The organism is Rhizobium sp. TBD182 (assembly GCF_001950375.1).
In the GTDB taxonomy this organism is placed as follows: Bacteria; Pseudomonadota; Alphaproteobacteria; order Rhizobiales; family Rhizobiaceae; genus Agrobacterium; species Agrobacterium tumefaciens.
In genome coordinates this window covers 1470145-1527067 of the sequence record NZ_BDLN01000001.1, presented here as the reverse complement: position 1 = coordinate 1527067, position 56923 = coordinate 1470145, and the positions used below count along the sequence as shown (strand labels likewise).

Below are 56923 nucleotides of genomic sequence, written 5' to 3'. Positions count from 1 at the left end.
GAATAGACGCGTCCGCGTCCGGGCTTTCTGGCTTCGGGCATGATGCTCTCCTGTATGAAGGCCACACGATGTGTGGCCGCAAGATTTTAGCGGCAGAATAGGAGCAATAGTCTTGTCAGGCCAGCGAACGTTCGTCCTAATATCATCTGATTACCGGAAAAAATTCACGATAAATCAGGCAAATGCACGAAATCGTTTCAGGTGCTGCGGATCGCGATCATGGTCGCCGTTCCCGCCAGAATTCCCGCCGCGGTGCGGTTGAGGATCGTCAACGCACTTGGCCGTTTCAGGAGGTTGCGCGCCTTGGCAGCAAGCAGGATGTAAGGCAGGAGAACCGCCATCAATACGACGAAGGTCAGCGCCAGAAGTGTCGCATATTCCGATGGGCCGATCATGCGGATGTCGATCAGCGTCGGCACTAGCGCCACATAAAACAGCATGGTTTTTGGATTACCCAGCGTGATCAGCAGGCCGGACAGAAACGACATGGGAATGCTGGTGCTTTTTTTCGCCTTCAGGTCCTGCGGCAAGAGGCCGGCGGTCCAGAGCTTCCATGCGATATAGAGAAGATAGGCTGCGCCGGCAAACTTCAGGACCATGAAGGCCTCCTGAAAAGTCTGCGCCACGAAGGCGAGGCCGAGGATCACGCCGGTCAGGTAGATCATGTCGCCCAGCACCAGCCCGAGGCCCATGAAGAAGGTTTCCCGAAACCCCGATCCAAGCGCCCGCGCCACGATCGCTGTCATGCCGGGGCCGGGAATGGCAGCGGCGATGAAGAGTGCGGTGGCATAGGCAAGAAGGGTCGTCAGCGTCATGGTCATTTTCCCCGAAAATCCGCCAGATCAATAGCGAAAATCAGGGGTGAAAACAATCGCCCATAAAGGGGGCTGGTCAAAGCCCCGTGGAGCCGAAACCACCGGCACCGCGTGCCGTCTCGGATGTTTCGGTCACTTCGCTGACTGTCACCTGCGTAACTGGTGCAATCACCATCTGTGCGATGCGCATGCCGCGCTCGATGACAAAATCGGCCTGCCCCAGATTGGCGAGAATGACCTTCACTTCGCCGCGATAGTCGCTGTCCACCGTGCCGGGGGAATTGAGGCAGGTGATGCCGTTCTTGATGGCGAGGCCGGAGCGCGGACGGATTTGCGCCTCATAGCCTTGCGGAACCTCGAAGACGAAACCGGTCGGCACCAGCGCCCGTTCGCCCGGCTGCAAAGTCAGCGGTTCATCGGCCGGCACTGCGGCGCGCAGGTCCATTCCGGCGGCGCCACGGGTTTCATAGGAAGGCAATTCGAGGTCTGCGCCATTGGCGAGACGCACAAGCCGGAGGAGGGGTCGATTATCATTTTGAACGGTCATGCGGCATTAGTTTGCCGAGATCGCGGCAAGGTCAATTGCAAATGCGGGCCTGAAACGCTAGATACCCCGCAATTCCACAGGATTTGTCAGATGGCCGAAACACTTGCCGAGGCGGTCTCCCGCCGCCGCACCTTTGCTATTATTGCGCACCCGGACGCGGGTAAGACCACGCTTACGGAAAAACTGCTGCTGTTCGGCGGAGCGATCCAGCTTGCCGGTGAGGTGAAGGCGAAGAAGGATCGCATCCAGACCCGTTCGGACTGGATGAAGATCGAGCGCGAGCGCGGCATTTCGGTCGTCACTTCGGTCATGACCTTCGAATATAACGACCGCGTCTTCAACATCCTCGATACGCCCGGCCACGAAGACTTTGCCGATGACACCTACCGCACGCTGACGGCGGTGGATGCGGCGATCATGGTCATCGATGCCGCCAAGGGTATCGAGCCGCGCACGCTGAAGCTTTTCGAAGTTTGCCGCATGCGCGATATTCCGATCATCACCTTCATCAACAAGATGGACCGCGAAAGCCGCGATCCCTTCGAGATTCTGGATGAGGTCGAGGAAAAGCTTGCGCTCGATACCGCGCCGATCACCTGGCCGGTCGGCCGGGCGAAGAGCTTCTGTGGCGCTTACAATCTTGCTGAAAACACCTTTCGTGGCAACGACACGCAGGTGGATGGCCTTTCGGTCAACGGCCCTCAGGCTGTCGCCGATCGTCTGCCGGAAAATGAGCGCAAGGTCTTTATCGAGGAAACGGAACTGGCTCTGGAAGCCTGCCGCCCCTTCGACCGTCAGGCGTTCCTGGAAGGTCACATGACGCCGGTATTCTTCGGTTCGGCGCTGCGCAATTTCGGTGTGCGCGACCTCATCAATGCGCTGGGTGATTTCGCCCCGCCGCCGCGCGATCAGGTGGCGGATACCCGCACCGTGCATGCGGCGGAAGACAAGATGACGGCCTTCGTGTTCAAGATTCAGGCCAATATGGATCCCAACCATCGCGACCGCATCGCCTTTGCCCGCATCTGCTCCGGCAAGCTGGAGCGCGGCATGAAGGCGCGGCTGTCGCGCACCGGCAAGCTCATGGGGCTGACCGCACCGCAATTCTTCTTCGCGTCACAGCGCCAGCTGGCCGATACCGCCTTTGCGGGCGATGTGGTCGGCATTCCCAACCACGGCACGCTGCGCATCGGTGATACGCTGACCGAGGGTGAAAACCTCGTATTCCAGGGCGTGCCGAACTTCTCGCCGGAAATTCTGCGCCGCGTGCGCTTGGAAGACGCGATGAAGGCGAAGAAGCTGAAGGAAGCTTTGCAGCAGATGGCGGAAGAAGGTGTCGTGCAGCTCTTTTCGCCAGAAGACGGCTCGCCCGCCATCGTCGGCGTTGTCGGCGCGCTGCAGCTCGATGTGTTGAAGGAACGGTTGATGGGCGAATATGGCCTGCCGGTCTCGTTTGAAATGTCTCGCTTTTCCGTCTGCCGCTGGATCTCGTCCGATCAGCCGGCGGAAATGGACAAGTTCCTCAACGTCAAGCGCGGCGATATCGCCCGCGATCTGGATGGCGATCCGGTGTTTCTGGCGCAGGATGCCTTCTCGCTGCGGTATGAATCCGAGCGGTTTCCGGCGATCAAGATGGTCGCGATCAAGGAATATCACGTTGCCAAGGCGGCGTGATATCAGCCGGATTGCACTTTGAATGCCAAGGGCTTAGTTTCCCGGTTAAACGGGAAACTGGTCCGGCATCATGACGCTTTCAGGCAAACATATTCTCCTCATCATCTCCGGCGGCATCGCGGCCTATAAGAGCCTCGACCTCATCCGCCGTCTGAAAGAGCGCGGCGCGAAGGTGACGCCAGTCATGACGAAGGGCGCACAGGAATTCGTCACTCCGCTTGCTGTTGGCGCACTGTCCGCCACCCACGTCTTCACCGAGCTTTTTTCGAGGCAGGACGAGCAGGATGTCGGGCATATCCGGCTCGCACGCGAATGCGACCTCGTGCTGGTCGCGCCCGCCACCGCTGATCTGATGGCGAAGATGGCGAATGGTCTGGCTGATGATCTTGCCTCCACGATCCTTCTGGCGACCGATCGGAAGGTGCTGGTCGCACCTGCCATGAACCCGAAAATGTGGTCGGCAAAGCCAACGGCGCGCAATGTCGAAACGCTAAAAAAAGACGGCGTGTTTTTCATCGGCCCTATGGCAGGCGAAATGGCGGAAAAGGGCGAGGCTGGTCTTGGTCGTATGGCGGAGCCTTTGCAGATCGTCCAAGGCGTCGAGGCTTTGCTGGATGGCGGGCCGAAGCCTTTAAAAGGCAGAACGGCGATCGTTACCTCCGGCCCCACCCATGAGCCGATCGATCCGGTGCGTTACATCGCCAACCGCTCCTCCGGCAAGCAGGGCCATGCCATCGCAGCTGCGCTTGCGGAATTGGGTGCGGAGGTAACGCTGGTCTCGGGTCCCGTCACGATTGCCGATCCGGCGGGCGTTGCAACGGTCCATGTCGAGCGTGCCGAGGAGATGCGCGATGCGGTGATTTCAAGGCTGCCGGTGGATATCGCCGTTATGGTTGCCGCTGTCGCCGACTGGCGGGTGGCGGGTTCTTCGGAGCAGAAGATCAAAAAGCAGCCGGGCGATGCCCCGCCTGCGCTGCAACTTATGGAAAACCCCGATATTCTCAAAACCGTCGGCCACCACGAAAAGCGCCCGAAGCTGGTGGTGGGTTTCGCCGCCGAGACGCAGGATGTCGAGAAAAACGGCCGGGCCAAACTGGAGCGCAAGGGAGCGGATTATATCGTTGCCAATGATGTTTCGGCGGAAACCGGCATCATGGGCGGAGACCGCAACAGCGTGAAGATCATTTCGAATGAGGGTATCGATGCCTGGCCTGATATGGACAAGGCCGAAGTCGCCAAACGTCTGGCGGCCCTTATCGCGGAGAAACTCGCATGAGCCTTTTCGATCGCAAGACATTCGACAGGGTGCTCGGAGAATGGCCGGGCGTCCGTTTTGTCGATCAGTGGGATTCCCACGTTGCCAAGGTCGGAGACAAGATCTTTTCCGTTTTGGGTGAACGTGACGACTGGCGGCTTGTGGTGAAATGTTCGGAGGAAAGCTTCGAAATCCTCACCTCGCTGGAAGGCATCCATCAGGCACCTTATTTCGCCAAGCGCAAATGGATATCGATCTCCGATCATTCACCGCTGGAGCAAGAGGAGCTGGAACACTATGTCCGCCGCTCCTATGAACTCGTTGCCGCAGGGCTGACGAAGAAGCTGCGGGTCGAACTGGGAGTTCTCCCGGCCTGACGGCGGCATTGTCGCCAATCCCTTCAATTTTCTTTCGTGTTTCGCCCGATGATCTGGCGAACCCCTTCTTTAGTGAAAGGCTGAAAAAGCTGTGGCAGAAAGCCCTTTGCGATTTCTCCCTTGATGCCGATGTTGGTCGAGGAAGGGCGATCGGGATTGAAATAGCTGCCGAACAACTGGTCGAAAATGACAAGGTTCTCGCCATAATTGGTATTTCCCTCAGGCAGCTCTTTGGAGTGGTGCCAACGGTGCAGCCGGGGCGTACTGAACACGTAGTCCAGAGGCCCGGTTTTCATATCCACATTGCAATGGGTCAGAATGCCGATGAAGGCGGTCACAGCCGCGAGCCACCAGAGCACCTGCAACGGCGCGCCCATGAGATAAAGCGGAATCTGGCTGAGCGCGATCTTGAACAGCGAGTCGGCCACATGAAAACGGCCCGTATTGACGACCCAAAGGCGGACAACGCTGTGATGAAGCGCGTGAAAACGCCAGAAGAACACCGTTTCATGGGCGATACGGTGCGCCCAGTAGAGACCGAATTCAGCGATCATTAGGGCGAGCGTGACCTGAACAACCATCGGCAACTGAGAAGGCCACAGGTCGAATTTCATGGCCGCCAAAGGTTGCAGAAAAATGGCGGTCAGCATTGGAAAGAGCACCGCTGCCGTGGCAGCAAGCTGAACAAGCCCCTTGGTCAAGAGCGTGTGGGCGATATTGTTGACGGTTTCACCATCAGATTGAAGCCATTCCGTCTCATAGGGAATGTAACGCTCAAGAAGAAACAGGCTGGCCACCGCACCCGCGTAGACGGCGAGGAATGTGGCGATTGGATGCTCACTCGAAAAAGCGAAATAAGCCCCGGTAAGACCGAGAAAAAACACCATGGGCCACGAGCAATAGGTAAGGACCCGTTTTACGGCTTCATTTTTTGCCATCAATCTCAATTCCCGTCCGGCAATCATTTAACTTTCAATCAAGATCAGGTCATTATCCTCGATATGTTGCAGCAGCATGGTACGCATCCATCGAACTGGAAGACCGGCGATTTTCGGTTCAAAAGTGTGCCGCACCGGCGTGAGCGCCGAGTTTGAGTATCGTTTAGCTGATCCTGATCGCGATATAGAGAAGCGTGAGCGCAATCACCCAGAGCGCCGCCCGGCCCCATTTGGTGTGGCGCGCTTCCGCCTTGCCGATCGCTTCCGCCGTCTGGGCGTCGAAACGCAGGCCGTTCTCGCTCATATACACCAGGTCGGAATGCAGCTTCTCCGTCTTGGCAGCGATCTCGGGTGCCGCTTCCGCAAGCTTGAGAGCCGCCTTCACGCCGTCCTTCAGATCGGTGACAATGCGTTTCGGGCCAAGATTGTCCCTTATCCAGCCGCTGACGACCGGATCGGCCGCTTTCCACATGTTGAAACGCGGATTGAGCATGCGGGATACGCCTTCCACCACCACCATGGTCTTTTGCAGCATCACCAGTTCCGGGCGCGTTTCCATGTCGAAGAGCTCGGTAACTTCGAACAGCAGCGTCAGCAACTTGCCCATGGAGATCGTCTCGGCCGGCTGGCCGTGGATCGGTTCGCCGATGGCGCGGATCGCCTGCGCAAAGCTGGCTTTATCGTGATGGCCCGGCACATAACCGGCCTCGAAATGCACTTCCGCGACGCGCATATAATCGCGGGTGATGAAGCCGTAGAGGATTTCGGCAAGGAACCTGCGTTCTTTTTTGCCCAGCCGCCCGGCAATGCCCATATCCACGGCTACGATCATGCCCTGCGGATCGACAAAGAGATTGCCGGGGTGCATGTCGGCATGGAAAAAGCCGTCGCGCAACGTGTGCCGCAGGAAGGACTGGATGAGGGTATCAGCCAGCTTGTTCAGATCGTGGCCGGCAGCCTTCAGCCCCTCAATATCCGACATCTTGACGCCGTCGATCCATTCCATGGTGACGACATCGCGGCCGGTGCGTTCCCAATCTACCTCCGGAACGCGGAATCCGGGGTCTTCTTTGGTATTTTCGGCAAGTTCGGAAAGGGCGGCGGCCTCAAGCCGCAGATCCATCTCGATCTTGGTTGTCTGTTCCAGCGTGCGAGTGACTTCCACCGGCCGCAGGCGGCGGGCAGAGCGGACGAAACGCTGTTGCAGGTCGGCGATCAGATACATCGCCTCCAGATCGTTCTGGAAGCGCTGGCGAACGCCGGGGCGAATGACCTTGACGGCGACCTTGCGCGGCCCTTTCGGCGTATCCACTATCGCCGGGTGAACCTGGGCGATGGAAGCGGCGGCGATCGGATCGCCAAACTCCCTGTAGAGTTCCGAAACAGACCGCCCGAGCGAACCTTCGATGTTAGCCTTGGCCGCGGCTGCGGGGAAAAATGCCATGCGGTCCTGCAGGCTCGCAAGATCGTCGGCGAAGTCGGCGCCGACCACATCCGGCCTTGTGGCCAGAAACTGTCCCATCTTCACATAGGACGGGCCAAGCCGCTCGACAGCTACCGCTAGCCGGTCGCTACGCTGCGCCCGCTTGGCCTTGCTGCGGGCGAATGGCTTCAGCAATGCCTTCATCACTTGCGCGGAGGCAGGAAGGTCATCGGATGGCAAGGCCAGCACGACGCCTTCGCGCACGAGAACCCAGCCAACCCTTGCGAGGCGGAAATATGCGCCCAAAGTGCTCATGCTTATGCTTGTCTCCTGCTTTTGCCGGGCATGGTCTTAAAGCTTCCAGCCGGAATGCAGGGCGGCGATACCGCCGGTGTAATTTGTATAGGTCACGCGCGAAAAGCCGGCGGAGCGGATCATCGTCGCGAAATCCTCCTGATTGGGGAATTTGCGGATAGACTCGACCAGATATTGATAGGGCTCGGCATCCCCGGTGATCATCTTGCCGAATTGCGGAATGGCGTTGAACGACCATGCATCATAGACGCGGTCGAGTAGCGGCATTTCCACCTCGGAAAATTCCAGCACCAGCAGTCGCCCGCCACGTTTCAGCACGCGGTAGGCTTCTTTCAGCGCAACGTCGATGCGCGGTACGTTGCGAATGCCGAAGGCGACCGTATAGGCGTCGAAGCTGTTCGCCTCGAAGGGCAGCTCCTCGGCATTGGCTTCAACGAAGGTCAGATTGTCGGAGAGCTTTCGTTTTGCCGCGCGCTCCTCGCCAACGGCAAGCATCGAGCCGTTGATATCGAGAACGGTGGCATGCGCCAGACGGTTGGAGGCTTCCACGATGCGGAAAGCGATATCGCCGGTGCCACCAGCTACGTCAAGCACCTTGTAAGAGGCATCCTTGCGTGGTGAAAGCGAGGACACCATGGCGTCCTTCCACAGCCGGTGCAGGCCGGCCGACATCACGTCGTTCATAATGTCGTAGCGCTTGGCCACCTTGTGGAAGACATCGTTGACCAGCCCCTGCTTTTTGCCTTCGTCCACTTTGTGGAAGCCATAGGACGTTTCCATGCCGCCTTGGGCAGTGGTACGGGCGTCGGTCATCGTCTGTCTCCATATTAATTGCGTGGCGGACCATAGCGGAAACGCCATGGCGACGCTATCTGTTGCCGCATCGCCTGGGCGCGACATTTCGCGTGCATTGTATAGACCACATGGTCCTAACGATAAACTGCCGGATAAGCCAGATGCCAGAATTGCCAGAAGTCGAAACCGTTAGACGCGGCCTCGCGCCCACCATGGAAGGGGCAAGAATCCGCAAGCTCCATCTTGGCCGTCCCGATCTGCGCTTTCCGTTCCCGGAGGACTTCGCGCGCCTGATCGAGGGCAGGACGATCATATCGCTCGGGCGCAGGGCGAAGTATCTCTTGATAGAGCTGGAAGACGGGCTGACGATCGTTGCCCATCTTGGAATGTCCGGCTCGTTCCGTATCGAGGCGGCGGCGGATGAGGCAGGAAATAGGAACGCGCCCGGCGCGTTTCATTATGCCCGCTCGAAGGACGGCAAGCACGATCATGTCGTCTTTCATCTGGATAAGGGCGAAGAGCGCATCTGCGTCATCTATAATGACCCGCGCCGCTTCGGCTTCATGCATCTGGTGGAGCGCAACAAGCTCGACCTCTACCCCGCTTTTGCGGAGCTGGGACCGGAACCGACCGGCAACGCGCTGAGCGCGGATTATCTCGCGAGCCGGTTCCAGGGTAAAAGCCAGCCGTTAAAAAGCACGCTGCTGGACCAGAAGGTCATTGCGGGCCTTGGCAATATCTATGTCTGTGAGGCGCTGTGGCGTGCCCATCTCTCGCCTTTGCGGGCGGCGGGAACGCTGGTGACCAAAACCGGAGAGCCGAAGCCGCAGCTCATCAATCTCACGGAGAAGATCCGGGACGTGATCGCGGACGCAATCGCCGCCGGCGGCTCTTCCCTGCGCGACCATATACAGACGGACGGAACGCTCGGTTATTTCCAGCATTCCTTTTCAGTCTACGATCAGGAAGGCCAGCCTTGCCGTACACCCGGCTGCGGGGGTACGGTTGAAAGGATAGTGCAGGCCGGTCGTTCGACCTTTTATTGCGCGGCCTGCCAGAAGTAGCTGAGGCGGAATAATGGCGAGGGAGACTGCCGTGGATTATGAAACGATACTGGTCGAGAAGCGCGACGAGGTGGGCGTCATCACGCTCAACCGGCCCAAGGCGCTCAACGCCCTCAATTCGGTGCTTCTGAAGGAGCTGCGGCACATTCTCTCCTCGTTCTCTGCTGACGATTCCATCGGCGCGATCATTATAACGGGTTCGGAAAAGGCGTTTGCCGCTGGCGCGGACATCAAGGAAATGCAGGGGCTGGATTTTGTCGATGCCTATGTCGGCGACTTTCTCGGCGGCTGGGACGAGGTCGCATCGACCCGCAAGCCGGTTATTGCCGCAGTCTCCGGCTTTGCGCTGGGCGGCGGGTGTGAACTGGCAATGATGTGCGATTTCATCATCGCTTCGGACACGGCGAAATTCGGCCAGCCGGAAATCACGCTTGGCGTCATTCCCGGCATGGGCGGCTCGCAACGGCTGACGCGGGCGGTGGGCAAGGCGAAGGCGATGGATCTGGTTCTGACCGGCCGCATGATGGATGCGGCCGAGGCAGAGCGCGCCGGCCTCGTTTCGCGGATCGTCCCCGCGGCAAATCTCATGGATGAGGCGGTGGATGCTGCCACGCGCATCGCCTCGCTGTCTCGCGCTTCCGTTCTCATGGCCAAGGAAAGCGTCAATCGCTCCTTCGAGGTTCCTCTTTCGGAAGGGCTGAGATATGAAAGGCGATCCTTTCAGTCGCTCTTTGCAACAGCGGATCAGAAGGAGGGCATGGCGGCCTTCGTTGAAAAGCGCAAACCCGCTTTCCGGAATCGCTAAGGATTCGGAATATCGGCGTTTTCCGCCATTTGCGCGTTGACGGGCGTACGCTTTAGCGGTATATGCCCGCCCACGGTTAAGGAAAGCCATCCGGCTTGTCCGAAATTACTCCCGCATTCTTGGGTTAAGTGAGGTCTTCGAACGACCCGATCCTCTGGTTGCGGAATTTGGTTTGAATTCGAAGAGAGGCATACATGGCCAATACAACTTCGGCGAAAAAGGCGACCCGCAAGATCGCTCGCCGTACCGCAGTCAACAAGGCTCGCCGTTCGCGCGTTCGCGGCTTCATCCGCAAGGTCGAGGAAGCTATCGCTTCGGGCGATCTGGCAGTAGCCACCGAAGCTCTGAAGGCAGCTCAGCCTGAGATCCAGCGCGCAGCGACGCGTGGCGTTCTGCATGGCAACACGGCATCCCGTAAGGTGTCGCGTCTTGCCCAGCGCGTTAAGGCTCTTTCCGCCTAATCCGGCTAATCACAATTAACTATTCAAAAAGCCTGGTCTTTTGACCGGGCTTTTTGTGATTCTAACCCTACGTTAATCATTCCTGCCGTAACGTGACAAACGCGTGTCAGATGAGCGACAAGAAAAACTGAATAAAAACAATGGATTGCCGGAGGTCTCCCGAAAAATGGGAAGCTTTCTCTACGGAAGTCGCAGCCAGTTTTGAGTCAAGAAGATTTTTATTTTTTTGCCAAAACGGGCTATCGAAAAATGCCAAAATTGAATCTCATTGATTCATAAGCGATTCTGCTTCGGACCTTGCCGGTGATGCAAAACGACCATTGCGAGTCAATGGTCGATCTGAGTTTTTGCAGAAAAAACGCCATTGATCTCTCCCCACGATCCTGCCTAAATGCATTTCAACAAGGGGTGCGGATCTCAGTCCACAGATTATCTCGATGATCGTATCGACGATATTCACCTTCTTGCTGGCGGGCCTTTCGAGGTCCGTTTTCTCAGGTCATTGAGCTTTTTGTGCCGTTTCGGTCTCGGAACGGGCTGGAGCTTTTTGTCCTTAAGAATGCGCCTTACAGTTGTAGCGAAAGGAGCGTTTTTAGCGTGTCGCAGGCCTCTCCATGAAGGGGAGGGAAATGGGATAACCGGCTCGCAAACAAGTAGTAGTCTTTGACACTCTTTCGAGGGGAGTGCTGGAGGCGGGAAATAATACGAGGGGGATCTCTGGCGATCGTTTTTTGATCGTCAGGCTATGATTGGCAATTTGAAAGGCGGCAATATGCAATTGAATTTGGCGATGGGTGCGGTGGCCGATGGGGACCGCGCACCACAGGCTCGTGATGCAGCTTGCTCAGAAGCGGCAGGGGATAAATCGGCAATGAAGCACGATGCGCTGTTTGAACGTTTTAGCGCGCGGCTGAAGGCACAGGTTGGTCCCGAGGTCTATGCAAGCTGGTTTGCACGGCTCAAACTCCACACCGTTTCGAAAAGCGTCGTCCGTTTTACCGTTCCGACGACCTTTCTGAAGTCCTGGATCAACAACCGTTATATGGATCTGATCACCAGTCTCGTCCAAAGCGAGGATCCGGACGTGCTGAAGGTGGAAATTCTTGTCCGCTCCGCCAGCCGCCCGGCCCGCCCCGCGCAGGTCGAGGAACGGGTGCAGCCCGTTCAGGACATGGGCGTGGTTGCGCGCAACAAGTCCTTCATTCCGTCGCAGCCGGCGACAGCACCTTCTGCACAGCCTGCGGCGGCGCAGGCGACGCTGCGGCAGGGTAGCTCCGGGCCGCTGTTCGGTTCGCCGCTCGATACACGTTTCACCTTTGACACTTTTGTCGAGGGCTCGTCCAACCGCGTCGCGCTTGCGGCGGCAAAGACGATCGCTGAAGCGGGTGCCGGTGCTGTGCGCTTCAATCCGCTGTTCATTCATGCGGGTGTCGGGCTTGGCAAGACACACCTTCTGCAGGCGATTGCCAATGCCGCCATCGACAGTCCGCGCAACCCGCGTGTGGTCTATCTGACGGCCGAATACTTCATGTGGCGTTTTGCGACCGCGATCCGCGACAATGATGCGCTGACGCTGAAGGACACCCTGCGAAATATCGACCTTCTTGTCATCGACGACATGCAGTTCCTGCAGGGCAAGATGATCCAGCACGAATTCTGCCACCTGTTGAACATGCTGCTCGACAGCGCCAAGCAGGTAGTCGTGGCCGCTGACCGCGCGCCGTGGGAGCTGGAATCGCTTGATCCGCGTGTCCGTTCGCGCCTTCAGGGTGGCATGGCTATCGAGATCGAAGGTCCCGATTACGACATGCGCTACGAAATGCTCAACCGTCGCATGGGTTCTGCGCGTCAGGACGATCCGTCTTTCGAGATTTCGGACGAAATACTGACCCATGTGGCCAAAAGCGTGACAGCGAGCGGACGCGAGCTTGAAGGCGCCTTCAACCAGCTGATGTTCCGACGCTCTTTCGAGCCGAACCTCTCGGTTGACCGTGTCGATGAGTTGCTGTCGCACCTCGTCGGCAGTGGGGAGGCCAAGCGCGTCCGTATCGAGGATATTCAGCGCATCGTCGCCAGGCATTATAATGTGTCGCGGCAGGAGCTGGTTTCCAACCGTCGCACCCGCGTCATCGTCAAGCCGCGCCAGATCGCCATGTATCTGGCCAAGATGCTGACACCGCGCTCATTTCCCGAGATCGGTCGCCGTTTCGGCGGTCGCGACCACACCACGGTTCTTCACGCGGTGCGCAAGATCGAGGATCTGATTTCCGGCGACACCAAGCTCGGCCACGAGGTTGAGCTGCTGAAGCGCCTTATCAACGAAAACAACGCATGAAAAAAGCGGCCTTCGGGCCGCTTTTTTATTGGTTTCTCGGTTGTTGATTGGCTCAGGACCAGGCAGGCTGCCGGTCAGCAGGCGAGATCGGCGACCACGGCATCCAGAATAAGCATGCCGGAAGGAGTGCAGCGCAGGCGGGAATTGCCGATCCGTTCCACGAAGCCGTGTTGCAGCAGGAATTCCTCTTTCTCCGGGTCGAGCTCGCGGCCGGAGAGATCGCTCCAGCGAGCAAGATCAATGCCTTCGCGCAGGCGAAGGCCCATCAGCAGCAATTCGTCTGCCTGTTCGTCGACGCCGAGAAGCTCCTGATCGACCATGCCGTGGCCTTCACGCTCGACGGTCTCGAGCCAGGTTTCGGGATGGCGCTCGGTGACGGTGGCGAGCTTGGAAGCGCCATTGGTCAGGCGTCCATGCGCACCGGGTCCAATACCGGCATAATCGCCATAACGCCAATAGGTCAGGTTATGGCGGCTTTCCGCACCGGGGCGGGCGTGATTGGAAACCTCGTACGCCGGCATGCCGTAACGCTCGGTGATTTCCTGCGTCGCTTCATAAAGCACCGCCGAATGCTCTCCATCCGGTACGATCAGCTTGCCAGCCTTGTGCAGCCCGTAGAACGGCGTGCCTTCCTCGATAGTGAGCTGATAGAGCGACAGATGGTCGACGGCGTAGGAGACGGCTTCCTTCAGCTCAGCGTCCCATTCGGCCACCGTCTGGTTCGGGCGGGCGTAAATCAGATCGAAGGACATGCGCGGAAAAATCTCCCGCGCCAGACGGATGGCTTTAAGCGCATCGGCAACATCATGCAGACGGCCAAGGAACTTCAGGTCCCGGTCGTTCAGCGCCTGGACGCCGAGCGAGACGCGATTGACGCCGGCTGCCCGGTAACCGCGAAACCGCTCCGCCTCGACGCTTGAAGGATTAGCCTCCATGGTGATCTCGATACCATCAGGTACATGCCAGAAGCGCGAAACGCCATCAAGAAGCGCGCCTACGGTCTGCGGGTCCATCAGCGAAGGTGTGCCGCCGCCCATGAAAATGCTGGTAACGACACGCGGACCGCTGAGCGCCCGCATCTTTGCCATTTCGCTGAGGAACGCCGCAGTGAACCGTTCCTGATCCACCGGGCGGTGGCGGACATGGCTGTTGAAATCGCAATAGGGGCATTTGGCCGCACAGAAGGGCCAGTGCAGATAGATCCCGAAACCGGGATCGCCCGTATCCGGCAGAAGCGACGCGCCGGGGGCAGAAAGTTGGTGCTCCCCGGTCATCGGGTTCATGCCTCCAGACAGGTTTCGACGAATTTTTTGAACGCGCGGGCACGGTGGGAGAGCGCAAACGCATCGCCGTGCTTCCAGCCGTGTTTTTCGTCTGCGGTCATTTCACCGAATGTGGTGTCGTAACCTTCCGGTTTGAAGATCGGGTCATAGCCGAAACCGCTTGTTCCGCGCGGTGGCCACGCCACCGTGCCTTCCACCTCGCCGCGAAAATATTCGACATGCCCGTCCGGCCAGGCAAGGCACAGCACGCTGACGAAGCGGCCCGTGCGGTCTTCCGGCTTCGTTGCACCGCGTTCGGCAAGCGCATCCTCGACCTTCTGCATGGCCATGGCGAAGTCGCGCGTACCGTCAGCCGTTTCCGCCCAATTGGCGGTGTAAACGCCCGGCGCGCCATCCAGCGCATCGATGACCAGACCGGAATCGTCAGACAGAGCCGGCAGGCCGGACGCCTTCGCAGACGCAAGCGCCTTGATGGCAGCATTTTCCTCAAAGGTGGTGCCTGTCTCGTCCGGCTCCACGAAGTTCAGCTCCGCAGCCGATTTGGCTGAAAAGCCGAAAGGCCCGATCAGGTCGGCGATTTCGGCGATCTTGCCCTTGTTGTGGCTGGCGACAACGATCGTTCTGGTATCGAGCTTGCGCATGACGTTTTCCTGTCGGCTCAGGCTATTGCCTGTTTCTGAAGGGCCACCAGTTCGCTGCATCCGGCCTTTGCAAGACCGAGCAGCGTCAGGAATTCCTCTTCGGAGAAGGGGGCACCTTCCGCGGTTCCCTGCACCTCGACGATGCCGCCGGAGCCGGTGATGACGAAATTCGCATCGGTCTCGGCGGAGGAATCCTCGAGATAATCGAGATCGATGACCGGCTGTTTTGCAAAGATGCCGCAGGAGATCGCGGCGATATGGTCTTTCAGGACCTTCTCGACCTTGATCATGTTGCGAGTTTCCATCCACTTCAGGCAATCATGCAGGGCGATCCATGCGCCGGTGATGGAAGCCGTGCGCGTGCCGCCATCGGCCTGAATGACGTCGCAGTCGATGCTGATCTGGCGCTCGCCAAGCGCCTGCAGGTCGACCACTGCACGCAGCGAGCGGCCGATGAGGCGCTGGATTTCCTGCGTGCGTCCGCCCTGCTTGCCGGCTGAGGCCTCGCGTTTCATCCGCTCATGGGTGGAACGCGGCAGCATGCCGTATTCGGCGGTGACCCAGCCCTTGCCGCTGTTGCGCAGCCACGGTGGCGTCTTTTCCTCAAGGCTTGCGGTGACGAGCACATGCGTATCACCGAATTTGACCAGACAGGAACCTTCGGCATGTTTCGAGAAATTGCGCTCGAAGGAAACCTTGCGCATCTGATCGGTTTTTCTGCCTGAAGGCCGCATATGATCCACTCTCCATGTTGGTTCCTGCCTTCTAAGGCGCGCCCCGGGGTTTTGCAAAGCCAATTTCCATTTTGCCGCAGCGGTGCAACGCATTATATTGGTACGGACAGAGTTTTGACGATAAAGAACGGATGATATGGGCTTTTCCGCACCGCTTTCAAAAGATCAGGCATCGTTGCTGGATGAACGGTCGCGGGAGATTTTCCGGCGCATCGTCGAAGGCTATCTCGACACCGGCGAACCCTTGGGGTCGCGCAGCCTGTCGCGGCTGTTGCCGATGTCGCTTTCACCGGCCTCCGTTCGCAACGTCATGAGCGATCTCGAGGAACTCGGTCTCATCTATTCGCCGCATATCAGCGCCGGGCGACTGCCCACCCAGACGGGGCTGCGCTTCTTCGTGGACGCATTCATGCAGGTGGGCGATCTGCCCGCCGATGAGAGAGCCAGTATCGACCGCCAGATCGGTCCAGTCGCCGGCCACGAGCAATCGCTGGAAGGGTTGCTGACGGAGGCAAGCCGCATGCTTTCAGGCATGTCGCGCGGTGCCGGCCTGGTGCTGACGGCCAAGAGCGACGTCATTCTCAAGCACGTTGAATTCATCCGGCTGGAGCCCACCAAGGCGCTTGCCGTGCTGGTGGGGGACCACAATCAGGTCGAAAACCGTATCATCGAATTGCCGGTCGGCATTTCGTCATCGCAATTGACAGAGGCGGCAAATTTCATCAATGCCCATCTTTCCGGGCAGACGCTGCAGGAACTGCGGGGCCAGTTTCAGACGCAGCGTGCCGAATTGCAGTCGGAACTCGGCACGCTCGCGCAGGACCTCATCGAACGGGGTCTCGCCATATGGGCGGGCGACAATGAAGAGGGCAAGCTCGGCCGCCTCATCGTCCGCGGACGCTCCAACCTGCTGGAAGGTCTGGCCGGTGAGGAAGATATCGATCGTGTGCGCCTGCTGTTCGACGATCTGGAGCGCAAGGAAAACCTCATCGAGATCCTCAACCTTGCGGAAAGTGGCTCAGGCGTCAGGATTTTCATCGGCTCGGAAAACAAGCTCTTCTCGCTGTCAGGCTCGTCACTGATCGTGGCACCTTATCGGGATGAGGAAAATCGCGTTGTGGGTGCCGTCGGCGTCATCGGTCCCACGAGGCTCAATTACGCCCGTATCGTGCCTATGGTGGACTACACCGCACAAATTATGGCCCGCCTTTCCCGAAAGCAGAGATAGGACAAGCCCGCAAGGTTAGAGAATGCGGCAAGCTTTTCGCCGCAAGCCTTGATTTTTGCCCTTCAAACCTCGATATCGGGCGCAACCAACAATATTCAAATCTGGAGAACGTCATGACCGACGATACGAAAAAGCCCGGACCTGACGCGGACGTCGCCGAAGAGTTTGTCGAACCCGCATTTACAGGGGAAGAGACGGCGGAAGCTGCCGAGCCCGATCCGATCGAACTGCTCAGGGCCGAAAATGCCGATCTGCGCGACAAGTTCCTGCGTCTTGCAGCAGAAATGGACAATCTTCGTCGCCGCACCGAGCGCGAAGTCAAGGATGCGAAGGCCTATTCTCTCGCCGCTTTCGCGCGCGACATGCTTGCCGTTTCCGACAATCTTCGCCGCGCTCTTGAAGCCATTCCTGACGAACTCAAGACCAATGGCGAAGCCGGTCTCAACGGCCTGATCGAAGGTGTCGAGATGACGGAGCGCTCGATGCTCTCGACGCTGGAGCGCCATGGCGTCAAAAAGATCGATGCGGAAGGCCAGAAATTCGATCCGAATTTCCACCAGGCGATGTTCGAAATTCCGAACACAGCAGTTCCGAACAACACGGTACTGCAGGTGGTTCAGGCCGGTTTCACCATCGGTGACCGGGTGCTGCGCCCCGCCATGGTTGGCGTCTCAAAGGGTGGCCCGAAGGTGGAGACCGCCGCAGCGCCCGAGCCGGGCACCGCCTCCGTCAACGAGAAGGATGCGTGAGGCATTCCCTCATCTAAAGCGCGTCCGGATATAAAAACCGGGACGCGCTTTTGTTTGAAATGCTCCAATAAAAAACGCGCCTCAAGGGCGCGTTTTTTTGTCCATGGAAAGGACCGTCGGCAGCCTTTGATCAGGCAGCGGTCGCCTGCTCCTGATTGAGGAAGGCGTAGATTGCCGTGTCGGAATCGGTGGCACGCAGCTTGGCCACCAGCTCGGGGTCGCGCAAAGCTCGGGCAATTCTCGATAGCGCCTTCAGATGATCCGCGCCGGCGCCTTCGGGTGCAAGCAGCAGGAAAACCAGATCGACCGGCTGGTCATCCAGCGCCTCGAAATCAACAGGTGTTTCAAGACGTGCGAAGACGCCGGTGATCTGATGGATGCTGCTCAGCTTGCCATGCGGAATGGCAATGCCGTGCCCCACACCGGTGGAGCCGAGTTTCTCACGCTGGAGGATGACGTCGAAAACTTCCCGTTCCGAGACTCCGGTAATTCTGGCTGCCTTTGCGGCCAGCTCCTGAAGCAATTGCTTTTTGGAATTCACCTTGAGGGCGGGAATAATCGCATCTTGTTGCAGCAAATCTGCCAACGCCATTCTCTTTTTCCTTCATGCCATCGAGACGATGCAGGAGGCAGATACGCTTTCGCGCTCTGCCTCCCATGTCTTGTCAGACTGTTCAGCTCTTGATCGTTTCCGCGTCGATCCAGCCAATATTGCCGTCATGTCGTCGGTAGACGATGTTGAGATATTCCTTGCCGGGGCTGCGGAACAGCAGAACCGGTTCGTCCGTCATGTCGAGCGCCATCACGGCGCTGGCGACGGACATCGTCTTTATCTGTTTCGAACTTTCCGCAACGATCGTGGGTGCGTAGTCTTCCGGAACCTCGTGGTCCTCATCGGGGACAGCATCCATTACCGTATAGGAGATTTCCGACATCGCGCCGTTCGCCGCGGAACCATTGTGGTGATGGTCCTTCAGCTTCCGTTTGTAGCGACGCAGGCGCTTCTCGATACGCTCGGCGGCGGCATCGAAACTCGCTTGCGGATCATTTGCCTGACCCGCCGCATGCAATACAACGCCCGTATCGAGATGCAGTTTGCAATCGGCTGCAAAACGCGATCCGGACTTCTCTACGGTCACTTGGCCTGAATACCCCCCATCGAAGTATTTGGTAACTGCCAGACCTATATTGTCCTCAATCCGCTGCCGGAAAGATTCGCCGATCTCCATATGTTTACCAGATACACGCACACTCATGGAAAATTTCCTTTTTGTAGTGATTTGCGAGTACCAGCTTACGTCAAGCCGCGCGCGCATCCAAGCGTTTCGAAGGCCTTTAAAAGCCCCCATTCGAATTTTACGCCCATGGACGGCGGAGATGAATCCGTTACAAATGACCTTGCTTACGTGTGCGGCGGGCTTCTAGCCCTTGCCGTAGCAAGAGTCAATGGTGCGGCTGGAAAGCCCTGAAAACGTGACCAGCGCCACCGCTCAGAACGCCGACAGTCTGGCCAGGGCCTTCTTCTCGCGCCGTCTCTGAACGGAGGATGGGATGTTCATCGCCTCGCGATATTTGGCCACGGTGCGGCGGGCAAGATCGATACCACTCTTTTTCAGATTATCGACGATATCGTCATCGGAAAGCACTGCGTCGGCGGCCTCCTGCGCGATCATCGCCTTGATGCGGTGACGCACCGCTTCTGCAGAATGGCTGTCACCGCCTTCCACCGAGCTGATGGAAACACTGAAGAAATACTTCAGCTCGAACAGGCCGCGCGGCGTCAGCATGTATTTTTTCGACGTCACCCGGCTGACGGTGGATTCGTGCATCTTGATGGCGTCGGCCACCGTCTTGAGGTTCAGCGGGCGCAGGTGGTCCACGCCATTGACGAGAAAGGCGTCCTGCTGGCGCACGATTTCGGTCGCCACCTTCATGATCGTTCTAGCGCGCTGGTCGAGGCTGCGGGTCAGCCAATGGGCCGTCTGCATGCATTCGGAAAGGAAATCCTGATCCTCTCCCTCACGCGACTTGTGCCTTGAAACCTCTGCGAAATAGGTCTGGTTGATGAGCACGCGCGGCAGGGTCTCGGGGTTGATTTCCACAAGCCAGCCGCCGGCAGAGGAGGGGCGAATGATGATATCAGGAACGATTGTCTCGGAAACGGTCGAATCGTAACCAGCGCCCGGACGCGGATTGAGCGTGCGGATTTCCGCCAGCATGTCGAGAAGGTCTTCCTCATCCACGCCGCAGAGTTTTTTTAGAGAAGCGAAATCCCGTTTCGCCAGAAGCTCCAGATTGTCGATAAAAGCCCGCATTGCCGGATCAAGCCTGTCCTTCTGGGCAAGCTGGATCGCCAGACATTCGCTCAGCGAGCGGGAAAACACGCCGGGAGGATCAAAGCCCTGAAGCGTCTCCAGAATGCGCTCCACTGCCGAAGGCGCCGCCCCCAGCCGTTCAGCGACGTCTTCGACGGCATCTACGGCGATATATCCGGTCTCGTCGAGCTGGCCGATCAGCGCATCGGCGATCATCCTGTCTTCCACAGAGGATATGGCGAGAGGCAATTGCTGATTGAGATGGTCGGCGAGGGTCTGTTTCGCGGCAACGAAGTCGTCGAGATCGTAACTCTCGCCTGACTCCTGCCCGGGCATGGATTTCCACTGCCCCGCCAGTTCGGGTGCGTCGGGCTTTCTGGGTTCGGTATCGTCAGGAAAGACATTTTCGAAGCTGGTGTCGAGCTGTTCGCCGAGATTTGCCGCGCGATCGCCGTACCAGTCGTCGCTGTCGGCCGTTACCGGCGCGGACTTGTCGGACCCTTCGCTGTCGGCATCGCCGAAATTCTCCGCATCAACAGGGCTATCGCTGCTCAAATCGCCGTCGTTTGCCGCAATTTCAAGCAAAGGATTGCGCTCCACCTCCTGCGCGATGAACTGCGTCAGTTCGAAATGCGTCATCTGAAGCAGCTGGATGGACTGCATCAGTTGCGGTGTCATCACGAGAGACTGGTTTTGACGCAGCAAAAGGCTGGCAGATAATGCCATGGCGGACGCGAAACTCCCCTTACAGCTTCTTCGTCGCCACAAATTTCATAAATTTTGCGCTGGCAACGAAACTTGGCCCAAAAATTGCTTTTTTATTATGTTTGGTCAAGCGTCACTGCGGGGCGCGATGAAGAATCTTTCGCGCCCGGGAGCTTAAAGGCTAAAATTATTGCCGAGATAGAGCCGGCGCACATCCGGATTGTTGACGATATCGTCTGCACGGCCATGGGTGAGAACCTCACCGGCATGGATGATATAGGCGCGGTCAATGAGGCCGAGCGTTTCGCGGACATTGTGGTCAGTGATGAGAACGCCGATCCCGCGCGCGGTCAAATGTCTGACAAGGTTCTGAATGTCGCTGACGGAGATCGGATCGACGCCGGCAAAAGGTTCGTCCAGAAGCATGAAGGTCGGATCGGTCGCCAGTGCACGGGCGATTTCCAGACGGCGACGTTCGCCGCCCGACAGCGCGACAGCGGGCGATTTGCGCAGCTGCGCAATGTGGAACTCTTCCAGCAACTCATCGAGCTTGCGGCTGCGCTTGGCGCTGTCAGGTTCGTGCACTTCCAGCACGGCGCGGATGTTTTCCTCGACTGTCAGTCCACGGAAGATGGAGGCTTCCTGTGGCAGATAGCCGACACCGAGGCGGGCACGCCTGTACATCGGCATGGTGGTGACGTCGTTGCCGTTGATGGCGATCTTGCCGCTATCTACGGGTACGAGGCCCGTGATCATGTAGAAACAGGTGGTTTTGCCCGCGCCGTTCGGGCCAAGCAGCCCCACGGCTTCACCACGGCGCACGACCAGCGAGACGCCGTTGACGACGCGCCGTGTATTATAGGTCTTCGTCAGACCATGCGCGATCAGGGTGCCGTCATAGCGAGCCTTGTCGGCCTGCGACGCAGCGTCCACAGGTCGGTCGCGCCCACCGCCAAATATTTTTGAGATCGAGGCTATCTTCACGAGGTGAGACTACTGTTTCTTCTGCTGCGATTTCGGATCGAGCATGATCCGGACAGGGCCGCCGCAGCTTTCAAGCTTTGCCTGCCCCGAATTCATCAGAACAGTGAGCTTGCAGCCGGTGAAGACATTCGCGCCCTCGGACAGCACAACCTGCTTGCCGGTCAGAATGAAGGTCTGCGCCGCCATGTCGAATTCGCCGTGATCGGCCGTGGCCTTCTGCGTCTCGGACGTCAGGTAGACGTTATTGTCGACGAAGATTTTTTCGATATTGGCGTCACCGCTGGTGAGCGAGGAACCTTCACCCTTGTAATTGACCGTCATCTTGCCGGCCTGAAGGGTGGTGGTGCCCTGCACAACTTTCACGTTACCGGTGAAATAGGCCTTGCGCTCCTGGTCCCGAATCTCGAGCTGATCGCTTTCGATAGCGATCGGCTGGTCGCCGGAGAGCTTGACGCCTGTCATGTTGCTGGTGGTGTTCTGAGCGAAAGCCACGGTTGCAAGACAGGAAAAAGCAAAAGCTGCGGCTGTAACGCCTGCGGATTTGCCAAGGGAAACGGGACGGGAAATTTGCATCATCTGGACCGGGCTCTCACTTGCCTTCATTCTTGATATTGGATGCAGCGATACGTGCGCGTACCTGCCCCGAAAATGTAATAGTCTTGCCATTATCCGCGATATCAATCGATTGCGCAACAATGGCGCCGTCGTTTGTTTTGATCGAAACCGGCTCTTTACTGCTCATTTTTCCAGCCTTCAGATCGACATCCGCAGATTGGAACTTCGCTTGTATGCCATTGCTGAGATTGATGTCAAAAGGGGCGGTCATCTTCAGCGTGTTGGTGGCCCGGTCGAAAATGCCTTCCTTGGCGACCACCTGGGCGACGCTGTCGTTCACAGGCACCGCAGCCAGAACCCTTTCGAGCGTCATGAGGTTGGGGTTGGCGATATCCTGCAACGCACGGTCTGCGTTCATGGAGTAGTCGATCCCCTTCTCGTTGCGGCCCGCAACGGCCGGCTTTTCCATCACGATCTTGCCGTCTTCGATCCTTGCGCTTTCAAGCGAAACCTCTTCGGGCGCCCAGGTGCGAATGAGCGAAACGGCGACGAAGGCAAACGAGATGATCGCCGCACCGAGCGGCAGAATGATTTTCAGCCGCTTCACGCGCGCGGAATGCCTCAGCGCGCGCTCGTAAGCGCCGTTCTGGTCATTGGGCAGCGGAAACGCTGGCGCGGGTTGGCGGAGTCTTTCGAGCATAAGAGTGGGTCCGGAAAACTTCCTGGGCGCCACTTTGGCGCGCAACTGAAGCTTATATGTTTATCTTGATGTCTTTGGCATGAGTGCTGTGTCCTGCCAATATGGTTTTTGTCTGGAAAGGTGCAAGGGAAATGCGAATTTAATCGTAATTCTGGTTTCCTTATTGTTTCCTTGCGGCTTCGCGCTAGAAGAACCATATGGCCATGACACTTACATTACGCTTCAAATGCCGGAAGGCAGGGGTTTTCGATGGATAATATGGCGATAGCGGATCGCAGACGATTGCGCCGCAAGCTGACTTTCTGGCGGATTGCCGCTGTTTTTCTGTTTGTCGCCGGCATTTTCGGCCTCTACCGGTTTTTATGGGCCACCCCGCAGCAAAGCGAGAGACCCCATATTGCCCGTGTCCAGATCTCCGGGCTGATCCAGGACAATACCGAACTTCTGGAGCGGCTGGACAAGATTGCCAAGAGTGACAATGTCAAAGGGCTGATCGTTTCGATTTCATCGCCCGGTGGCACCACCTATGGCGGCGAGCGCATCTTCAAGGCCATTCGCGGCGTTGCGGAAAAGAAGCCGGTGGTCTCCGATGTCCGCACGCTTGCCGCCTCCGCTGGATATATGATCGCATCTGCAGGCGACGTCATCATCGCTGGCGAAACCTCGATCACCGGCTCTATCGGCGTGATCTTTCAATATCCCCAGATCGGCCAGCTGATGGATAAGCTCGGCGTCTCGCTGCAGGAAATAAAGTCCTCTCCGATGAAGGCGGAGCCTTCGCCGTTCCACGAGGCGCCCGAAGAGGCGAAGACGATGATCCGTTCCATGGTGATGGACAGCTACGGCTGGTTCGTCGATCTTGTGGCCGATCGCCGCAAATTGCCGCGCGAGGATGTGTTGAAACTGGCGGACGGATCGATTTTCACGGGCAGACAGGCGCTCGCCAACAAGCTGGTCGACACGCTTGGCGGCGAAAAGGAAATTCGCGGCTATTTCGAAACGCGCGGTGTTGCCAAGGATTTGCCGATCGTGGAATGGCGCGCACCGTCTTCCAGTTCGCCTTTTTCGCTTTTCAGTGTTGCGCAAATAGCGAAGCTTCTGGGATATGACGATTTAATCCCATTTGCGGGCTCCGGTCAGCTCGGTGCGGACAAGTTGTTTCTTGACGGTCTTGTTTCCGTTTGGCAGGTTGAGCCGCATTAAAAATCCAATTCTTTCAGGGGGCAACCGTGATCAAGTCTGAACTGGTGCAGATCGTTGCTGCGCGTAACCCGCACCTTTATCACCGTGACGTGGAAAATATCGTCAATGCGGTGCTGGATGAAATCACCGATGCCTTGGCAGCGGGAAATCGTGTCGAGCTTCGTGGTTTCGGCGCATTTTCGGTGAAGAACCGTCCTTCGCGATCCGGTCGGAACCCGCGCACGGGTGAATCGGTTTTCGTTGAGGAAAAATGGGTGCCTTTCTTCAAGACGGGCAAGGAACTGCGTGAGCGCCTGAACCCCGGTATGGGTGACGAAGAGGACGATTGATCGTTCTCACCGCCGCCCCGGAAACGGAGCCGAGGGAATGCACGCCGCGATGGAGTAATGTCGGATGTCGAAAAAAATCATCAACCTCATCATCCTGCTTCCGCTGGCGATTATCCTCGTCATCCTGTGCGTGGCCAATCGTCAGTCCGTGACGCTCGCGCTCAATCCGTTCCGGCCGGAGGATGGTGTACTTTCCTTCACCGCGCCGTTTTTCGTGTTCCTGTTTCTGGCCGTCATTTTCGGTGTGCTTCTGGGATCTTCCGCCACATGGTTTGCGCAGGGCAAGCATCGCAAGCGCGCCCGGATCGAGGCGAAGGAAGCCGTTCGCTGGCATGACGAGGCGAACCGGCACAAAGCGGCAACAGCCGCGCAGCTTCCGAATGCGGGCCAGCTCCCGGCAAAGTGATGGTGCCGACATTCGTTGCGGCTCTAGTCGAGCGACGCTTGGAATGCTATTTGCTGGCGCGATAAGACGCGGGCAGAAGCGGAAAGATTTCCATTGAAGAAAAAAGACAGCCGGCCGGGCAATCGCGTGCGTGCCGGGAGCGAGAAAAAACAGGTTCATGCCGCAAAGCCGGCACGGCGAATGGATGCGGCACCGAAAAAGCGCGAGCCGGACGCGGTGCGCAGCGCGCCCAAATCTGCGCCGAGGGAAAAGATAGCCCCAGTACCGGCCGTTGAGCAGGTGCCTGCGCGGCCCCTCAAGCATCGCACCGGCGAACGTCCCGCAGAACAGGTTCCGGTTATTCTGGAATCGAGTGGCGCGGGTGATTTTCATCTCATCGACAGCGGCAATGGCCTGAAGCTTGAACAATACGGCGAATATCGCGTCGTCCGTCCCGAGGCGCAGGCTCTCTGGCAACCGTCGGTTCCCGACCGCGTATGGCAGAATGCCGACGCCATTTTTACCGGCGACACGGATGAAGACGGCATGGGCCGTTGGCGTTTTCCAAAGGCAGCACTTGGCGAAACCTGGCCCCTGTCGCTGCTCGGCGTCGAGTTTCTCGGCCGTTTCACGGCCTTCCGGCATGTCGGCGTCTTCCCGGAGCAGATTGTCCACTGGGAATGGCTGAAAAATGCCGTTGAAACGGCTGACCGGCCGCTGAAAGTCCTGAACCTGTTTGGTTACACCGGCGTCGCTTCTTTGGTCGCCGCTGCTGCAGGCGCTGAAGTGACCCATGTCGACGCCTCCAAGAAAGCTATCGGCTGGGCAAAGGAGAACCAGGCGCTTGCCGGGCTCGAACAGGCGCCGATCCGCTGGATTTGCGAAGACGCGATGAAGTTCATCCAGCGCGAGGAGCGTCGCGGCAGCACCTACGACATCATTCTCACCGACCCGCCGAAATTCGGCCGCGGCACCCATGGTGAAATCTGGCAATTGTTCGACCATCTTCCGTTGATGCTCGATATCTGCCGGGAAATCCTGTCGCCCAAAGCGCTCGGTCTGGTGTTGACGGCCTATTCTATCAGGGCCAGCTTCTATTCGATGCATGAATTGATGCGCGAAATCATGCGCGGCGCCGGTGGCGTCGTTGCATCCGGCGAGCTCGTCATTCGCGAGGCCGGGCTTGATGGCAAGACGCCGGGCCGGGTGCTTTCCACATCGCTGTTCAGCCGCTGGGAGCCTAAATGACGAACGACATGCGCGAAAACACGACGCGCCGGGTTGGCCAGGTCAAGGAAGTCACCAGCCTTGCCAATCCCATCATCAAGGATATCAAGGCGCTTACCCAGAAAAAGGGCAGGGAAGAGACCGGCACCTTCATGGCGGAAGGCCTGAAGCTGGTTATCGACGCGCTCGAACTGGGCTGGACCATCCGCACCCTGGTTTACGCCAAGGCGGCCAAGGGCAAGCCGCTGGTGGAGCAGGCGGCCGTAAAGACGGTCGCTTCCGGCGGGCTGGTGCTCGAAGTCAGCGAAAAAGTCATCGCCTCGATCACCCGCCGCGACAATCCGCAAATGGTCGTTGGCATCTTTGACCAGAGATGGAAGCCATTGAAGGATATCCGTCCGGAAAAAGGCGAGACCTATATCGCACTTGATCGGGTGCGTGATCCCGGCAATCTCGGCACCATCATCCGCACGGCGGATGCGGCGGGTGCCTCAGGTGTCATTCTGGTCGGCGATTGCACCGATCCGTTTTCGCTGGAAACGGTGCGTGCGACCATGGGTTCGGTCTTCGCTACGCCCGTTGCCCGCGCCTCGGTTGAGGAATTCCTCTCATGGAAAAAATCGGCCAATGTCAGTGTCGTTGCCACCCATCTTGCCGGGTCGGTGGATTATCGAAAAATCGATTACGCCGGAAAGCCCGTCGTGCTTTTGATGGGTAACGAACAATCCGGCCTGCCGCCTGAACTGGCCGGCAAGGCAGACCAACTGGCGCGCATTCCCCAACAGGGCCGTGCCGATAGTCTCAATCTCGCCATCGCATCCGCTGTCATGCTTTTCGAGGCGCGGCGACATCTCCTCGAACTGGCACCGGTGAAGTAATGGCCAAAGCGGCGTTGTTTTCGAAATTCGGCCCGGCTTTCGCGCTTATCGTTGCTGCCCTTGTGCTGGACCAGGTCGTCAAGCAACTGGTCGAGACCTATCTGCCGTTGCAGGAGATGGTGCCGGTCATTCCGTTCCTGGCGCTTTACCGCACCTATAATCTCGGTGTGGCGTTTTCGATGCTGGCGGACATGCACGGCTGGTTCATCGTCAGCATGCGGCTCGTCATCGTGGTCTTCGTTCTGTGGCTCTGGCGCAAGACGGCGGCGGATCGGACTTTTGCCCATCTTGGCTTCGCCTTCATCATCGCTGGAGCGGCCGGCAATCTTCTCGACCGCTTTTTCTACGGTCACGTCATCGACTACATCCTGTTTCACACCGATACATGGTCGTTCGCGGTCTTCAATCTGGCCGACACTTTCATAACAATCGGTGCCGGTTGCGTCATTCTCGATGAGTTTCTGCACGCCCGGGCGGCTAAAAAGTAAAATTTTAGCGTTTGAGCCAAACATATCAAAACCGCTGCCGTGGTAGCGGTTGTGCATGAGCGAACTGGCACGACTGCGGGAAAAAGTTTCAGATGGCCTCGCCGCCACCCCGGCGCAGCCGGCGGATCGTGTCGACACGACATCTCACCATGGCGGTGCGGAGCGCGGGATAGATGCCAGATCGATCACGCTGTACGTTGCCGCGTCATTGTCGGTGGGTGCCTTCTCCGCTGCCTTGATCGCGCTTGCGGTGCCTTATGCGGTCACCGTCGCCTTGGCATCCTTCTTCGGTGCGGTGCTGGTCGGTCTCCTGTCCTACGCCATGTTCGGCAAATCCTTCCAGTATCCCGGCAAACTATCTGCAGATGATTTGGATGTACGGCTACGCCAAACTCAAAACCGATCGCTGATTGCCGAGATCCAGGAGGCCATGGGCGATCTCATCGTCATCCGCAATATGGATCGGCGCATCGTCGAGGCGAATGGAGTTTTTCGTGAAGTGACGGGCTGCTCGGCACCCGAAGGGCTGAGCTGTGAGGAAATCGGCATCGCTTTCCGGCCAGGCGACAAGGCCCACGCTTATGATGTGGAAATCGCGACCCCGTTCGGTCAGCGCATTTTCTCCTGGCACGATGTCGTCACCCGCGATCTGGCAAGCAGTCGTCTTCTCATCAGCAGCATCGCGAGAGATGTCACCGAGGAGCGGCTGGCACTCGGCGAGCGGGAAAACGCCCGGTTACGCGCGGAAAAGGCCGATGCCGAAAAGGCAAGGCTGCTGGCAACTGTTAGCCACGAGATCCGTCTGCCGCTTTCCGGCATGCTCGGCATGAACCATCTTCTATCGCAGACGAAGCTCAATGAAGAGCAACGTAATTATCTCGACGGCATGAAGCAGTCCGGTCAGTCGCTGGTACAGTTGGTCGAGGACCTGCTGGATTATTCGACCATGGAGGCGGGCCGTTTCAAACTCAATCCGCGTGCGGAAAACCTGCGCCGGCTGATCGAGAGCATTGTCGAGATGCTGGCGCATCGCGCCCACGAAAAGGGCATCGAAATCACCTCCTTCGTCACGCCGGATGTGCCTGATTATCTGGATTTCGATCCGGCAAGGCTGCGTCAGGTTCTGTTCAACCTCCTCGGCAATGCCGTCAAATTCACGCAGGTGGGCGGGGTCGTCATCCGGGCGCGCATGGTTGAAGGCGAATTGCATATCACCGTCGAGGACACCGGCCCCGGCATGAGCCAAGCGGAACAGGCCCGTATCTTTGGCGAATTCGAACAGGCAGGCCCGATGTCGCAACAAAGTGGGGGAACAGGGCTTGGGCTCGCGATTTCCGCCCGCATCGTGCGGGAATTCGGTGGCAGCCTCACGGTCTTCAGCCGCAAGGGTGAGGGCAGCACCTTCAAGCTGGCATTCCGTCCGGGCAGTTCGTCCACCGGCACGTCGGACCCGGACCGGCACCATTGCCTGCAGCATACCAATGTCCTGCTGGTCGCGCCGAGGGGCGTGGCAGCGACGGTGACGATGGAGGCGATCGAAGCTTTCGGCGGTAAATGCGCTCTTATCCACGAACTGGAGGACTTGGAAAGGCTGCACGGTACAGCTGCCGATCTCACCGATATCATTGTCGACAGGCGTATTTCGCCTCTGTTCAGAGACGCGCTAAGGGATTGGCCGCAACAGAATGTCCGCCGCACGTTGCTGGTCAGTCCCGAAGAGCGGGCGTCGACCATGCATGTGTCCTTCGACGCCTGGTTGATCCGGCCGCTGCGCGAAAAGTCCCTGATTGACGTCCTCTGCGGCCGTCTGCGCGGCATAGAACGGCGCGACGCCATCAACGACAACCACCCGGATGTGGGGTTTTCGTCACGGGTGACGGAAGGGGTAAGCGGTATCGATATCCTCGTGGCCGAGGACGACGCCGTCAATGCGCGTATCATCCGGGCCGTTCTGGAAAAAAGCGGTTACATCGTGCGCGGTGTCGACGATTTTCAGGCCCTGCATCAAGCCGTGGCGCCGGGCACAACCCGCCTGCCGCACCTCATCATATCCGATCTCAATATGCCGGGCGGCGAGGGGCTTGAGGTGCTGCCGGAGCTTCTCGGCACGCTGAAGGGTGGAAGAAATATTCCGCTCATCGTGCTCAGCGGTGATGCGAGCGTTGAGACCGCCGAAATCCTGCTGAATGCCGGTGCGGCCAAGGTTTTGACCAAGCCTGCCGACCCGAGACGACTGGTCGAGGAAATCCGCCGCTTGCTGGAGGCGAAACGCCTGTTGCCATCATGACTTGAGAGACTCGCAATGGCTGCATTTTGTCACTATTCTGTCGTCAATTAGTGATTTATGACAGGAAAAATCTTTTGGTGGCGGAGCGATTCCCCATGGTTGCCGAAATCTACAGTCACGACATTTGTGAAAACAAAGTTGTTATTCATCCTCGTCCAGACACCGCTCAGGACAATGAGGGGCTTTTCGGCCGTATCGGTTCGCTGGAAACGCGGCTCGCAAGAAACGAGCGGGAGATCGACGCGGCACAGTCCGTGCGTTACCGGGTTTTCGTTGATGAAATGAAGGCGCGCCTTCCCGCAGACGCCATGCGCCGCAAGCGCGACATCGACGCCTGGGACAGTGTCTGCGACCATCTGCTCGTGCTCGACAAGGCGATTGAAGGCGACAGCGAAGACCAGATCGTCGGCACCTACCGTTTGCTGCGGCAGGAAACGGCGCTTGCCAATAACGGTTTTTATTCCGCAAGCGAATTCGACATCGCCGGGCTGGTAGCGCGCCATCCGGGCAAGCGCTTCATGGAGCTTGGCCGCTCCTGCGTGCTGCCGGAATATCGCACCAAGCGCACGGTTGAGCTTTTGTGGCAGGGCAACTGGGCCTATGCCGTGAAACACCGCATGGATGCCATGATCGGTTGCGCTTCGTTCCCCGGCGTGCAGCCGGAAGCCCACGCGCTCGCTCTGTCCTTCCTGCATCACAATTGCGTTGCAAAGGGCGAGTGGGCGGCTTCCGCTCTTCCCGAGCTTTATCACGAGATGGACCTGGTACCGGCTGAGGCGCTGAACGCCCGCAAGGCGCTGAACGCCATGCCGCCGCTGATCAAGGGCTATATGCGTCTCGGCGCCATGTTCGGCTCCGGCGCCGTGGTGGACCACGCCTTCAACACGACAGATGTTCTCGTGGTCCTGCCGGTTTCCTCTATCGCCGGCCGCTACATCAGCTATTACGGCGGCGAGACCGAGCGCATCAACGGCTGACCGGTTTTAACTCGGATCAAGCGGGATGTTCCTGTGGGCAGCGGTGCCGTGTGTGTTGTCTTGGTGCGGCCATTGCCGCTAGTGTCGGCGCTCCCTTTCCGCAACACGATATGACATCGGCAAGCCATTGACGGACGTTTTGACCACCGCTTCCCTGATCTCGGAAGAGAGCCGCGCTACGGCCACTCCGATGATGGAGCAATATATCGAGATCAAGGCGAACAACCCCGGTTCGCTGCTGTTTTACCGCATGGGCGATTTTTACGAATTGTTCTTTGACGATGCGGTGGAAGCCTCGCGGTCGCTCGGCATCACGCTGACGAAACGCGGCCAGCATATGGGGCAGGATATTCCCATGTGCGGCGTTCCCGTACACGCCGCCGATGATTATCTCCAGAAGCTCATCCTGCGCGGTTATCGCGTCGCCGTCTGCGAGCAGGTGGAGGACCCGGCCGAGGCGAAGAAGCGCGGATCGAAATCCGTGGTGAAGCGTGATGTGGTGCGGCTTGTCACGCCTGGCACGCTCACCGAAGAAAAGCTCCTGTCGCCGACGGAATCCAACTATCTTATGGCGCTCGCTCGTATTCGCGGCAGTGCGGAGGCACAGTTTGCGCTTGCCTGGATTGATATTTCCACCGGCGTCTTCCGCTTGGCGGAAACCACGCTGACGCGGCTCCTCGCTGATATCTGGCGCATCGATCCTCGTGAGCTGATCGTTGCCGACAGTCTGTTCCATGACGAAGAGCTGCGACCGGTTTTCGATATGCTTGGCCGTGTCGCCGTGCCGCAGCCGGCCATTCTGTTCGACAGCGCTACGGCGGAAGGGCGGATCGCGCGTTACTTCAACGTCTCGACCCTCGATGGTTTCGGCACATTTTCGCGCGTGGAAATGGCCGCTGCCGCTGCCGCGGTTGCCTATGTTGAAAAGACCCAGATTGCAGAGCGCCCGCCGCTTGGTGCGCCGGAACGCGAAAGCGCTGCCTCCACGCTGTTCATCGATCCCGCGACCCGCGCCAATCTGGAGTTGGTGAAGACGCTATCGGGCGAAAGGGACGGATCGCTCCTGCATGCCCTCAACCGCACGGTCACGGGCGGCGGTGCGCGGCTTCTGGCCGAGCGGCTGATGTCTCCCTTGACCGATCCGGAAAGGGTTAATGCCCGTCTCGATGCGGTCGCCTATCTCATTGATGACGTCTCCCTTTGCGATGGCCTGCGCGATGCCTTGAAACAGGTTGCCGATATGCCGCGCGCGCTCTCCCGTCTTGCGCTGGAGCGCGGTGGCCCGCGCGATCTCGGGGCGATCAGGCAGGGCCTGGCGTCGGCCGAGAGAATTGCCGCCATTCTCGATCAGGGACTATTGCCGCAGGAGCTTGCTGCTGCACTTGCGGATCTGAAGGCTTTGCCGGGCGAGCTGGAAGCCATGCTCGGATCGATGCTGGCCGACGATCTGCCGCTTTTGAAGCGTGATGGCGGTTTTCTGCGTGAGGGCGCCAATCCAGAACTCGACGACGTGCGCGCATTGCGTGACCAGTCGCGCCGGGTGATCGCCGGGCTGCAGCTGCAATATGCCGAGGAAACCGGCATCAAGTCGCTCAAGATCAAGCATAACAACGTGCTTGGTTATTTCATCGAGGTAACGGCGGGCAACGCCGATGTCATGATGGCGACGGATGAGGCGAAGGCGCGCTTCATCCACCGCCAGACCATGGCGGGTGCCATGCGCTTCACCACGACCGAACTTGCCGATCTCGAAAGCCGCATCGCCAATGCCGCGGCTGAGGCTCTGACCATGGAGCTGGAAGCCTTCGAGCGCATGGTCGAGGCCGTGGTGCAGCAGGCGGAGGCGATCAAGGCCGGTGCGCTGGCGCTTGCGGTGATCGATGTCGCCTCAAGCCTTGCTTATCTCGCTACCGAACAGGCCTATTGCCGCCCGATCGTTGATGCCTCCATGACCTTTGCAATAACAGGCGGGCGCCACCCGGTTGTGGAACAGGCGCTGCGGCGACAGTCGGCTGGGCCATTCATCGCCAATAATTGCGATCTGTCGGCTGCTGAGGGCGGCAAAAATGGTGCGATCTGGCTGCTCACCGGCCCGAACATGGGCGGTAAATCGACTTTCCTGCGTCAGAATGCGCTCATCGCCATCCTCGCGCAGATCGGCTCCTTCGTTCCGGCAGAAGCCGCCCATATCGGCATCGTAGATCGGCTGTTTTCCCGCGTCGGCGCGTCCGACGATCTGGCGCGTGGCCGCTCGACCTTCATGGTGGAAATGGTGGAAACGGCCGCCATCCTCAATCAGGCGACGGATCGCTCGCTGGTCATTCTGGATGAGATCGGCCGTGGCACGGCAACCTTCGACGGCCTTTCGATCGCCTGGGCGGCGGTCGAGCATCTGCACGAGGTCAATCGTTGCCGTGGCCTCTTCGCCACGCATTTCCACGAACTGACGGTGCTGTCGGAAAAACTTGGTCGCCTTTCCAATGCCACGATGCGGGTGAAGGAATGGGAGGGTGACGTCATCTTCCTGCACGAGGTCGGACCGGGTGCTGCGGATCGTTCCTACGGTATTCAGGTGGCAAGGCTCGCCGGACTTCCGGCATCGGTGGTGGAGCGCGCCCGTGAGGTGCTGACGAAGCTCGAAGATGCCGATCGAAAGAACCCGGCCAGTCAGCTGATCGACGATCTTCCGCTGTTCCAGATCGCGGTTCGCCGTGAGGAAACCCGCAAGGCTGGACCATCGAAGGTGGAAGAAGCTTTGAAGGGGTTCAACCCGGACGAAATGACGCCGCGTGAGGCATTGGACGCGCTCTATGCGTTAAAGAAAGAACTTGGCAAGGCTTAAGAGGATAGACTGCCTGTCCATCGCCTTTGAAACTCGCTATAGGACAATCCCATCGCAAGCGGTGGCTTTCCCACAGGACATGGATAACGGCATAAATGGCCATCAAGGACCTGGATTTTTCCGAAATTCTCGATGTTTCGGCGCTGAAGCGCGAATGCGACATCATCTTCAAGAACGACGGCAAGCGCATCGCCGATGTCAGGTCAGACCTGCTGCCGATCTTTCGCAAGGCCAGCACGGAAGGCCGGGAAAAGGCTCGCGAACTGCTGAAATCCGACGGCAGCGGCATCGATTGCGCCCGACGTATCTCCTGGCTCCAGGACCGGCTGATCGAAATCCTATATGATCTCGCCTGCCAATATGTCTATCCGAAAGACGCGCCGCAGATCGCCGTTGCAGCGGTGGGGGGTTACGGTCGCGGCACGCTGGCGCCGGGATCGGATATCGACCTTCTGTTCCTGCTGCCGGCCAAGAACACGCCGGATATGCACAAGGCCGTGGAGTTCGTGCTTTATCTGCTCTGGGATCTCGGCTTCAAGGTCGGCCACGCCACGCGCACGGTGGATGAGTGCGTCCGCCTGTCGAAATCCGATATGACCATCCGCACCGCCATTCTGGAAGTGCGGGCAATCTGCGGTAAAAAATCCCTGACCGATGATCTCGAAAAACGTTTCGAGTCGGAAGTTGTCACCGGCACCGGGCCGGAATTCATCGCCGCCAAGCTGGCCGAGCGTGACCAGCGTCACCGCAAGGCGGGCGATACGCGCTATCTGGTGGAGCCGAACGTCAAGGAAGGCAAGGGCGGCCTGCGCGACCTGCACACGCTGTTCTGGATCGCCAAATATTATTACCATGTCCGCGATACAGCCGATCTCGTCAAGCTTGGCGTCCTGTCTAAGCGCGAACTCAGGCTGTTCGAAAAGGCCGATGATTTTCTCTGGGCCGTCCGTTGCCAGATGCATTTCATCACCAACAAGGCGGAAGAGCGCCTTTCCTTCGACATTCAGCGCGAGATCGCCGATGCGCTGGGCTACCAGCCACGCCCCGGGCTTTCCGCCGTCGAACGTTTCATGAAGCATTATTTCCTGGTGGCGAAGGATGTGGGTGACCTGACCCGCATCGTCTGCGCCGCACTGGAGGACAGGCAGGCAAAGGACGTGCCGGGCCTGTCGGGTGTTCTCAGCCGCTTTGCCCACCGCGTCCGCAAAATTCCCGGTTCTGTTGAATTCGTTGAGGATCGCGGCCGCATCGCGCTGGCCAAGCCGGACGTGTTCAAAAACGATCCGGTCAATCTGATCCGGCTCTTTCACATCGCCGATATCAACAATCTCGAACTTCACCCGGATGCGCTGCGTGTCGTTACCCGGTCGCTGTCGCTGATCAATGACGGGCTTCGCGAGAACGAGGAGGCGAACCGGCTGTTTCTGGCGATCCTCACCTCGAGGCGTGATCCGGCGCTCACCTTGCGGCGCATGAACGAGGCTGGCGTCCTCGGCAAGTTCATTCCCGAATTCGGCAAGATCGTCGCGATGATGCAGTTCAACATGTATCATCACTATACGGTGGACGAGCATCTGATCCGCTCTGTCGGCGTACTGTCGGAGGTGGACAAGGGAACGGCTGTGGATGCCCATCCGCTTGCCAACCAGCTGATGCCGGGTGTCGAGGAGCGTGAGGCACTTTATGTGGCCGTTCTGCTGCACGATGTGGCCAAGGGCCGGCAGGAGGATCACTCGATTGCCGGCGCGCGGGTGGCCCGCAAGCTTTGCCAGCGTTTCCGGCTGACCGGCAAGCAGACCGAAATGGTGGTCTGGCTGATCGAGCAGCATCTTCTGATGTCCATGGTCGCCCAGACGCGCGACCTGCACGACCGCAAGACCATCACCGATTTCGCCGACAAGGTACAATCCATGGAGCGGCTGAAGATGCTGCTTATCCTGACGGTCTGCGATATCCGCGCGGTCGGTCCGGGTGTCTGGAACGGCTGGAAGGGTCAGTTGCTCCGCTCGCTTTATTACGAGACCGAGCTGCTTCTCTCCGGTGGCTTTTCGGAAGTCTCCCGCAAGGAAAGGGCGCATATTGCCCGTCAGGCGCTTTACGACGCGCTGGAAGACTGGGGCCAGAAGGCACGGCGCAAATACACCAAGCTGCACTATGAGCCCTATCTGCTGACGGTGGCGCTGGAAGATCAGGTGCGTCACACCCGCTTCATCCGCGAGGCCGACAAGCAGGAAAAAGCGCTGTCGACCATGGTGCGCACACATTCCTTCCACGCCATCACCGAAATCACCGTGCTGGCGCCCGACCATCCGCGCCTGCTGTCGATCATTACCGGCGCCTGCGCTGCGGCCGGCGCCAACATTGCCGACGCGCAAATCTTCACCACATCCGATGGGCGGGCGCTCGATACGATCCTGATCAACCGCGAATTTCCGATCGACGAAGACGAGACGCGGCGCGGCAACAATGTCGGCAAGCTGATCGAAGAGGTTCTGTCCGGTCGTCAGCGCCTGCCGGAAATGATTGCCACCCGCACCAAGAGCCGGAGGAAGAAAAGCGCCTTCACCATTCCGCCCTCCGTCATCATTTCCAACGGGCTTTCGAACAAGTTCACCGTTATCGAGGTCGAGTGCCTCGACCGGCCGGGGCTTCTGGCGGATATGACGGCTGTCATCGCCGATCTGTCGCTGGATATTCATTCCGCACGCATCACCACCTTCGGCGAGAAGGTCATCGACACATTCTACGTGACTGATCTCTTCGGTCAGAAGGTCACCAACGACAACCGGCAGGCCAGCATTGCCACGCGCCTGAAGGCCGTGATGAGCGAGCAGGAAGACGAATTGCGCGATCGCATGCCAAACGGCATCATCGCCCATCCCGATGTGGCGGCGCTGCCGGCCACGCGCACGGCAAAGGCTTGAAATTCCCATGAGCTTGATCGGAAAGTTCGCCACGGTCGGCACGGCCACGCTCGGAAGCCGTATCTTCGGTTTCCTCCGCGAGACGCTGATGGCCGCAGCCGTCGGTACCGGACCGGTTGCTGATGCCTTCAATGCTGCCTTTCGGTTCCCGAACACCTTCCGGCGCCTTTTTGCCGAAGGCGCGTTCAACTCGGCCTTCGTGCCCCTTTTCGCCAAGGAAATCGAGGCGAACGGCATGGAGGGCGCGAGGCGCTTTTCCGAAGAAGTTTTCGGCGTTCTGTTCACCGTGCTTCTGGCTTTGACGATCCTGATGGAACTGTCGATGCCGTTCATCGTGCGCACCGTTATTGCGCCGGGCTTTCTGGAAGACCCGGTGAAATTCGACAACACCGTCCGTCTCGCAACCATCATGTTCCCCTATCTCGCCTGCATGTCGCTGGCGGCGATGATGGGCGGCATGCTGAATTCGCTGCACCGCTATTTCGCTGCCGCGATTGCGCCGGTCTTCCTGAACATCATTCTGATTGGTGTTCTGATGCTGGCCTGGTGGAAGCATTACGACCCGCTTCAGGTGGGTTATGCCCTGTCCTGGGGTGTGATGGCGGCGGGTGTGGTGCAGCTTGGCATCGTCTGGATCGCCGTGCGCAATGCCGGCATGCGGATCGGTTTCCGCAGACCCCGGCTGACGAAGAATGTCCAGCGCCTGCTGGTCCTTGCTTTGCCGGCCGCAATCACCGGCGGCATCACCCAGATCAATCTCCTGATCAACACCAATATCGCGTCTGCCGGTGAGGGTGTGATCTCCTCGCTTGCCTATGCCGACCGGATTTACCAGCTGCCGCTCGGTGTCGTCGGCATCGCCGTTGCCACCGTGCTTTTGCCGGAGCTGGCGCGGGCTTTGCGTGGCGGACATATGGTCGAGGCGGGAAGCCTGCAAAACCGCTCGGTCGAATTCGTGCTGTTTTTGACATTGCCCGCCGCCGCTGCCCTTCTCGTCATGGCGGAACCCATCGTGCGCTTTCTGTACGAGCGCGGCAATTTCGCGCCTTCGGCCACCGTCACCGTCGCGCAGATCCTCGGTATTTATGGCCTCGGCCTGCCGGCTTTCGTGCTGATAAAGGCGTTCATTCCCGGCTTCTTTGCCCGCGAGGACACCCGCACCCCGATGATCTTCGCGGCGATTTCAGTGGTTGTGAACGTCTCTCTGGCGCTGACATTGTTTCCGCGTTTCGGAGGTCCGGGCATTGCCATTGCCGAGATCACCGCCGGCTGGGTCAATGCCGCCCTGCTGTTCGGCATGCTGTTGTGGCGGGGTCACTGGCACGTGGACATTCCGCTCCTCACCCGCATTCCGCGCTTGCTGCTGGCCGCCGCCCTTATGGCGGGCTTCGTTCACTATGCGCTGACCTATCTCAGCTTCGAGCTGTCCTCCGCCTCCTCCATTTTCGTCCGGGCCGGAACCATCATGGGCCTCGTGCTCTCCGCCATGCTCGTTTATTTCGTGCTGGCTTTCGTTTCGGGTGGTGCCGATCTCGGCATGGTCAAGAGAGCCATCAAAAAGCGCCGCAACAAGAATGCCCAGACGGAGACAAGCTAATGTCCTTTGCAGAAAACCGTCGCATCGCCCTCATCACACTCGTGGTGGACGATTATGACCGGGCAAAGACGTTTTATTGCGAGGTTCTGGGGTTTGACTGCCTTTCCGACCAACCTCTTGATGACGGCAAACGCTGGCTGGTGGTGAAGCCTCAAGGGACCGATGGCTGTGCCCTCTTGCTTGCCGAGGCGGATGGCGAAGCGCAGCGTCTTGCCATCGGCAACCAGACCGGTGGCCGTGTCGGGTTTTTCCTGCATACCGACGATTTCGGTCGTGACTACGAGACGATGCTTGCGCGCGGCGTGCGCTTTCTGGAAGAACCGCGCCATGAGGTTTATGGCTCCGTCGCGGTCTTTGCGGACCCTTATGGAAATCACTGGGATCTTCTTCAGCCACGCGGCTGACGCGCCCTGAAACCGCTTGATTGCGAGGGGCTGTAGGTGCATAAGCGCGCGTGCAATTCCAACCACGGGGCGGGGCCCTCCACAAGCCTTTTCGAGGACGACAATGAACGCATTCAAGCCGCTGGTTTTCTCGGGCGTCCAGCCGACCGGCAATCTGCATCTCGGCAATTATCTCGGGGCCATCCGCAAATTCGTGGCGTTGCAGGAAGATAACGACTGCATCTATTGCGTCGTCGACATGCACGCCATCACCGCCCAGCTCGTTCATTCGGACCTGAAGGCGCAGACCCGCTCGATCGCTGCCGCCTTCATTGCCGCAGGCATCGATCCGGTGAAGCATATCGTCTTCAACCAGTCGGCTGTGCCGCAGCACGCTGAACTCGCCTGGATCTTCAATTGCGTGGCGCGTATCGGCTGGATGGAGCGCATGACGCAGTTCAAGGACAAGTCCGGCAAGAATGCCGAGCAGGTATCGCTTGGGCTGCTTGCTTATCCGAGCCTGATGGCTGCGGACATTCTCGTCTACCGCGCGACCCACGTTCCTGTCGGCGACGACCAGAAGCAGCATCTGGAACTGGCCCGAGACATCGCCCAGAAATTCAACATCGATTTCGGTGACCATATCCGCAACGCCGGTCTCGGGCTCGACATCACCGTGGGCAATGAGCCGGTGCATGCCTATTTCCCGATGGTGGAGCCGCTGATCGGCGGTCCGGCACCGCGGGTGATGTCGTTGAAGGACGGCACCAAGAAGATGTCGAAGTCCGATCCGTCGGATCTGTCGCGCATCAACCTCATGGACGATGTCGACGCCATTTCGAGAAAGATCAAGAAGGCGAAGACGGACCCGGATGCACTGCCGAGCGAAGTGGAAGGCCTGAAGGGCCGCCCGGAGGCCGAAAACCTCGTTGGTATCTATGCGGCACTGTCTGACAAGACGAAAGCGGAGGTTCTTTTAGAGTTCGGCGGACAGCAGTTCTCGGCCTTCAAGCCGGCTCTCGTCGAGCTTGCCGTCAATGTGCTGGCTCCAGTCAACAACGAGATGCGCCGCCTTCTCGACGATCCCACTCACATCGATGCCATCCTCAAACAGGGTGGTGAGCGCGCGCGCGCGATCGCCGAAAACACGATGAACGAGGTGCGCGACATCATCGGGTTCCTGCGCTGACCACGTATCGCCTTGCGGATCACGGCAGGCGGTTTGCGCCTGCCGTGATTTGATATAATCTCCGCCCGAACCGTCGGGCGGTTTTTCGGATCGCGGCGGACACAGGGAGTGCGGAATGGTTTCAAAACGGCTGTCGCGTCTGGAAGGGCATCGTCGCAAATTTCTCGCTGTTATCGATGACACACCGGAATGCGAAAGGGCCGTGCATTATGCCGGTCGTCGCGCCAAGAACTCCAATGGCGGACTGGTTCTGCTTTACATGATACCGGAAGGCGATTTCCAGCAGTGGCTGGGCGTCGAGCAGATCATGCGGGCCGAGGCGCGAGAGGAGGCGGAAGCAACGCTTGCAAAGATCGCCCAGAAGGTCCGTGAGACCATCGGCATCGAGCCGGAAGCGGTGATCCGTGAAGGCGGCGCAACCGAACAGATCCACGGGCTCATCGAGGAAGATCGCGATATTGCCATTCTAGTTTTGGCGGCAGGATCGACGAAGGAAGGGCCGGGACCGCTCGTCTCCTCCATCTCAGGACGCGGTGCGGCCTTCCCCATCCCCGTCACCGTGCTACCGGATACGCTGACGGATGAGGAAATCGACGCCCTTTGCTGACCTTTGTTCGACCCCGAAAGGCAGGAACGGATTCGGGCAAGAATTTGGGGCTGACGATTTCTTGAATGTAATTATCATGTCAGGGCTTGAAGTAAGGCTTCGCCAGGCGTATTTTTTGGAAGAATTCTAAATTGCGGGGCGTGAACGGCGACCTCGAAGGAGACAGATAATGTTCATTCAGACGGAAGCCACGCCGAACCCCGCGACCCTCAAGTTCCTGCCGGGCAAGGTGGTGCTGGAAAGCGGCACGGCTGAGTTTCTCAACCCCGCGCAGGCGCAGGCCTCGCCGCTGGCAGAGCGCCTCTTCACCATTCCGGGTGTCACCGGCGTTTATTTCGGCTTCGATTTCATCACCGTCACCAAGGATGACGCCGAATGGCAGCATCTGAAGCCCGCCATTCTTGGTTCGATCATGGAGCATTTCATGTCTGGCCGCCCCATCATGGGCACTGCCATTGCGGCTGAAGTGTCGGATGAGGAAGGCGAGTTCTTTGAAGCGGGTGACGAAACCATCGTCGCCACCATCAAGGAACTGCTGGATACCCGCGTCCGCCCCGCCGTGGCGCAGGATGGTGGCGATATCACTTTCCGTGGTTTCCGCGACGGCACCGTGTTCCTGAACATGAAGGGCGCCTGCTCCGGTTGCCCGTCCTCCACCGCCACGCTGAAGCACGGCGTCCAGAACCTGCTTCGCCATTTCGTGCCGGAAGTGCGAGAAGTCGAAGCTGTATGACGTTGTAAGCCAGGCCGCGCCATGATTGTTCTCGCACTCGATACCTCAGGTGTGGACTGTTCCGCCTGCGTCTATGACAGCGCCTCCGACACGGTGCTTGGCGAGGTATGCGAAACCATCGGAAAAGGTCATGCCGAGCGGCTGATGGCTGTGATTGATGGTGCCCTGCAGCAGGCGCAGCTACCGCTTCAGAAAGTCGGGCGCATCGCGGTAACGATCGGACCGGGTTCCTTTACCGGCATTCGCGTCGGCGTTGCCGCCGCGCGTGGTTTTGCCCTGTCGCTCGGCATAGAGGCAGTCGGCGTAACCACGCTTGAGACGATCGCCTTGCATCATCTGCTGGAAAATCCCGGCCGGCCAGTGGCTGTCGGGCTCGACGCCAAACGGGGCGAAGCCTACCTCCAGACATTTGCAGAGGATGGATCGCCGCTCCTCGAGGCCGCGCTTTTGTCTCTGGAGGATGCCAAAACGGCTCTCTCCGGTTTCGATGGCGCCATTATCGGTTCCGCCGCACCCCTTTTTCAGGGTTTCGACACGGGGTCAGGGCCCGATCATTTTCCGATTTCCACTGTCGCGCGGGCGGGTGGACGCAAGCCGAAAGGCATGCCGAAACCCGCACCGCTTTACCTTCGCGGCCCGGATGCCCGGCCGCAGACGGGTTTTGCGCTGGCACGCCAGAGCGTTGCCTGATAGGTGGCACCCGTAAATGCGTGCGGATGATTCCTTGTTATGTTTGACGAATATCTAAGCTGGAAGCCCTATTTCGAGATCGTGCCGATGCAGCATGAGGATTGCGCCGGAGTGGCGGAATTGCATGCGCTGCGCTTTCCGCGCCCCTGGAATGACGGGGAGTTTTCCGGGCTGTTGACGCAAGGCTCGGTTTTCGGTGCCGTCGCGCGGCAGACGAACGCATTTTTCAGCAAACCGCTCGGTGGTTTCGTGCTTGCGCGCGAAGTGGCCGGCGAGGCGGAAATCCTGACCGTTGCGGTGGCCGACAAGTTCGCGCGCACCGGCCTCGGCTGGCGCCTGATGCAATCGGCCGTCCGTGAGGCGATGATGCGCGGTGCCGAAACGATGTTCCTGGAAGTGGACAGCAACAATGCCTCCGCCCTGGGACTTTATAAAAAGCTCGGCTTCAAAACGGTCGCTGAGCGCAAGGCCTATTACACCGCCAAGGATGGCGCGAAGTCGACGGCGCTTGTCATGCGCCGCGATCTTCGCTAGTTCCCTGCGACAGGCATTTTTCGGCGACAGCCCCGAAATTCAACCGGAATACTCAAAAGGCCAGAAGACGTGATAGACCTTTCGAAAACGCTGGAGGAACTTTGTGCCGAACGCGGCATGCGGATGACGGACCAGCGCCGTGTCATCGCCCGCGTGCTGCAGGAATCGGCAGACCATCCGGATGTCGAGGAGCTTTACCGCCGTTCCTCCGCCGTGGATCCGCGCATCTCGATTTCCACCGTTTACAGAACGGTGAAGCTGTTCGAGGACGCCGGCATCATCGAGCGTCATGATTTTCGCGATGGCCGCTCGCGTTACGAGACCGTGCCTGAGGAACATCACGATCATCTGATCGATCTGAAGAACAGTGTGGTCATCGAGTTTCATTCACCCGAGATCGAGGCGCTTCAGGAAAAGATCGCCAGGGAGCATGGCTTCAAGCTCGTTGATCACCGGCTCGAACTCTACGGTGTACCGTTGAAGCCCGGCGAACATTGAGACGGTGGTGAGCAAGCGCACGGTTCAATCATGATGTGGCTCCGGACAGCCTATATTGCGGTCGTTCTCCTGATCGTCACGCTTATATTGCTGCCGCTGCAACTGTTGGGCCTTGCCTTCGACTGGCGGCTGCGTCGCCGCATTCCCCGCATCTGGCACCGCATCGCCTGCCATGTCCTCGGCATCCGCGTGCATGTCCATGGAGATGTGGAGCGGGCAAAACCGCTGATGCTGGCGGTCAACCACGCCTCGTGGAAGGACATTCTCGTTCTCGGCAGTATTGCCGACGTGGTGTTCATCGCCAAGACGGAAGTGCGTGACTGGCCCGTCTTCGGCTGGCTCGCCCGTCTGCAGAAAAGCATCTTCGTCCAGCGCGAGCAGAAGCGCAGCACCGGTGCGCAGGTCGACGAGATCGCCGCCCGCATGGCCGATGGCGAGATCGTCGTGTTGTTCCCGGAAGGCACCACCTCTGACGGCAACCGCATGCTTGCCGTCAAATCCTCGCTGTTCGGCGCAGCCTCCACGGCTGCCGAGCAGGTTCCGGGCAAGCTCGTCTATGTGCAGCCGGTTGCAATCGCCTATACGCGGGTGCAGGGCATGGCCATGGGACGTTACCACCGGGTCATTGCGGCCTGGCCGGGCAGCATAACTCTGGTGCCGCATCTGCTCGGTATCATCAGGGCAGGTGCCATCGACGTTGACGTTACATTCGGCGACAGCGTTCCGTTTCACAGCACGGATAACCGCAAGCGTCTGGCGACCGATATCGCCGCTTCTATCCGTTCCATGTTGGCTTTCAGCCTGCGTGGTGGCTGGCGGAAATAGAGCATTCCAGCTTTTCCGGTATTTTTCTGTTTAATCCGGGCGTGAAAAACACTAGATAACCGCCATGACCCAGGAAACGCTTGGCCTCGATGCCCCCGAAATGATTGCCCGCGAGGGCTCTAACAGCAGGAAGGTCTTCATCAAGACCTATGGCTGTCAGATGAACGTCTACGATTCCGTCCGCATGAGCGATGCGCTGGCGAAGGACGGTTACGTTCAGACGGAGGATATGGGCGAGGCGGATCTGGTGCTTCTTAACACCTGTCACATCCGCGAGAAGGCCGCTGAAAAGGTCTATTCGGCGCTCGGCCGCCTGCGCGACATGAAAAAATCGCGCGAAGAACAGGGCCGCGAATTCGTGATCGGCGTTGCCGGATGTGTGGCACAGGCGGAAGGCGAGGAAATCCTTCGCCGTGCGCCAGCCGTCGACGTCGTCATCGGTCCACAGACCTATCATCGCCTGCCGGACGCCCTGAAGCGGGTGCGCGGTGGCGAGCGCGTCATCGAGACCGAATATGCCGTTGAGGACAAGTTCGAACATCTGCCGGTGGCCGAAAAGGCAACACTGCGTACACGCGGCGTCACGGCATTTTTGACGGTGCAGGAAGGCTGCGACAAGTTCTGCACCTTCTGTGTTGTACCCTATACGCGTGGTTCGGAAGTTTCGCGTCCCGTGCGCCAGATCGTCGATGAGGCGATGAAACTGGTGGATGCCGGTGTGCGCGAAATCACGCTGCTCGGCCAGAACGTCAATGCCTGGCAGGGCGAAGGCCCGAAAGGCGAAAAATGGGGACTTGCCGAGCTTCTTTACCGGCTGGCGGAAATTCCCGGTCTTGCACGCCTTCGCTATACCACCAGCCATCCGCGCGACATGGATGACCGCTTGATTGGCGCACATCGCGACCTGCGCATTCTGATGCCCTATCTGCATCTGCCTGTTCAGTCCGGGTCGGATCGCATTCTGAAGGCGATGAATCGTCGCCACACAGGTGAGGAATATATCCAGCTCATTGAAAAAATCCGGGCCGCCCGCCCTGATATCGCCATGTCCGGGGATTTTATTGTTGGCTTCCCCGGCGAGACGGATCGTGATTTCGAAGACACGATGGCGATCATCGAACAGGTGAAATATGCGCAGGCCTTTTCATTCAAATATTCCACACGCCCCGGAACGCCGGGCGCCGATCTGACGGATCAGGTTGCGGAAGAGGTGAAGGCCGAGCGGCTGGAACGATTGCAGGCGCTGCTCTTGCGGCAGCAGAAGGAATTTGCGGAATCGCTGGTCGGAAAGACGATGGATGTGTTGCTGGAAAAGCCCGGCCGCATGCCTGAACAGTTGATAGGTCGCTCTCCCTGGCTGCAATCTGTGAATCTTGATGCAAAGACTTTGAAAATCGGTGACATTGTTAATGTACGAATCACCGCAACGGGTCCAAACAGCTTGTTTGCCGAGGTGGCAGAGAGTTAGAGTGAGGAGCCGACACTGATTGGGACAGGAGCCTGACCGCTTGAACGCACATGAATTGGTATCACCTTCATCGCGCCAGCCACGCCAAGCCGCGACCGACGCCAATCACTTCGTCCTCACGTTCGAGAATAACAGGATAGCGGGAGAGCTATTCGGTCAGTTCGATCAGAACCTCAAATTGCTGGAACAACGCCTCAACATCGATGCGCGCCCGCGCGGCAATTCCGTTGCCATCACCGGCGATGTCGTTGCCACCAATCAGGCTCGCCGGGCGCTGGATTTCCTTTACGAGCGTCTGCTCAAGGGCGGAACCGCTGAGGTTTCCGACGTGGAAGGCGCGATCCGCATGGCGATGGCGGCAGATGACCAGCTGACCTTGCCGACGATGGAGCGCAAGGCGAAGATCTCCATGGCGCAGATTTCCACGCGCAAGAAGACCGTCGCTGCCCGAACGCCCACCCAGGATGTCTACATGCGGGCGCTGGAGCAATCCGAACTGGTTTTCGGCGTCGGCCCCGCCGGCACCGGCAAGACCTATCTTGCCGTGGCGCATGCAGCACAACTTCTGGAGCGCGGTGCGGTCGACCGCATCATCCTCTCGCGTCCCGCAGTAGAGGCGGGCGAACGCCTTGGCTTCCTGCCGGGCGACATGAAGGAGAAGGTCGATCCTTATCTGCGCCCGCTTTACGACGCGCTTTACGACATGATGCCGGGTGACAAGGTGGAGCGCGCCATTCAGGCGGGCGTCATCGAAATTGCGCCGCTGGCCTTCATGCGCGGACGCACGCTTGCCAACGCCGCCGTCATTCTGGACGAAGCCCAGAACACCACGACCATGCAGATGAAAATGTTCCTTACCCGTCTTGGTGAGAAAGGCCGCATGATCGTGACCGGCGACCCAAGCCAGGTGGACCTTCCGCGCGGCGTGAAGTCGGGCCTTGTCGAGGCCCTGCAAATCCTCACCGATGTGGAAGGTGTATCCGTCGTGCGCTTCAAGGATGTGGACGTCGTGCGCCATCCGATGGTGGCGCGCATCGTGCGGGCGTACGAATCCCACACGGCGGTGCCGGATGAAAGCCTCGTGAAGGGCAACTGACGCAAGACAATGACAGCTCTGGATATTCAAATCAGCGTCGAGGCCGAAGGCTGGTCCTCGGAAGAGGACCTTCTTGCCTTCGCCACCAAGGCGCTGGATGCAGCGGTTGATTTTTTGAAGCGGGAAGAGAAACAACCCTTCCCGAAAATGCCGGTGGAACTGTCGCTGGTCTTTACCGACGATGAAAATATCCGGGAAATCAATGCTGAATGGCGCGACAAGGACAAGGCAACCAATGTCTTGTCTTTCCCCGCTTTTCCGCTGGAGCCGAGCGGCATGCCCGGCCCGATGCTGGGCGATATCGTCATCGCGCGCGAGACGGTTGAACGCGAGGCTCTTGAACTTGAGAAGAGTTTCGAGGATCATCTGACCCATCTTCTTGTTCATGGGTTCCTGCACCTGTTCGGTTATGACCACATGGATGAGGAGGAGGCGGAAGAAATGGAGTCGCTTGAGACTCGCATTTTGGCGGTGCTTGGCCTATCTGATCCTTACGCGGGACAGGAACCGCTTTGAATATTGTCTGGAGCCATGAACGAACATTCTGCACGACCTGCCAATGAGGGCAGAGAAAACGGCGAGCAGTCCTCCTCGGAGGAGGGCAGTAGTCATTTACGGAACGACTCCAATGCAAAGCCGAGATCGACGATCTGGTCGCGCATTGGACGGTTGCTGAAGCCGTCACAGGGCGAGCGCCTGCGCGAGGATTTGACCGACGCGCTGATGGACGACACCGAAATCGGTGCCGCCTTTTCGCCTGAAGAGCGGGCGATGCTGAACAATATCCTGCGTTTCCGGGAGGTTCGGGTCGAAGATATCATGATCCCACGCGTGGATATCGACGGTCTCGACCAGAATATGACCATCGGCGAAGCTTTGATCCTCTTTGAGGAAACCGGGCGCTCCCGCATGCCGGTCTACGATGAGACGCTGGATAATCCGAAGGGCATGATCCACATTCGCGATCTGCTGGCCTATGTCGCCAAGCAGGCGCGCAACAAGCGCCGGGTGGGATCGCGTGGCGTTGCCTATGGCGAGGCGAAGGCTCCGCGCTCGCCGCGACCGAATTTTGACCTGGCTCGGGTGGATCTGGAACAGACGGTCGCCGATGCCGGGCTGGTGCGTAAAATTCTTTTTGCACCCCCCTCCATGCTGGCCTCCGATCTTTTGAAGACCATGCAGGCACAGAGAACACAGCTTGCCCTGGTGATCGACGAATATGGTGGCACGGACGGTCTCGTCAGCCATGAGGACATCGTCGAGATGGTCGTGGGTGACATTGATGACGAGCACGACAAGGACGAGACGATGTTTTCGCGTCTATCCGCCGACGTGCTGGTGGCGGATGCCCGCGCAGAGCTTACAGAACTTGCCGAGGCAATCGGACCGGAATTCGATGTCCGCGAGCATCTTGAAGAAATCGATACGCTCGGCGGCCTGATATTCTTCGCACTCGGCCGCATTCCGGCCAAGGGTGAAGTGGTCAGGGCCGTACCTGGTTTCGAGTTCCAGATCCTCGATGCGGATACAAGGCGTATCAAGGGTGTCCGTATCGTCCGCGATCATGGCTCGGAAGGGCAGGATGACCGCGCGCCGGGCGATGCCGATGCGGATGAGGTTATTCCGCTGCCCGCGCCGGATGTTCGCCTCATCACCCACCAGCAAAACGCTGACTGAGGTGGGCGACGGGATGCTCCCCGTCGCCGCCGCTCCTTGAACGCGTCATCAAGAGTCCAAAAGGACGCACGGTGCTCCGGCGACCATGCCTTCTGTGGACTGCGAATCTTTTTTCCTTTACGTCGAGTCTAAAGGGAAATTCCTTTGCGCGGCCATGCCGGGGTTGGGCTTTTCCGGGTGGGCATTAAACGGAGATGGCATGGAGCGTCTTGCAGGCAGGGTAATGCTGGCCGGCGGCAAAAGCCGCGCAGTGATGGCGATTGCCGCAGGCGCGGTTGGAGCGCTGGCCTTGCCTCCGGTTGGCTTTTTCGCAGCGCTTTTTTTGTCTTTCACCCTGCTTGTCTGGTTGGTCGATGGCTGCACCGGCAAGCCGGGCGGCGGCATCTTCAGCCGCATCATGCCCGCTTTCGGCATCGGTTGGTGTTTCGGCCTTGGTTATTTCGTGGCGGGCCTGTGGTGGCTGGGCAATGCGCTCCTGCTGGAAGCTGACGAGTTCGCCTGGGCGCTACCGCTCGCCATCCTCGGCCTTCCGGCTGTTCTCGCCGTGTTTTACGGTTTTGCGGTCGCAGCCGCCAATATCGTCTGGTCGGACGGTCTCGGCCGTATCGCCGCACTTGCGGCCGCATTCGGCCTTTTGGAATGGCTCCGCAGCTTCATAGCAACTGGCTTTCCCTGGAACGCCATCGGTTATGGCATCATGCCTGTGCCGATCATGATGCAGTCGGCGCATCTGCTCGGTCTTTTTGGTGTCACCACGCTTGCCGTCTTCATCTTCGCCTCGCCTGCCTTGATCGGCACGAAAAAAGGCATGTGGCCGGGTCTCATTGTGGCGAGTTTGCTGCTGGCTGGCCATTTTGGTTATGGCTTTTACCGCCTTCAGACACCGTTGGAGACACCTGCGGACGCGCTGACCGTGAGGATCGTGCAGCCGTCGATCGACCAGTCCCGCAAGATGCTGAATGCAGACAGGGCCGAGATTTTCAGCGAGCATCTGCGCTTGACGGGCCTGCCGCCCGGCGAAGGAAAAAAACGCCCAGATATCATCGTTTGGCCGGAGACCTCCGTGCCTTTCATCCTGACGCAAAATCCGGACGCTCTGGCGGAAATCGCCAAGACGCTTGAAGACGGGCAGGTCCTGTTTACCGGTGCGGTCAGAATGGAAGATGCCGGTGCCGGCCGGCCTCCGCGTTACTACAATTCGGTCTATGCGATTGACAGTCAGGGCGAGATCATCGGCGCGACCGACAAGGTCCATCTGACACCCTTTGGAGAATATGTCCCTTTCGAAGATATTCTACGGGGATTCGGCATCAATAATGTCATCAGCCTGCCGGGCGGCTTTTCAGCCGCGTCTTCGCGCACGCCTTTGACGCTTCCTTCCGGTAAAACCCTCTATCCCCTGATCTGCTACGAGATCATTTTTCCCGAAGAGATGACCCCTGGTCTGGCGGGCGCCGCAGCGATCCTGAACGTCACGAATGATGGCTGGTTCGGCGATACACCCGGCCCTTATCAGCATTTTCTGCAGGCAAGAGTACGGGCCGTTGAAACGGGAGTGCCGGTGATTCGCGGCGCTAATACCGGAATTTCCGCCGTTATAGATCCCTATGGTCGTATTATTGCCGGGTTGGATTACGGCCGGGTCGGAATTGTTGACGCCACCTTGAGTGGTGGGTCAAATGACGCTGTTACTTACGACATACATCGGACGTATTTCTGGTTGATTTTTTCTATCATGCTGACCGTTTCGGTATTTTCTGCCTGGCGTTTTGCCCGGCGCCAGAATTGACCGGGAACCCCTACAATTGCATAGTGAATACGTCAGTCGTAAAACAAGTTTAGACGCTGTCGAAATACCAGCTCATTTCTTCGAATAAGCAATGAAACGAGATATCAACCCTTTCCGAGTGTCAGGACCGCATGATGACCGAAAATAAGAAAAAGCCTAACCCCATCGACATTCATGTCGGAAGCCGAATTCGTCTTCGCAGAACCATGCTGGGCATGAGCCAGGAAAAGCTGGGTGAAAGCCTCGGAATTACCTTTCAGCAAATTCAGAAGTATGAAAAGGGCACGAACCGCGTGGGCGCCAGCCGCCTGCAGAATATTTCCGCGATCCTGAATGTGCCGGTTTCCTTCTTCTTCGAGGACGCGCCGGGTGATCAGGCCGTCGGCACGACGGGCATGGCAGAAGCATCGAGTTCCAATTACGTGGTGGATTTCCTGTCGTCTGCCGAAGGCTTGCAACTGAACCGCGCTTTCGTGAAGATCGCCGACCCGAAGGTTCGCCGCCGCCTCGTTGATCTCGTCAAGTCGCTCGCAGCCGAAGGGGATGCCGAGTAGCACTCGCAGGCGACTGCTTTATTTTCCAGCGTACGGCGCTGGACACTCAACGGTCCGCAAGGGCCGTTTTTTTGTGCCCAATTAGAAAGGAATTCTCACATAAAGATATATTTATGTGGTTGTGTCCTTGTCTTTCATGGCCGAAATGACTAACAAACTCGAAGACCGTTCTTTGAGGGGAATCCCGCATGCGTGCCAATTACCTGTTCACCAGCGAGTCCGTGGCCGAAGGTCATCCGGACAAGGTTTGTGATCGTATTTCCGATGAAATCGTGGATCTCATCTATCGTGAGGCATCCAAGACGGGTGTCGACCCCTGGACCGTGCGCATCGCATGCGAAACGCTTGCGACGACGAACCGCGTCATTATCGCCGGTGAGGTTCGGGTTCCCGATACCCTGCTGAAAAAGGACAAGGACGGCAAGGTTCTCAAGGATGCTGCCGGCCACCCGGTCATCAATCCCTCGAAGTTCAAGTCGGCTGCCCGCAAGGCGATCCGCGACATCGGCTACGAGCAGGATGGTTTCCACTGGAAGACGGCGAAGATCGACGTCCTCCTGCATCCGCAGTCGGCGGATATCGCGCAGGGCGTGGACAACGCCTCCGACAAGCAGGGCGACGAGGGTGCTGGCGACCAGGGCATCATGTTCGGTTACGCCTGCAAGGAAACGCCGGACCTGATGCCGGCTCCGATCTATTATTCCCACCGTATTCTGCAGCTGCTCGCGACCGCCCGTAAAAGCGGCGAAGGCGAAGCTGCGAAACTCGGTCCCGACGCCAAGAGCCAAGTGACGGTTCGTTACGTCGACGGCAAGGCTTCGGAAGCCGTTTCCATCGTTTTGTCCACGCAGCATCTCGATGCCAGCTGGGATTCGAAGAAGGTTCGCGAAGTTGTCGAACCTTATATCCGCGAAGCGCTGGGTGACCTGAAGATCGCCGATGATTGCCAGTGGTATATTAACCCGACGGGCAAATTCGTCATCGGTGGTCCCGATGGCGATGCGGGTCTGACCGGCCGCAAAATCATCGTGGACACCTATGGCGGTGCTGCCCCCCATGGCGGCGGTGCATTCTCCGGCAAGGACACGACCAAGGTCGACCGTTCCGCGGCCTATGCTGCCCGCTATCTGGCCAAGAACGTGGTGGCTGCCGGTCTGGCCGAGCGCTGCACCATTCAGATTTCCTACGCGATCGGCATCGCCCAGCCTTTGTCGATTTATGTCGATCTGCACGGTACCGGCAAGGTCAGCGAAGATCAGGTCGAAGGCGCCATCCGCAAGGTCATGGATCTGTCGCCGTCGGGCATTCGCCGTCATCTCGATCTCAACAAGCCGATCTATGCCAAGACGTCCTCCTACGGCCATTTCGGTCGCAAGGCGGGCCGTGACGGTTCCTTCTCCTGGGAGAAGCTCGATCTGGTGAAGCCGCTCAAGGAAGCTTTGAGCGCTTGAAGCATTTCCAGTAAAATTGCGTAGCGATTTTACGTTCGGAAAATGCGGGGACTTGTTCTAAGCCTTGTCATTCGATGGGGATTGAGAGATACCGGTTGCACCATTTGTAACCCGCATAGTGCCATTCAAGTGGCCCTGTGCGGGTTTAGTCTATTTGTTCTTGAGAGTATGACATGACGGAAGAGCGGCGTTCGCGCGCAACGGAAGCGTTTTTTGGCAGACGCAAGGGCAAGCCCCTGCGCAATCAGCAGATCGATACGATCGAAAACCTGCTGCCTTTGCTGAAAATCGATCTGGAAAGCGCGCCTCCGAAAAATCTCGTCGCTCTCTTTCCGGCGGATGTGAAATCGGTCCGCCTGGAAATCGGTTTCGGCGGCGGCGAGCACCTTGCCCACCGCGCGGTTGAAAATCCTGAGACCGGCTTTATCGGCGTCGAGCCCTTCGTCAATTCCATGGCCAAGCTGCTGGCAAGCGTGCGTGAAGGCGAGTTGATGAATATCCGCCTTTACGATGATGACGCGACGCAATTGCTGGATTGGCTGCCGGATGGGTCGATCGATCACATCGATCTACTCTATCCCGATCCCTGGCCGAAGAAGAAGCACTGGAAGCGCCGTTTCGTTTCCGACGTCAATCTTGCCCGTTTCCATCGCGTCCTGAAACCCGGTGGCAAGTTCTGCTTTGCTTCCGATATCGATACCTACGTCAACTGGACGCTACAGCATTGCGCCCGCCACGGCGGTTTCGAGTGGACGGCGGCAAGTGCCGAGGACTGGCACACCCCCTATGCCAACTGGCCGGGCACGCGTTATGAGAACAAGGCGAAAAGAGAAGGCCGCAGCTCGGCCTATCTCACTTTCATTCGCATTTAACAGCTCGAACCGTCAGATATTCGCGTCCACTTCGGCAGCAACCGGAATGGAAGGCTGGGCGCCGGCGCGGGTGCAGGCGAGCGAGCCTGCGACGGCGGCGCGCTTCAGCGCCTTTTCGAAATCCATACCCTGATCGAGGCTGGCGGCGAGATAACCGCAGAATGTATCGCCAGCACCAACAGTATCGACCGGCTCGATCTTGAGACCGGACCCCTTGAAGACCTTGCCGTTGCGAATGGCGATCACGCCATCAGCACCAAGCGTCACGATCAATGTCTGGCCGGTCTGCTCATGCAGGGATTTGAGTTCATTTTCCCGTTCGGAGGCTGAAAGTCCGTTTTTGCCGATCAGCAGTTCGAACTCGGTTTCATTGGCGATGACGATATCGGCAAGGCTGGCAAGGCGCGGCCCGTCCGCGGTCAGCGGCGCGGTGTTGATGATAGTGGTGATGCGTTTAGCCTTCGCGGCCGTCAGTGCTGCTTCGATTGAGGGTGCGGGCACCTCGAACTGAAGCATCAGAATATCGCCTGCTGCCATCTCCGCCACGGCTCTTGCGGCGTCGGATGCGGAAACTTCGCCATTGGCGGCGGGAATGACCGAGATCATGTTCTCCCCGCCTTCACCGATCAGGATTACGGCGGTTCCCGTGGGGCCGGGCGCGGTCTTGACGAGCGACAGATCGGTGCCGGCATCGCGCAGCAATGTCAGCGCTGGCGCGGCAAAGGTGTCATCACCCGTAGCGCCCGCCATTTTGACCGTTGCACCTGCGCGCCGTGCGGCAAGCGCCTGATTGGCTCCCTTTCCGCCAGCCGCCGTGGAAAAGGTCTCTCCCGTCACGGTTTCACCGGGTTTGGGCAGGCGTTTGGCGGTGGCGACGAGATCCATGTTGATGGAGCCGAAAACAGTAATCATCAGGGCATGTCCGTATGAAATTCAAAGCAAGGCGGCGACTTTGCCCGAGGGGATCACTCGTCGTCAACCACCCGCAACTTGGCCGTTCCTGCCCTGTTCTCTGCAAAGCGTCGCGCCTGCTCGATTTCGCTATGGGAGGTCTCCTTTTCCGTCGGCGAAAAATCGAGTCCCTCGATCTTCTGGCCACGCGCCAGCACCTTGTCGGAGGAGATCAGCATCATGTCGACATCTTTCTGCGCCAGCCCGAAATGGGCTTGCAGCTTGCGCGTCCGGTCGTCCAGCCGCCGCACGTCATCCATGAGAAGCGCGACTTCACCCTGAATGAGGTGCGCCTGCTCGCGCATGCGCTGGTCCTTCAGCACCGACTGGATAACCTGCACCGACAGCATCAAAAGCGATGGCGAGACAATGACGACACGGGCGCGATGGGCACGCTGCACGAGATATTCGAAATGCTGGTGAATATCGGCGAAGATCGATTCCGACGGCACGAAGATGAAGGCCGTATCCTGCGTTTCGCCGCGTATCAGATATTTCTCCGCCACGTCGCGAATATGCACTTCCATATCGCGGCGGAACTGCTGGGTCGCAGCCCGTTTGCCCTCGGGCGTTTCATCCGCCTTAAGCGCATTCCACGCCTCCAGCGGAAACTTGGCGTCGATGACGAGAGACGGGGCGTTGTTCGGCATCCTGATGATGCAGTCCGGTCGGTAGCCATTCGAAAGCGTGGGCTGAAGCTGGAAGGCCCCGGCGGGAAGCGCATCGGCGATCAGCGCTTCCATGCGCGCCTGCCCGAAAGCGCCGCGCGTCTGCTTGTTGGAGAGGATCGCCTGAAGCCCGACCACGTCCTTTGCCAGATCCTGAATATTACCCTGCGCGGCATCGATAACCGCAAGCCGCTCCTGCAGGCGGCTTAGATTCTCGTGTGTCGACCGGGTCTGCTCGGTCAGCGTCTCGCCCAGCCGCTGCGACATGCCGTCGAGGCGCTGGTTGATCGTCTGGCCCATCTCGCTCTGGCGCGTGCCGAGCGTCTCGGCCATCGCCGCGATCCGGCCGTGCAGTTCCGACTGGGTTTTCAACAGATCGGAAATTTCACCATCGGCTTCCGCTTTTTTCCCGCGACTTTTCGTGACCATCCAGAAAGCGGAAAGGCCGAAAACGAGAGCCGCAAGAAGCCCGCCGAAGCTGATGTCGACGGAGCCGGCCCGCAAGGCGGGATCGAGGAGAAAAGAGAAATCGATGCTCATGGCTAAATCTACCAGATTTCCAGTGATTCGTAAGATCAAAACAAGAACATTCATGCGGCGGAATTGAGTCGGCCAAAACCGGACGAAGGTCTCATTTCGACCGCGTATTTTTTATTTCCTCCGCGCAAGAGATACGTTATGGGAAGCCATGACTATCAAACCGCTTATCATTTTGCCCGATCCCGTGCTGCGCCAGCAATCAAGGCCCATCGAACAGGTGGATGCCGAAGTGTTGCGCCTTGCCGACGATATGCTTGAAACCATGTATGATGCGCCGGGTATCGGCCTTGCCGCCATTCAGGTGGGCGTGCCGCGCCGCATGCTGGTGATCGACGTTTCGCGCGAGGACGAGGAGAAAAAGCCGGTCGTCTTCATCAATCCGGAAATCCTCAAAGTGTCGGACGACGTCTCGGCCTATGAGGAAGGGTGTCTCTCCATTCCCGATTATTATGCCGAGGTAGAGCGTCCCGCATCCCTGACAGTGCGATATGTCGATCGTGACGGAAAGCAGCAGACGGTCGATGCGGACGGACTTCTGGCGACGTGTCTGCAGCATGAGATCGACCACCTGAACGGCATTCTGTTCATCGACCATATTTCGCGCCTGAAGCGAGAAATGGTCATCAAGAAATTCACCAAAGCAGCCCGCGCTAAGGTCTGATTCGTCTTAAATATGTAGACGGACCGGCATAGAGGGCAGGGGGCGATATGGCTCTTCGCATCATTTTCATGGGCACGCCGGATTTTTCCGTTCCCACGCTGCGTGCATTGGTGGACGCTGGTCACGAGGTCGTTGCCGTTTATACGCAGCCGCCGCGTCCAGGCGGTCGCCGTGGCCTCGATCTGCAGAAATCGCCGGTGCATCAGGCGGCCGAACTGCTGGGTCTGCCCGTGCTGACGCCGGTGAATTTCAAGGCCGAGGAAGACCGGCAGCAATTCAGGGAATTCGATGCGGACGTCGCTGTTGTCGTTGCCTATGGGCTGCTATTGCCCGAGGCTATCCTGAGCGGTACGCGCCTTGGCTGCTATAACGGCCACGCCTCGTTGCTGCCGCGCTGGCGCGGCGCTGCTCCCATTCAGCGGGCGATCATGGCTGGCGATGCCGAGACGGGCATGATGGTCATGAAAATGGAAAAGGGGCTGGATACCGGCCCGGTGGCGCTGACCGCCAAGGTCACGATCGGTGAGAATACCACGGCAGGTGAATTGCACGACAGCCTGATGCTGACAGGCGCGCGGCTGATGCGGCAGGCGATGGACAAGCTGGAAGCAGACGATCTTCCTCTCGTTGCGCAGCCGGAAGAAGGCGTCGTTTATGCGTCGAAAATCGACAAGGGCGAGACCCGGATTAATTTTTCCCGGCCGGCACAGGACGTCCATAACCATATCCGCGGCCTTTCGCCTTTTCCCGGCGCCTGGCTGGAAATGGAAATCGGCGGTAAGGCCGAGCGCGTGAAGGTTCTGGCGTCGGAACTGGCGAGCGGTATGGGCGAAGCGGGCGCTGTGCTCGATGACGCCCTGACCATCGCCTGCGGCAGTGGCGCGGTGCGGCTTACCCGTTTGCAGAAGGCGGGTGGCAAGCCGCTGTCGGCTGCCGATTTCGTTCGTGGCACACCCGTTCCCGCCAGAACGAGGCTCGGCTGATGCCGCGTTTCCGCATGACCGTCGAATATGACGGTACGCCTTACTTCGGCTGGCAGAGACAGGATAACGGCCCTTCAGTTCAGGGCGCGCTTGAAGCTGCCGTCCGGTCGCTGACCGGCGAAACCGTTTCTATTCGCGGCGCTGGCCGCACCGATTCCGGCGTGCATGCCGTGGGACAGGTAGCTCATGTCGATCTTTCCCGCGATTGGGCGCCATATAAGCTTCGCAATGCTCTCAACGCCCATCTGGCCATGGCGAAAGAGGCCGTCTCGGTTGTCGACGTAACGGCGGTGACCGAGGATTTCGACGCGCGCTTCTCCGCGCTTCGCCGCCATTATCTGTACCGCATCATTTGCCGGAAAGCGCGGCTGGCACTCGAGCACAGGCGCGCATGGTGGGTATCGAAAGATCTGGACCACGAACACATGCATGAAGCTGCACAGATGCTCGTCGGCCGGCACGATTTTACCACTTTCCGCTCGGTTCATTGTCAGGCGAGCAGCCCGGTCAGAACGCTCGACCGGCTGGATGTGACGCGCAATGGCGATCTTATCGAGATACGCGCCACCGCGCAGAGCTTTCTGCACAACCAGATACGCTCTTTTGCCGGAACGCTGAAAATGGCCGGTGAAGGCAGCATGACCCCGGAAGACGTGCGCGCGGCACTGGAAGCACGGGATCGCAAAGCCTGCGGCCCAGTCGCGCCGCCGGATGGTCTCTATTTCATGCAGGTCGATTATCCCGATGTCATTCCGCCGCGGGTCTATTCAAAGGTCGAGACGGTCGAAGACACGGACTAAAGTCCGTCTCGTTTCTCAGGCCGGATAAACGCCGAGAAAACGCTGCAGCGCCTCAGACAGAAGCATGCCGGGCACCAGCAGGGTCATAACGATCGCCGAGACAAGCAACGACTGGTCGC

At 58.7% G+C, this 56923-nt stretch carries 57 protein-coding genes (2 of these 57 running past the window's edge); 39 read left to right on the top strand and 18 right to left on the bottom strand.

From position 1 onward, the window contains the following. The 3 genes from cysK to dut form a co-directional block, all read right to left on the bottom strand. Window positions 1-41, bottom strand: the beginning of a protein-coding gene (cysK, locus tag T18_RS07640) for a cysteine synthase A (RefSeq protein ID WP_038489629.1). The gene continues 928 nt to the left of window position 1, outside the view; only the first 41 of its 969 coding nucleotides appear in the window; it begins with the start codon at window positions 39-41; its stop codon lies off the left edge, out of view. A gap of 156 nt (window positions 42-197) precedes the next feature. Then, on the bottom strand, window positions 198-815 hold the full coding sequence (locus tag T18_RS07635; protein WP_019564444.1) for a LysE family translocator: 618 nt from the start codon (window positions 813-815) through the stop codon (window positions 198-200). A 76-nt stretch (window positions 816-891) separates the two neighbouring features. Continuing rightward, entirely contained in the window at window positions 892-1362 is a 471-nt protein-coding gene (gene dut / locus T18_RS07630; protein ID WP_038489632.1) for a dUTP diphosphatase, read from the bottom strand. A gap of 90 nt (window positions 1363-1452) precedes the next feature. Here dut and T18_RS07625 point away from each other — a divergent pair, with 90 nt between their 5' ends. The 3 genes from T18_RS07625 to T18_RS07615 all read left to right on the top strand — a co-directional run bounded on the left by T18_RS07625 (window position 1453) and on the right by T18_RS07615 (window position 4668). Beyond that, window positions 1453-3036 (top strand): peptide chain release factor 3, encoded by a 1584-nt coding sequence (locus T18_RS07625; RefSeq protein ID WP_003514729.1) that lies wholly within the window; start codon window positions 1453-1455, stop codon window positions 3034-3036. A gap of 70 nt (window positions 3037-3106) precedes the next feature. Next, a complete protein-coding gene (gene coaBC, locus T18_RS07620; protein WP_038489634.1) occupies window positions 3107-4312 on the top strand; it encodes a bifunctional phosphopantothenoylcysteine decarboxylase/phosphopantothenate--cysteine ligase CoaBC in 1206 nt (401 codons plus the stop codon). Beyond that, window positions 4309-4668 (top strand): MmcQ/YjbR family DNA-binding protein, encoded by a 360-nt coding sequence (locus T18_RS07615; protein WP_038489636.1) that lies wholly within the window; start codon window positions 4309-4311, stop codon window positions 4666-4668. The genes coaBC and T18_RS07615 overlap by 4 nt, the downstream gene beginning before the upstream one ends. A gap of 23 nt (window positions 4669-4691) precedes the next feature. Here T18_RS07615 and T18_RS07610 read toward each other — a convergent pair whose 3' ends face one another. The 3 genes from T18_RS07610 to ubiE form a co-directional block, all read right to left on the bottom strand. Then, window positions 4692-5606: a sterol desaturase family protein gene (locus tag T18_RS07610; protein ID WP_038492657.1), complete on the bottom strand. Its 915-nt coding sequence runs from the start codon at window positions 5604-5606 to the stop codon at window positions 4692-4694. Window positions 5607-5769: 163 nt separating this feature from the next. Then, window positions 5770-7344 carry a 2-polyprenylphenol 6-hydroxylase gene (ubiB, locus tag T18_RS07605; protein WP_019564439.1) on the bottom strand — a complete coding sequence of 525 codons (1575 nt, stop codon included), beginning with the start codon at window positions 7342-7344 and terminating at the stop codon, window positions 5770-5772. A gap of 36 nt (window positions 7345-7380) precedes the next feature. Beyond that, window positions 7381-8157, bottom strand: coding sequence for a bifunctional demethylmenaquinone methyltransferase/2-methoxy-6-polyprenyl-1,4-benzoquinol methylase UbiE (gene ubiE, locus T18_RS07600; protein WP_038489640.1), 777 nt, complete (start codon window positions 8155-8157; stop codon window positions 7381-7383). 143 nt (window positions 8158-8300) lie between these two features. On the opposite strand from ubiE, the gene mutM reads away from it, so the two are divergent. From mutM to dnaA, 4 genes are all read left to right on the top strand, one after another. Further along, entirely contained in the window at window positions 8301-9203 is a 903-nt protein-coding gene (gene mutM / locus T18_RS07595; protein WP_038489643.1) for a bifunctional DNA-formamidopyrimidine glycosylase/DNA-(apurinic or apyrimidinic site) lyase, read from the top strand. A gap of 31 nt (window positions 9204-9234) precedes the next feature. After that, complete coding sequence (locus tag T18_RS07590; RefSeq protein WP_003514743.1) at window positions 9235-10008, top strand: enoyl-CoA hydratase; 774 nt, start codon at window positions 9235-9237, stop codon at window positions 10006-10008. Between the two features lie 194 nt (window positions 10009-10202). Beyond that, the gene (gene rpsT, locus T18_RS07585; protein WP_003493474.1) at window positions 10203-10469 is read left to right on the top strand and encodes a 30S ribosomal protein S20; all 267 of its coding nucleotides are present in this window, start codon (window positions 10203-10205) and stop codon (window positions 10467-10469) included. Window positions 10470-11340: 871 nt separating this feature from the next. Next, entirely contained in the window at window positions 11341-12804 is a 1464-nt protein-coding gene (dnaA, locus tag T18_RS07580) for a chromosomal replication initiator protein DnaA (RefSeq protein ID WP_233284928.1), read from the top strand. 74 nt (window positions 12805-12878) lie between these two features. Here dnaA and hemW read toward each other — a convergent pair whose 3' ends face one another. From hemW to rph, 3 genes are read right to left on the bottom strand one after another with little or no spacing between them, the layout of a single operon-like run. Then, complete coding sequence (gene hemW, locus T18_RS07575) at window positions 12879-14078, bottom strand: radical SAM family heme chaperone HemW (protein ID WP_003514749.1); 1200 nt, start codon at window positions 14076-14078, stop codon at window positions 12879-12881. A 5-nt stretch (window positions 14079-14083) separates the two neighbouring features. Further along, the gene (rdgB, locus tag T18_RS07570; RefSeq protein WP_003514751.1) at window positions 14084-14728 is read right to left on the bottom strand and encodes an RdgB/HAM1 family non-canonical purine NTP pyrophosphatase; all 645 of its coding nucleotides are present in this window, start codon (window positions 14726-14728) and stop codon (window positions 14084-14086) included. 17 nt (window positions 14729-14745) lie between these two features. Further along, a complete protein-coding gene (gene rph / locus T18_RS07565) occupies window positions 14746-15462 on the bottom strand; it encodes a ribonuclease PH (protein WP_003514752.1) in 717 nt (238 codons plus the stop codon). Window positions 15463-15598: 136 nt separating this feature from the next. On the opposite strand from rph, the gene hrcA reads away from it, so the two are divergent. Then, a complete protein-coding gene (hrcA, locus tag T18_RS07560) occupies window positions 15599-16690 on the top strand; it encodes a heat-inducible transcriptional repressor HrcA (RefSeq protein ID WP_003514754.1) in 1092 nt (363 codons plus the stop codon). Between the two features lie 113 nt (window positions 16691-16803). Further along, window positions 16804-17439, top strand: a complete 636-nt coding sequence (gene grpE, locus T18_RS07555) for a nucleotide exchange factor GrpE (protein ID WP_003514756.1) — start codon at window positions 16804-16806, stop codon at window positions 17437-17439. A gap of 130 nt (window positions 17440-17569) precedes the next feature. On the opposite strand, the gene ptsN is transcribed toward grpE, so the two are convergent. The 6 genes from ptsN to lptC form a co-directional block, all read right to left on the bottom strand. Further along, window positions 17570-18031: a PTS IIA-like nitrogen regulatory protein PtsN gene (gene ptsN, locus T18_RS07550; protein WP_003493488.1), complete on the bottom strand. Its 462-nt coding sequence runs from the start codon at window positions 18029-18031 to the stop codon at window positions 17570-17572. Window positions 18032-18113: 82 nt separating this feature from the next. Beyond that, window positions 18114-18695 (bottom strand): ribosome hibernation-promoting factor, HPF/YfiA family, encoded by a 582-nt coding sequence (hpf, locus tag T18_RS07545; protein WP_038489647.1) that lies wholly within the window; start codon window positions 18693-18695, stop codon window positions 18114-18116. A gap of 234 nt (window positions 18696-18929) precedes the next feature. Next, window positions 18930-20480, bottom strand: coding sequence for an RNA polymerase factor sigma-54 (rpoN, locus tag T18_RS07540; protein ID WP_038489650.1), 1551 nt, complete (start codon window positions 20478-20480; stop codon window positions 18930-18932). Window positions 20481-20633: 153 nt separating this feature from the next. Beyond that, on the bottom strand, window positions 20634-21443 hold the full coding sequence (gene lptB, locus T18_RS07535; protein ID WP_003514762.1) for an LPS export ABC transporter ATP-binding protein: 810 nt from the start codon (window positions 21441-21443) through the stop codon (window positions 20634-20636). A 9-nt stretch (window positions 21444-21452) separates the two neighbouring features. After that, a complete protein-coding gene (locus tag T18_RS07530) occupies window positions 21453-22019 on the bottom strand; it encodes an LptA/OstA family protein (RefSeq protein ID WP_003514763.1) in 567 nt (188 codons plus the stop codon). Between the two features lie 13 nt (window positions 22020-22032). Continuing rightward, window positions 22033-22698: an LPS export ABC transporter periplasmic protein LptC gene (gene lptC, locus T18_RS07525; protein ID WP_038489653.1), complete on the bottom strand. Its 666-nt coding sequence runs from the start codon at window positions 22696-22698 to the stop codon at window positions 22033-22035. A 249-nt stretch (window positions 22699-22947) separates the two neighbouring features. On the opposite strand from lptC, the gene sppA reads away from it, so the two are divergent. The 27 genes from sppA (at window position 22948) to trmB (ending at window position 52201) form a co-directional block, all read left to right on the top strand. Continuing rightward, window positions 22948-23901 (top strand): signal peptide peptidase SppA, encoded by a 954-nt coding sequence (gene sppA / locus T18_RS07520; protein ID WP_038489656.1) that lies wholly within the window; start codon window positions 22948-22950, stop codon window positions 23899-23901. 2 nt (window positions 23902-23903) lie between these two features. Further along, a complete protein-coding gene (locus tag T18_RS07515) occupies window positions 23904-24230 on the top strand; it encodes an integration host factor subunit beta (RefSeq protein WP_219256707.1) in 327 nt (108 codons plus the stop codon). A 64-nt stretch (window positions 24231-24294) separates the two neighbouring features. Continuing rightward, window positions 24295-24636, top strand: coding sequence for a LapA family protein (locus T18_RS07510; protein ID WP_003514766.1), 342 nt, complete (start codon window positions 24295-24297; stop codon window positions 24634-24636). Window positions 24637-24729: 93 nt separating this feature from the next. Then, window positions 24730-25863, top strand: a complete 1134-nt coding sequence (locus tag T18_RS07505; RefSeq protein WP_038489658.1) for a class I SAM-dependent methyltransferase — start codon at window positions 24730-24732, stop codon at window positions 25861-25863. Beyond that, complete coding sequence (locus T18_RS07500; RefSeq protein ID WP_038489661.1) at window positions 25860-26720, top strand: TrmH family RNA methyltransferase; 861 nt, start codon at window positions 25860-25862, stop codon at window positions 26718-26720. The genes T18_RS07505 and T18_RS07500 overlap by 4 nt, the downstream gene beginning before the upstream one ends. Beyond that, the gene (gene lspA / locus T18_RS07495; RefSeq protein ID WP_003514769.1) at window positions 26720-27208 is read left to right on the top strand and encodes a signal peptidase II; all 489 of its coding nucleotides are present in this window, start codon (window positions 26720-26722) and stop codon (window positions 27206-27208) included. The genes T18_RS07500 and lspA overlap by 1 nt, the downstream gene beginning before the upstream one ends. Window positions 27209-27263: 55 nt before the next feature. Beyond that, window positions 27264-29495, top strand: coding sequence for a hybrid sensor histidine kinase/response regulator (locus T18_RS07490; RefSeq protein WP_038489664.1), 2232 nt, complete (start codon window positions 27264-27266; stop codon window positions 29493-29495). A gap of 95 nt (window positions 29496-29590) precedes the next feature. Continuing rightward, complete coding sequence (locus T18_RS07485; RefSeq protein ID WP_003514771.1) at window positions 29591-30472, top strand: GNAT family N-acetyltransferase; 882 nt, start codon at window positions 29591-29593, stop codon at window positions 30470-30472. Between the two features lie 190 nt (window positions 30473-30662). Next, complete coding sequence (mutS, locus tag T18_RS07480) at window positions 30663-33314, top strand: DNA mismatch repair protein MutS (protein WP_075807507.1); 2652 nt, start codon at window positions 30663-30665, stop codon at window positions 33312-33314. Between the two features lie 95 nt (window positions 33315-33409). Continuing rightward, window positions 33410-36238, top strand: a complete 2829-nt coding sequence (locus T18_RS07475) for a [protein-PII] uridylyltransferase (RefSeq protein ID WP_003514778.1) — start codon at window positions 33410-33412, stop codon at window positions 36236-36238. A gap of 7 nt (window positions 36239-36245) precedes the next feature. After that, window positions 36246-37835: a murein biosynthesis integral membrane protein MurJ gene (gene murJ, locus T18_RS07470; RefSeq protein ID WP_038489670.1), complete on the top strand. Its 1590-nt coding sequence runs from the start codon at window positions 36246-36248 to the stop codon at window positions 37833-37835. Then, the gene (locus T18_RS07465; RefSeq protein ID WP_019564425.1) at window positions 37835-38239 is read left to right on the top strand and encodes a VOC family protein; all 405 of its coding nucleotides are present in this window, start codon (window positions 37835-37837) and stop codon (window positions 38237-38239) included. The genes murJ and T18_RS07465 overlap by 1 nt, the downstream gene beginning before the upstream one ends. 103 nt (window positions 38240-38342) lie before the next feature. Next, a complete protein-coding gene (gene trpS, locus T18_RS07460) occupies window positions 38343-39407 on the top strand; it encodes a tryptophan--tRNA ligase (RefSeq protein ID WP_003514781.1) in 1065 nt (354 codons plus the stop codon). Between the two features lie 115 nt (window positions 39408-39522). After that, window positions 39523-40014 (top strand): universal stress protein, encoded by a 492-nt coding sequence (locus T18_RS07455; RefSeq protein ID WP_003514782.1) that lies wholly within the window; start codon window positions 39523-39525, stop codon window positions 40012-40014. A 169-nt stretch (window positions 40015-40183) separates the two neighbouring features. Next, a complete protein-coding gene (locus T18_RS07450; protein ID WP_003514783.1) occupies window positions 40184-40747 on the top strand; it encodes a NifU family protein in 564 nt (187 codons plus the stop codon). 21 nt (window positions 40748-40768) lie between these two features. Further along, window positions 40769-41437, top strand: coding sequence for a tRNA (adenosine(37)-N6)-threonylcarbamoyltransferase complex dimerization subunit type 1 TsaB (gene tsaB / locus T18_RS07445; protein ID WP_013635371.1), 669 nt, complete (start codon window positions 40769-40771; stop codon window positions 41435-41437). 39 nt (window positions 41438-41476) lie between these two features. Next, complete coding sequence (locus T18_RS07440) at window positions 41477-41971, top strand: GNAT family N-acetyltransferase (protein ID WP_003514785.1); 495 nt, start codon at window positions 41477-41479, stop codon at window positions 41969-41971. Between the two features lie 69 nt (window positions 41972-42040). Then, a complete protein-coding gene (locus T18_RS07435) occupies window positions 42041-42469 on the top strand; it encodes a Fur family transcriptional regulator (protein ID WP_003514787.1) in 429 nt (142 codons plus the stop codon). Window positions 42470-42499: 30 nt separating this feature from the next. Further along, window positions 42500-43294 carry a lysophospholipid acyltransferase family protein gene (locus T18_RS07430; protein WP_013635372.1) on the top strand — a complete coding sequence of 265 codons (795 nt, stop codon included), beginning with the start codon at window positions 42500-42502 and terminating at the stop codon, window positions 43292-43294. Between the two features lie 64 nt (window positions 43295-43358). Next, window positions 43359-44762, top strand: a complete 1404-nt coding sequence (miaB, locus tag T18_RS07425; protein ID WP_019564423.1) for a tRNA (N6-isopentenyl adenosine(37)-C2)-methylthiotransferase MiaB — start codon at window positions 43359-43361, stop codon at window positions 44760-44762. A 40-nt stretch (window positions 44763-44802) separates the two neighbouring features. Further along, window positions 44803-45858 carry a PhoH family protein gene (locus T18_RS07420; RefSeq protein ID WP_003514799.1) on the top strand — a complete coding sequence of 352 codons (1056 nt, stop codon included), beginning with the start codon at window positions 44803-44805 and terminating at the stop codon, window positions 45856-45858. Window positions 45859-45867: 9 nt separating this feature from the next. Further along, window positions 45868-46374: an rRNA maturation RNase YbeY gene (ybeY, locus tag T18_RS07415; RefSeq protein ID WP_038489675.1), complete on the top strand. Its 507-nt coding sequence runs from the start codon at window positions 45868-45870 to the stop codon at window positions 46372-46374. A gap of 15 nt (window positions 46375-46389) precedes the next feature. Further along, complete coding sequence (locus T18_RS07410) at window positions 46390-47535, top strand: hemolysin family protein (protein ID WP_003514803.1); 1146 nt, start codon at window positions 46390-46392, stop codon at window positions 47533-47535. A 199-nt stretch (window positions 47536-47734) separates the two neighbouring features. Then, window positions 47735-49324 (top strand): apolipoprotein N-acyltransferase, encoded by a 1590-nt coding sequence (gene lnt, locus T18_RS07405; RefSeq protein WP_038489677.1) that lies wholly within the window; start codon window positions 47735-47737, stop codon window positions 49322-49324. A 134-nt stretch (window positions 49325-49458) separates the two neighbouring features. Then, window positions 49459-49878 (top strand): helix-turn-helix domain-containing protein, encoded by a 420-nt coding sequence (locus T18_RS07400; RefSeq protein ID WP_003514807.1) that lies wholly within the window; start codon window positions 49459-49461, stop codon window positions 49876-49878. Between the two features lie 188 nt (window positions 49879-50066). Next, window positions 50067-51329, top strand: coding sequence for a methionine adenosyltransferase (gene metK, locus T18_RS07395; RefSeq protein WP_003514808.1), 1263 nt, complete (start codon window positions 50067-50069; stop codon window positions 51327-51329). 173 nt (window positions 51330-51502) lie between these two features. After that, on the top strand, window positions 51503-52201 hold the full coding sequence (gene trmB, locus T18_RS07390; protein ID WP_003514809.1) for a tRNA (guanosine(46)-N7)-methyltransferase TrmB: 699 nt from the start codon (window positions 51503-51505) through the stop codon (window positions 52199-52201). 12 nt (window positions 52202-52213) lie between these two features. On the opposite strand, the gene T18_RS07385 is transcribed toward trmB, so the two are convergent. Beyond that, window positions 52214-53113, bottom strand: coding sequence for a ribokinase (locus T18_RS07385; RefSeq protein ID WP_038489680.1), 900 nt, complete (start codon window positions 53111-53113; stop codon window positions 52214-52216). Between the two features lie 53 nt (window positions 53114-53166). Then, a complete protein-coding gene (locus T18_RS07380) occupies window positions 53167-54360 on the bottom strand; it encodes a DNA recombination protein RmuC (RefSeq protein ID WP_003514811.1) in 1194 nt (397 codons plus the stop codon). A gap of 148 nt (window positions 54361-54508) precedes the next feature. Here T18_RS07380 and def point away from each other — a divergent pair, with 148 nt between their 5' ends. From def to truA, 3 genes are read left to right on the top strand one after another with little or no spacing between them, the layout of a single operon-like run. Further along, window positions 54509-55021, top strand: coding sequence for a peptide deformylase (gene def, locus T18_RS07375; protein WP_003514812.1), 513 nt, complete (start codon window positions 54509-54511; stop codon window positions 55019-55021). A gap of 47 nt (window positions 55022-55068) precedes the next feature. Continuing rightward, window positions 55069-56004, top strand: coding sequence for a methionyl-tRNA formyltransferase (gene fmt, locus T18_RS07370; RefSeq protein ID WP_038489684.1), 936 nt, complete (start codon window positions 55069-55071; stop codon window positions 56002-56004). Further along, window positions 56004-56804: a tRNA pseudouridine(38-40) synthase TruA gene (gene truA, locus T18_RS07365; RefSeq protein WP_038489688.1), complete on the top strand. Its 801-nt coding sequence runs from the start codon at window positions 56004-56006 to the stop codon at window positions 56802-56804. The genes fmt and truA overlap by 1 nt, the downstream gene beginning before the upstream one ends. A 15-nt stretch (window positions 56805-56819) precedes the next feature. Here the strand turns inward: truA and T18_RS07360 are convergent, their stop codons facing one another. Next, window positions 56820-56923: the end of a hypothetical protein gene (locus tag T18_RS07360; protein WP_038489691.1), read on the bottom strand. 493 nt of this gene lie beyond the right edge of the window; only the last 104 of its 597 coding nucleotides appear in the window; the start codon falls outside the window, past its right edge; its stop codon occupies window positions 56820-56822.

Bases quoted from the DNA above. Each gene is read 5' to 3' on its own strand.
- mutS (WP_075807507.1), top strand. From the start codon at position 30,663: ATGATGGAGCAATATATCGAGATCAAGGCGAACAACCCCGGTTCGCTG.
- T18_RS07615 (WP_038489636.1), top strand. From the start codon at position 4,309: ATGAGCCTTTTCGATCGCAAGACATTCGACAGGGTGCTCGGAGAATGG.
- coaBC (WP_038489634.1), top strand. From the start codon at position 3,107: ATGACGCTTTCAGGCAAACATATTCTCCTCATCATCTCCGGCGGCATC.
- def (WP_003514812.1), top strand. From the start codon at position 54,509: ATGACTATCAAACCGCTTATCATTTTGCCCGATCCCGTGCTGCGCCAG.
- T18_RS07610 (WP_038492657.1), bottom strand. From the start codon at position 5,606: ATGGCAAAAAATGAAGCCGTAAAACGGGTCCTTACCTATTGCTCGTGG.
- hpf (WP_038489647.1), bottom strand. From the start codon at position 18,695: ATGAGTGTGCGTGTATCTGGTAAACATATGGAGATCGGCGAATCTTTC.
- rpsT (WP_003493474.1), top strand. From the start codon at position 10,203: ATGGCCAATACAACTTCGGCGAAAAAGGCGACCCGCAAGATCGCTCGC.
- T18_RS07455 (WP_003514782.1), top strand. From the start codon at position 39,523: ATGGTTTCAAAACGGCTGTCGCGTCTGGAAGGGCATCGTCGCAAATTT.
- mutM (WP_038489643.1), top strand. From the start codon at position 8,301: ATGCCAGAATTGCCAGAAGTCGAAACCGTTAGACGCGGCCTCGCGCCC.
- T18_RS07400 (WP_003514807.1), top strand. From the start codon at position 49,459: ATGACCGAAAATAAGAAAAAGCCTAACCCCATCGACATTCATGTCGGA.
- ubiB (WP_019564439.1), bottom strand. From the start codon at position 7,344: ATGAGCACTTTGGGCGCATATTTCCGCCTCGCAAGGGTTGGCTGGGTT.
- ybeY (WP_038489675.1), top strand. From the start codon at position 45,868: ATGACAGCTCTGGATATTCAAATCAGCGTCGAGGCCGAAGGCTGGTCC.
- rdgB (WP_003514751.1), bottom strand. From the start codon at position 14,728: ATGCGCAAGCTCGATACCAGAACGATCGTTGTCGCCAGCCACAACAAG.
- miaB (WP_019564423.1), top strand. From the start codon at position 43,359: ATGACCCAGGAAACGCTTGGCCTCGATGCCCCCGAAATGATTGCCCGC.
- fmt (WP_038489684.1), top strand. From the start codon at position 55,069: ATGGCTCTTCGCATCATTTTCATGGGCACGCCGGATTTTTCCGTTCCC.
- T18_RS07490 (WP_038489664.1), top strand. From the start codon at position 27,264: ATGAGCGAACTGGCACGACTGCGGGAAAAAGTTTCAGATGGCCTCGCC.
- tsaB (WP_013635371.1), top strand. From the start codon at position 40,769: ATGATTGTTCTCGCACTCGATACCTCAGGTGTGGACTGTTCCGCCTGC.
- T18_RS07475 (WP_003514778.1), top strand. From the start codon at position 33,410: ATGGCCATCAAGGACCTGGATTTTTCCGAAATTCTCGATGTTTCGGCG.
- T18_RS07625 (WP_003514729.1), top strand. From the start codon at position 1,453: ATGGCCGAAACACTTGCCGAGGCGGTCTCCCGCCGCCGCACCTTTGCT.
- hemW (WP_003514749.1), bottom strand. From the start codon at position 14,078: ATGACCGGGGAGCACCAACTTTCTGCCCCCGGCGCGTCGCTTCTGCCG.
- grpE (WP_003514756.1), top strand. From the start codon at position 16,804: ATGACCGACGATACGAAAAAGCCCGGACCTGACGCGGACGTCGCCGAA.
- T18_RS07385 (WP_038489680.1), bottom strand. From the start codon at position 53,113: ATGATTACTGTTTTCGGCTCCATCAACATGGATCTCGTCGCCACCGCC.
- rpoN (WP_038489650.1), bottom strand. From the start codon at position 20,480: ATGGCATTATCTGCCAGCCTTTTGCTGCGTCAAAACCAGTCTCTCGTG.
- hrcA (WP_003514754.1), top strand. From the start codon at position 15,599: ATGGGCTTTTCCGCACCGCTTTCAAAAGATCAGGCATCGTTGCTGGAT.
- T18_RS07430 (WP_013635372.1), top strand. From the start codon at position 42,500: ATGATGTGGCTCCGGACAGCCTATATTGCGGTCGTTCTCCTGATCGTC.
- ptsN (WP_003493488.1), bottom strand. From the start codon at position 18,031: ATGGCGTTGGCAGATTTGCTGCAACAAGATGCGATTATTCCCGCCCTC.
- T18_RS07530 (WP_003514763.1), bottom strand. From the start codon at position 22,019: ATGATGCAAATTTCCCGTCCCGTTTCCCTTGGCAAATCCGCAGGCGTT.
- T18_RS07635 (WP_019564444.1), bottom strand. From the start codon at position 815: ATGACGCTGACGACCCTTCTTGCCTATGCCACCGCACTCTTCATCGCC.
- dnaA (WP_233284928.1), top strand. From the start codon at position 11,341: ATGAAGCACGATGCGCTGTTTGAACGTTTTAGCGCGCGGCTGAAGGCA.
- lptC (WP_038489653.1), bottom strand. From the start codon at position 22,698: ATGCTCGAAAGACTCCGCCAACCCGCGCCAGCGTTTCCGCTGCCCAAT.
- rph (WP_003514752.1), bottom strand. From the start codon at position 15,462: ATGCGGCCTTCAGGCAGAAAAACCGATCAGATGCGCAAGGTTTCCTTC.
- T18_RS07485 (WP_003514771.1), top strand. From the start codon at position 29,591: ATGGTTGCCGAAATCTACAGTCACGACATTTGTGAAAACAAAGTTGTT.
- T18_RS07440 (WP_003514785.1), top strand. From the start codon at position 41,477: ATGTTTGACGAATATCTAAGCTGGAAGCCCTATTTCGAGATCGTGCCG.
- T18_RS07380 (WP_003514811.1), bottom strand. From the start codon at position 54,360: ATGAGCATCGATTTCTCTTTTCTCCTCGATCCCGCCTTGCGGGCCGGC.
- T18_RS07510 (WP_003514766.1), top strand. From the start codon at position 24,295: ATGTCGAAAAAAATCATCAACCTCATCATCCTGCTTCCGCTGGCGATT.
- sppA (WP_038489656.1), top strand. From the start codon at position 22,948: ATGGATAATATGGCGATAGCGGATCGCAGACGATTGCGCCGCAAGCTG.
- T18_RS07465 (WP_019564425.1), top strand. From the start codon at position 37,835: ATGTCCTTTGCAGAAAACCGTCGCATCGCCCTCATCACACTCGTGGTG.
- truA (WP_038489688.1), top strand. From the start codon at position 56,004: ATGCCGCGTTTCCGCATGACCGTCGAATATGACGGTACGCCTTACTTC.
- murJ (WP_038489670.1), top strand. From the start codon at position 36,246: ATGAGCTTGATCGGAAAGTTCGCCACGGTCGGCACGGCCACGCTCGGA.
- trmB (WP_003514809.1), top strand. From the start codon at position 51,503: ATGACGGAAGAGCGGCGTTCGCGCGCAACGGAAGCGTTTTTTGGCAGA.
- T18_RS07500 (WP_038489661.1), top strand. From the start codon at position 25,860: ATGACGAACGACATGCGCGAAAACACGACGCGCCGGGTTGGCCAGGTC.
- dut (WP_038489632.1), bottom strand. From the start codon at position 1,362: ATGACCGTTCAAAATGATAATCGACCCCTCCTCCGGCTTGTGCGTCTC.
- lspA (WP_003514769.1), top strand. From the start codon at position 26,720: ATGGCCAAAGCGGCGTTGTTTTCGAAATTCGGCCCGGCTTTCGCGCTT.
- T18_RS07450 (WP_003514783.1), top strand. From the start codon at position 40,184: ATGTTCATTCAGACGGAAGCCACGCCGAACCCCGCGACCCTCAAGTTC.
- metK (WP_003514808.1), top strand. From the start codon at position 50,067: ATGCGTGCCAATTACCTGTTCACCAGCGAGTCCGTGGCCGAAGGTCAT.
- T18_RS07410 (WP_003514803.1), top strand. From the start codon at position 46,390: ATGAACGAACATTCTGCACGACCTGCCAATGAGGGCAGAGAAAACGGC.
- ubiE (WP_038489640.1), bottom strand. From the start codon at position 8,157: ATGACCGACGCCCGTACCACTGCCCAAGGCGGCATGGAAACGTCCTAT.
- lnt (WP_038489677.1), top strand. From the start codon at position 47,735: ATGGAGCGTCTTGCAGGCAGGGTAATGCTGGCCGGCGGCAAAAGCCGC.
- trpS (WP_003514781.1), top strand. From the start codon at position 38,343: ATGAACGCATTCAAGCCGCTGGTTTTCTCGGGCGTCCAGCCGACCGGC.